Source organism: Burkholderia sp. KCJ3K979 (assembly GCF_016759955.1).
GTDB classification, from domain to species: domain Bacteria; phylum Pseudomonadota; class Gammaproteobacteria; order Burkholderiales; family Burkholderiaceae; genus Burkholderia; species Burkholderia orbicola.
This window is the reverse complement of record NZ_JACFYV010000033.1, coordinates 1-44,208: the sequence shown is the minus strand read 5'-3', so window position 1 is coordinate 44,208 and position 44,208 is coordinate 1. Positions and strand designations below refer to the sequence as shown.

At 66.9% G+C, this 44,208-nt stretch carries 43 protein-coding genes, 2 tRNA genes and 1 pseudogene; 26 read left to right on the top strand and 20 right to left on the bottom strand.

Translation table 11 applies throughout. The features are described 5' to 3' along the window. A pseudogene (locus H3O04_RS10675) lies at positions 1-366 on the top strand (pirin family protein); the annotation flags it as partial. A 67-nt stretch (positions 367-433) separates the two neighbouring features. On the opposite strand, the gene H3O04_RS10670 reads toward H3O04_RS10675, so the two are convergent. Continuing rightward, entirely contained in the window at positions 434-988 is a 555-nt protein-coding gene (locus H3O04_RS10670) for a periplasmic heavy metal sensor (RefSeq protein WP_202587650.1), read from the bottom strand. Positions 989-1,212: 224 nt separating this feature from the next. Between H3O04_RS10670 and H3O04_RS10665 the strand changes: the two genes are divergently transcribed. After that, positions 1,213-1,938, top strand: coding sequence for a response regulator (locus tag H3O04_RS10665; protein ID WP_006493394.1), 726 nt, complete (start codon positions 1,213-1,215; stop codon positions 1,936-1,938). Beyond that, positions 1,922-3,238 (top strand): ATP-binding protein, encoded by a 1,317-nt coding sequence (locus tag H3O04_RS10660; protein ID WP_011694353.1) that lies wholly within the window; start codon positions 1,922-1,924, stop codon positions 3,236-3,238. The genes H3O04_RS10665 and H3O04_RS10660 overlap by 17 nt, the downstream gene beginning before the upstream one ends. Before the next feature lie 42 nt (positions 3,239-3,280). Here the strand turns inward: H3O04_RS10660 and H3O04_RS10655 are convergent, their stop codons facing one another. Then, on the bottom strand, positions 3,281-3,547 hold the full coding sequence (locus H3O04_RS10655; RefSeq protein WP_011545926.1) for a double-stranded DNA-specific endonuclease: 267 nt from the start codon (positions 3,545-3,547) through the stop codon (positions 3,281-3,283). Between the two features lie 503 nt (positions 3,548-4,050). Here H3O04_RS10655 and H3O04_RS10650 point away from each other — a divergent pair. Further along, a complete protein-coding gene (locus tag H3O04_RS10650; protein WP_011545925.1) occupies positions 4,051-5,808 on the top strand; it encodes an ABC transporter permease in 1,758 nt (585 codons plus the stop codon). Between the two features lie 22 nt (positions 5,809-5,830). Further along, on the top strand, positions 5,831-7,168 hold the full coding sequence (locus H3O04_RS10645; RefSeq protein ID WP_006755837.1) for an ABC transporter ATP-binding protein: 1,338 nt from the start codon (positions 5,831-5,833) through the stop codon (positions 7,166-7,168). Positions 7,169-7,250: 82 nt separating this feature from the next. Here H3O04_RS10645 and H3O04_RS10640 read toward each other — a convergent pair whose 3' ends face one another. Next, positions 7,251-7,745, bottom strand: coding sequence for a hypothetical protein (locus tag H3O04_RS10640; RefSeq protein ID WP_011545923.1), 495 nt, complete (start codon positions 7,743-7,745; stop codon positions 7,251-7,253). Continuing rightward, positions 7,742-8,293, bottom strand: a complete 552-nt coding sequence (locus H3O04_RS10635) for a hypothetical protein (RefSeq protein WP_023476777.1) — start codon at positions 8,291-8,293, stop codon at positions 7,742-7,744. Before H3O04_RS10635 ends, H3O04_RS10640 begins: the two co-directional genes overlap by 4 nt. A gap of 288 nt (positions 8,294-8,581) precedes the next feature. On the opposite strand from H3O04_RS10635, the gene H3O04_RS36075 reads away from it, so the two are divergent. The 3 genes from H3O04_RS36075 to H3O04_RS10625 all read left to right on the top strand — a co-directional run bounded on the left by H3O04_RS36075 (position 8,582) and on the right by H3O04_RS10625 (position 10,937). Beyond that, the gene (locus H3O04_RS36075; RefSeq protein ID WP_080289854.1) at positions 8,582-8,791 is read left to right on the top strand and encodes a hypothetical protein; all 210 of its coding nucleotides are present in this window, start codon (positions 8,582-8,584) and stop codon (positions 8,789-8,791) included. Between the two features lie 138 nt (positions 8,792-8,929). Beyond that, a complete protein-coding gene (otsA, locus tag H3O04_RS10630; RefSeq protein ID WP_006478148.1) occupies positions 8,930-10,351 on the top strand; it encodes an alpha,alpha-trehalose-phosphate synthase (UDP-forming) in 1,422 nt (473 codons plus the stop codon). Further along, positions 10,344-10,937, top strand: coding sequence for an AAA family ATPase (locus H3O04_RS10625; protein ID WP_202587649.1), 594 nt, complete (start codon positions 10,344-10,346; stop codon positions 10,935-10,937). The genes otsA and H3O04_RS10625 overlap by 8 nt, the downstream gene beginning before the upstream one ends. Positions 10,938-10,971: 34 nt before the next feature. Here H3O04_RS10625 and H3O04_RS10620 read toward each other — a convergent pair whose 3' ends face one another. Beyond that, positions 10,972-12,339 (bottom strand): MFS transporter, encoded by a 1,368-nt coding sequence (locus H3O04_RS10620; protein ID WP_202587648.1) that lies wholly within the window; start codon positions 12,337-12,339, stop codon positions 10,972-10,974. A 182-nt stretch (positions 12,340-12,521) separates the two neighbouring features. Continuing rightward, entirely contained in the window at positions 12,522-12,902 is a 381-nt protein-coding gene (locus tag H3O04_RS10615; RefSeq protein WP_124478504.1) for a DUF5594 family protein, read from the bottom strand. A 156-nt stretch (positions 12,903-13,058) separates the two neighbouring features. Here H3O04_RS10615 and H3O04_RS10610 point away from each other — a divergent pair, with 156 nt between their 5' ends. Further along, the gene (locus H3O04_RS10610) at positions 13,059-13,421 is read left to right on the top strand and encodes a hypothetical protein (RefSeq protein ID WP_012328977.1); all 363 of its coding nucleotides are present in this window, start codon (positions 13,059-13,061) and stop codon (positions 13,419-13,421) included. 199 nt (positions 13,422-13,620) lie between these two features. On the opposite strand, the gene H3O04_RS10605 is transcribed toward H3O04_RS10610, so the two are convergent. After that, on the bottom strand, positions 13,621-13,947 hold the full coding sequence (locus H3O04_RS10605; protein ID WP_006478153.1) for a hypothetical protein: 327 nt from the start codon (positions 13,945-13,947) through the stop codon (positions 13,621-13,623). Between the two features lie 143 nt (positions 13,948-14,090). Between H3O04_RS10605 and eco the strand changes: the two genes are divergently transcribed. Then, a complete protein-coding gene (gene eco / locus H3O04_RS10600) occupies positions 14,091-14,591 on the top strand; it encodes a serine protease inhibitor ecotin (RefSeq protein WP_023476772.1) in 501 nt (166 codons plus the stop codon). 26 nt (positions 14,592-14,617) lie between these two features. Here the strand turns inward: eco and H3O04_RS10595 are convergent, their stop codons facing one another. Then, positions 14,618-15,241: a TetR/AcrR family transcriptional regulator gene (locus H3O04_RS10595; RefSeq protein WP_202587647.1), complete on the bottom strand. Its 624-nt coding sequence runs from the start codon at positions 15,239-15,241 to the stop codon at positions 14,618-14,620. 115 nt (positions 15,242-15,356) lie between these two features. Here H3O04_RS10595 and H3O04_RS10590 point away from each other — a divergent pair, with 115 nt between their 5' ends. Continuing rightward, positions 15,357-16,097 carry an SDR family NAD(P)-dependent oxidoreductase gene (locus H3O04_RS10590; protein ID WP_202587646.1) on the top strand — a complete coding sequence of 247 codons (741 nt, stop codon included), beginning with the start codon at positions 15,357-15,359 and terminating at the stop codon, positions 16,095-16,097. Between the two features lie 50 nt (positions 16,098-16,147). On the opposite strand, the gene H3O04_RS10585 is transcribed toward H3O04_RS10590, so the two are convergent. Continuing rightward, the gene (locus tag H3O04_RS10585) at positions 16,148-16,480 is read right to left on the bottom strand and encodes a hypothetical protein (protein ID WP_202587645.1); all 333 of its coding nucleotides are present in this window, start codon (positions 16,478-16,480) and stop codon (positions 16,148-16,150) included. Between the two features lie 218 nt (positions 16,481-16,698). Next, positions 16,699-16,775 (bottom strand) — tRNA-Met (locus H3O04_RS10580). 174 nt (positions 16,776-16,949) lie between these two features. Between H3O04_RS10580 and H3O04_RS10575 the strand changes: the two genes are divergently transcribed. The 5 genes from H3O04_RS10575 (at position 16,950) to H3O04_RS10555 (ending at position 20,567) form a co-directional block, all read left to right on the top strand. Next, the gene (locus H3O04_RS10575) at positions 16,950-17,531 is read left to right on the top strand and encodes an RNA polymerase sigma factor (protein WP_124622157.1); all 582 of its coding nucleotides are present in this window, start codon (positions 16,950-16,952) and stop codon (positions 17,529-17,531) included. Between the two features lie 12 nt (positions 17,532-17,543). Next, positions 17,544-17,852 carry a hypothetical protein gene (locus H3O04_RS10570; RefSeq protein ID WP_011545912.1) on the top strand — a complete coding sequence of 103 codons (309 nt, stop codon included), beginning with the start codon at positions 17,544-17,546 and terminating at the stop codon, positions 17,850-17,852. A gap of 2 nt (positions 17,853-17,854) precedes the next feature. Next, the gene (locus tag H3O04_RS10565) at positions 17,855-18,151 is read left to right on the top strand and encodes a 4Fe-4S dicluster domain-containing protein (protein WP_125381023.1); all 297 of its coding nucleotides are present in this window, start codon (positions 17,855-17,857) and stop codon (positions 18,149-18,151) included. A 100-nt stretch (positions 18,152-18,251) separates the two neighbouring features. Then, positions 18,252-18,974, top strand: coding sequence for an O-methyltransferase (locus tag H3O04_RS10560; protein ID WP_413814668.1), 723 nt, complete (start codon positions 18,252-18,254; stop codon positions 18,972-18,974). Positions 18,975-19,319: 345 nt separating this feature from the next. Next, the gene (locus H3O04_RS10555) at positions 19,320-20,567 is read left to right on the top strand and encodes a glycosyl hydrolase family 28-related protein (protein WP_125381025.1); all 1,248 of its coding nucleotides are present in this window, start codon (positions 19,320-19,322) and stop codon (positions 20,565-20,567) included. A gap of 151 nt (positions 20,568-20,718) precedes the next feature. On the opposite strand, the gene H3O04_RS10550 is transcribed toward H3O04_RS10555, so the two are convergent. After that, positions 20,719-20,793, bottom strand: a tRNA-Arg gene (locus tag H3O04_RS10550). 148 nt (positions 20,794-20,941) lie between these two features. Then, positions 20,942-21,124, bottom strand: a complete 183-nt coding sequence (locus H3O04_RS10545; protein WP_006478164.1) for a rubredoxin — start codon at positions 21,122-21,124, stop codon at positions 20,942-20,944. Positions 21,125-21,322: 198 nt separating this feature from the next. On the opposite strand from H3O04_RS10545, the gene H3O04_RS10540 reads away from it, so the two are divergent. The 5 genes from H3O04_RS10540 to H3O04_RS10520 all read left to right on the top strand — a co-directional run bounded on the left by H3O04_RS10540 (position 21,323) and on the right by H3O04_RS10520 (position 29,272). Then, entirely contained in the window at positions 21,323-21,727 is a 405-nt protein-coding gene (locus H3O04_RS10540) for a DUF4399 domain-containing protein (RefSeq protein ID WP_125381047.1), read from the top strand. A 267-nt stretch (positions 21,728-21,994) separates the two neighbouring features. Further along, positions 21,995-23,944: an ATP-binding cassette domain-containing protein gene (locus H3O04_RS10535; protein ID WP_012328967.1), complete on the top strand. Its 1,950-nt coding sequence runs from the start codon at positions 21,995-21,997 to the stop codon at positions 23,942-23,944. A gap of 221 nt (positions 23,945-24,165) precedes the next feature. After that, positions 24,166-26,148, top strand: a complete 1,983-nt coding sequence (locus H3O04_RS10530; protein ID WP_023476762.1) for a DNA topoisomerase IV subunit B — start codon at positions 24,166-24,168, stop codon at positions 26,146-26,148. A gap of 70 nt (positions 26,149-26,218) precedes the next feature. Beyond that, the gene (parC, locus tag H3O04_RS10525) at positions 26,219-28,540 is read left to right on the top strand and encodes a DNA topoisomerase IV subunit A (protein ID WP_006478168.1); all 2,322 of its coding nucleotides are present in this window, start codon (positions 26,219-26,221) and stop codon (positions 28,538-28,540) included. 273 nt (positions 28,541-28,813) lie between these two features. Beyond that, positions 28,814-29,272 (top strand): CopD family protein, encoded by a 459-nt coding sequence (locus H3O04_RS10520; RefSeq protein WP_006487629.1) that lies wholly within the window; start codon positions 28,814-28,816, stop codon positions 29,270-29,272. Positions 29,273-29,337: 65 nt separating this feature from the next. Here the strand turns inward: H3O04_RS10520 and H3O04_RS10515 are convergent, their stop codons facing one another. Beyond that, positions 29,338-30,222: a LysR family transcriptional regulator gene (locus H3O04_RS10515; RefSeq protein ID WP_006478170.1), complete on the bottom strand. Its 885-nt coding sequence runs from the start codon at positions 30,220-30,222 to the stop codon at positions 29,338-29,340. A gap of 112 nt (positions 30,223-30,334) precedes the next feature. Between H3O04_RS10515 and H3O04_RS10510 the strand changes: the two genes are divergently transcribed. Continuing rightward, positions 30,335-30,781 (top strand): multidrug/biocide efflux PACE transporter, encoded by a 447-nt coding sequence (locus tag H3O04_RS10510; RefSeq protein ID WP_011694345.1) that lies wholly within the window; start codon positions 30,335-30,337, stop codon positions 30,779-30,781. Positions 30,782-30,826: 45 nt separating this feature from the next. On the opposite strand, the gene H3O04_RS10505 is transcribed toward H3O04_RS10510, so the two are convergent. From H3O04_RS10505 to H3O04_RS10475, 7 genes are all read right to left on the bottom strand, one after another. Then, entirely contained in the window at positions 30,827-32,032 is a 1,206-nt protein-coding gene (locus tag H3O04_RS10505; RefSeq protein WP_034174481.1) for a chromate transporter, read from the bottom strand. 201 nt (positions 32,033-32,233) lie between these two features. Beyond that, positions 32,234-34,573 carry a bifunctional diguanylate cyclase/phosphodiesterase gene (locus H3O04_RS10500; RefSeq protein ID WP_027813796.1) on the bottom strand — a complete coding sequence of 780 codons (2,340 nt, stop codon included), beginning with the start codon at positions 34,571-34,573 and terminating at the stop codon, positions 32,234-32,236. A 215-nt stretch (positions 34,574-34,788) separates the two neighbouring features. Then, positions 34,789-35,673, bottom strand: a complete 885-nt coding sequence (locus tag H3O04_RS10495; RefSeq protein ID WP_175767806.1) for a PhzF family phenazine biosynthesis protein — start codon at positions 35,671-35,673, stop codon at positions 34,789-34,791. 13 nt (positions 35,674-35,686) lie between these two features. Beyond that, positions 35,687-36,145, bottom strand: a complete 459-nt coding sequence (locus H3O04_RS10490) for a RidA family protein (RefSeq protein ID WP_006478174.1) — start codon at positions 36,143-36,145, stop codon at positions 35,687-35,689. 42 nt (positions 36,146-36,187) lie between these two features. After that, on the bottom strand, positions 36,188-37,369 hold the full coding sequence (locus tag H3O04_RS10485; RefSeq protein ID WP_006478175.1) for an aminotransferase-like domain-containing protein: 1,182 nt from the start codon (positions 37,367-37,369) through the stop codon (positions 36,188-36,190). Between the two features lie 166 nt (positions 37,370-37,535). Continuing rightward, positions 37,536-38,444: a DMT family transporter gene (locus tag H3O04_RS10480; RefSeq protein WP_006478176.1), complete on the bottom strand. Its 909-nt coding sequence runs from the start codon at positions 38,442-38,444 to the stop codon at positions 37,536-37,538. Between the two features lie 53 nt (positions 38,445-38,497). Beyond that, positions 38,498-39,193: a VOC family protein gene (locus H3O04_RS10475; RefSeq protein ID WP_202587644.1), complete on the bottom strand. Its 696-nt coding sequence runs from the start codon at positions 39,191-39,193 to the stop codon at positions 38,498-38,500. A gap of 230 nt (positions 39,194-39,423) precedes the next feature. Here H3O04_RS10475 and H3O04_RS10470 point away from each other — a divergent pair, with 230 nt between their 5' ends. The 4 genes from H3O04_RS10470 to H3O04_RS10455 all read left to right on the top strand — a co-directional run bounded on the left by H3O04_RS10470 (position 39,424) and on the right by H3O04_RS10455 (position 44,078). Further along, positions 39,424-40,884, top strand: coding sequence for an aminotransferase-like domain-containing protein (locus H3O04_RS10470; RefSeq protein ID WP_006478178.1), 1,461 nt, complete (start codon positions 39,424-39,426; stop codon positions 40,882-40,884). 214 nt (positions 40,885-41,098) lie between these two features. Next, complete coding sequence (htpG, locus tag H3O04_RS10465) at positions 41,099-42,997, top strand: molecular chaperone HtpG (RefSeq protein WP_202587643.1); 1,899 nt, start codon at positions 41,099-41,101, stop codon at positions 42,995-42,997. Between the two features lie 8 nt (positions 42,998-43,005). After that, complete coding sequence (locus H3O04_RS10460) at positions 43,006-43,602, top strand: chorismate--pyruvate lyase family protein (RefSeq protein ID WP_006478179.1); 597 nt, start codon at positions 43,006-43,008, stop codon at positions 43,600-43,602. Then, a complete protein-coding gene (locus H3O04_RS10455; protein ID WP_023476753.1) occupies positions 43,602-44,078 on the top strand; it encodes a DNA-deoxyinosine glycosylase in 477 nt (158 codons plus the stop codon). The genes H3O04_RS10460 and H3O04_RS10455 overlap by 1 nt, the downstream gene beginning before the upstream one ends. Positions 44,079-44,208: the final 130 nt, after the last annotated feature.

Below are 44,208 nucleotides of genomic sequence, written 5' to 3'. Positions count from 1 at the left end.
CTGCATCTGCTGCAGATCTGGCTGCAGCCGGCCGAACGGGGCGGGCGGTCCGGCTACGAGGCACGGCGTTTCGCCGATGACGAGAAGCGCGGCCGGCTGAGGCTCGTCGCGGCGCCCGACGGCGGCGACGGCGCGCTGTCGGTGCGGGCCGACGCCCGCATCTTCGCGGGGCTGATCGACGGCGACGAGACGGCGACGTTCGACGTGCCGGCCGGGCGCAGCATCTACGTGCACGTCGTGCGCGGCGAGGTCGAGGTCAACGGCCGCACGCTGGCGGCCGGCGACGGCGCGCGGATCGGCGGTGTGGACGCGGTGGCGTTCGCGCGTGGCCGCACGGCCGAGGTGCTGCTGTTCGACGTCGCCTGAAACGAAAAGGGGACGCAGGCTGGTGCCTGCGTCCCCTTCGATGCCGCTGCGGGAGCGGCCCGCCGGCTTACTGCGCTGGCGCCGACGCACCCTTCGCGGCCGCGCGATGCTGCTCCCAGCGCTCCTTCATCTTCTCGTGGCGCTGCTCCATCTTCGCGAACTGCTGCTTGAGCGCCGTGCTGACCATCGTCTTCTGCTGGTCGTTCAGCCCGTTGTAGAACGTGAGCCACGCGGCGGACGTCTGCTCGCGCAGTTGCGCGTTCTGCGCCTCCGCCTGCTGGCGTGCCGAGTGCATCGCGCTCAGGTCGAGGATCGGCTGGTTCTGCTGCGCCTTGAACTGCTCGCGCATCTGCTCGTGGCTCTTGCGCATCGCGTCACGGTTCTGCTTCATCGTGTTGACGGCTGCCTGCCATTGCTGTTCCTGCGACGCGTTGAGCTTCAGCTGGTCGTGCAGTTTCATGATCGCGCCGAACGGGCCGCCTTCGTGCCCGCCGTGCATCTGGTGCATGCCGGGGCCGCCCGGCGGCGGCACGTCGGCGGGTTGCGCGGCATGCGCGGTGCCGAATGCGAGAGCGAGCACGGCGGCGGCCGCGATGGCCACGCGGGAAGTCTTCTTATACATTTCAGAAACTCCTTGTATCCAAAGGGTCCGGCGATGCGGTGCCGGGAAAGTCGGGTACCGCATCCGGTAAGACGCAGGTTAGCGATGCAGGCCCCGGCGGGTGTTACGCGGGGTGGCGGCCCGGTTACCGCGCATTACAGTTCCCTTGCGCGGTAACCCGCAGTAACCCTTTCGCCCCTTTGTTTCGTTCTTCGACTCCGCCCTCGCGCGGTAAACTTCGAGCCATGACTACCCAGATCCTCATCGTCGACGACGACCAAGAACTCCGAGACCTGCTGCGCGACTATCTCGTGCGCCAGGGGATGGAAGTGTCCGTGCTGCACGACGCGGCGACGCTCGAGAAGCGCCTCGAGCGCGAGCGGCCCGACCTGATCGTGCTGGACCTGATGATGCCGGGCGTGGACGGCCTGACCGCGCTGCGCCAGTTGCGCGCGGCCGGCGACGACATCCCCGTGATCATGCTGACCGCGCGGGCGGACGACGTCGACCGCATCGTCGGGCTCGAGCTCGGCGCGGACGACTACCTCGGCAAGCCGTTCAATCCGCGCGAGCTGCTCGCGCGCGTGCAGGCCGTGCTGCGCCGCCGCCGCGCAACGCCGTCGGCGGCCGCGCCCGAGCAGCGCGAGCCGTTCGCGTTCGGCCGCTTCCTGCTCGACTTCCAGGCGCGCACGCTGTCGGTCGACGGCAAGCCGGCCACGCTGTCGAGCAGCGAATTCGCGCTGCTGAAGATCTTCGTGAACCACGCGCTGCGCACGCTCACGCGCGAGCGGCTGCTCGAGCTGCTGCACGGGCCTGAGTACGACGGCACCGACCGCGGCATCGACGTCCAGGTGTGGCGCCTGCGCCGCATCCTCGAAACGGATCCGTCGACGCCGCGCTTCATCCAGACGGTCCGCGGGCGCGGCTACGTGTTCGTGCCCGACGGCGAGGCCCATGCGCAAACCCATTGATTCACTGTTCGGGCGGCTGGCGCTGCTCGTCGTCGGTGTCCTGCTCCTGTCGCACTTCGCGTGGTTCTTCGCGATGCGGCTCGAGCGCAACCAGATGCAGACGCGTTATGCGGTCGAGGAAGCCGCGTTCCTCGTCGACGCGGTGCGCCAGCACATCGAGCGTACGCCCGACCAGCCGTTGCCGTCGCGCGTGCGGCTCGTGTCGCCCGACAGTGCCGACGTGCCGAAGAGCGGCGATTCGGGGCTGCCGCCGCCGCTGAAGCGGTTCCGCGACGACGTGAGCGAGCGCATGCCGCCCGGCACGCAGGTCGAGATCGGCACGCCCGGCCATCCGCCGGTGCTGTGGGTGAAGGAGCCGACCGACCGCAACTGGATCGTGGTGCCCGTGCAGCCGCTGCGGCCGCCGCGCTCGCTCGACCGGATGCTGCTGTGGCTCGGCACGATCTTCTCGGCCGGCGTGATCGCCGCGCTGTTCGCGGCCTGGCAGTTGCAGCAGCCGCTGCGCTCGCTCGCGCGCGCGGTCGCGCGTTTCGGCCGCGGGCAGCCGGTGCCGCCGCTGCGCGAGCGCGGCCCGCGCGAGCTGCGCCAGCTCACGCACGGCTTCAACCAGATGGTGGAGCAGGTGTCGCAGGCCGAGAGCGATCGCGCGGTGATGCTGGCCGGCGTCGCGCACGACCTGCGCACGCCGCTCGCCCGGATGCGCCTGCGGGCCGAAATGATGGACGACGCACGGCTGCGCGACGGCGTCGTGCGCGACGTCGACTCGATGTCGCACATCGTCGACCAGTTCCTGGTGTTTGCGCACGGCGGGGCCGACCGCAGCGAGCCGGTGCCGGTCGACCAGGCGTGCGAGCGGATCGCGCGCAGCTATCGTGCGGTCGCGCCGAATGCGCCGACGGTCCAGACGCGGCTGGAGGCCGATCCCGGCTTCCGGCTGCCGACGGCGACGCTCGACCGGATCCTGTCGAACCTGCTGGACAACGCGCATGCGTACGGTGCGCCGCCCGTATTCGTCGAGACGGCGCGCACGCCGGCCGGCTACGTGCTGTCGGTCAGCGACAGCGGCGGCGGCATCGCGCCGCGCGACCTCGCGGCCGCCACGCGGCCGTTCGTGCGGCTCGATCCCGCGCGCGGCGGGAACGGCCACAGCGGGCTCGGGCTCGCGATCGTCGAGCGGCTCGTGCTCAGGCTGGGGGGCGCGTGCGACATCGGCAATCGCCCCGAGGGCGGCCTGCGGGTATCGATGACGTTCCCGTTCGACGCGGTGCCGAAGGACGAACCCCACGCGCAGGCCGCATGAGCGGCCGCGGCGCCTGCCCGGGCGGGCAAGCGCCGCGCGGCATCATTCGCCGAACAGCGTGCCGAGCGTCTCCGCCGCGTTGCTGTCGATCGTGTTGTAGGTCACCGTGGTGGCCTCGAAGATATAGACCGTCGTATACCGGCCGAGGCGCTCCAGGATTTCCTCCTGCAACGATTCCGGCACGACGTTCATGTTCAGGTACCACGCCGTGGACGACAGCCGCGTCTGGAACGACCCGTACTCCTGCATGAGTTCATAGAACGCGTCGGCATCCTGATCGCGACAGACGATCACCAAGTTTCCTGCCATTCCCTTCCTCCCGCTCGTCGGTCGATCCCCGGGGCCGGTATACGGACGGCACGTGCGCATTGCGGCGGCACGGCCGAAACGGACCCGGGGGCTAGCCCCGATCATACCTGCTTCGCCGTATCCGGCTGCTGATGCCGGACACGGTTTGTGCCCGCGTGCGCGGGGCGGGTTCACGGCCGGGCCGGATCACGGCATAATTCGGGCCTGCGCGCCGGCCGCACGACCGCGGCCGGGTCGTTCCGTACCGCGCGCCCGTCATCCGCCCACGCGCCGGGCACGATCCATGCGCTGCCCAGCCGTCCCGGGACGGTTGTACCTGAAATACAGGTTGGTGTAGTGTCGTGCCGTCGCGGCCCGGCTCGCCCGGCCGCGGCAGCGCATGCGCGCACGGCGCGCCGCGCGTGCGCGACATCGCCAGTCAATCGAATTACCGCGCCCGTGCGCTTTGCCATGAATCAACATCGACTGCCGGCTTCGTTCGGCCTTACCGGGGAGGGCGCCTGATGAACGTCGGATTCTTCAATCCGAACCGGACCGCCAACGCATCCGCGTGGCGCGTGTTGCCGAACCGGTGGGACTTCATCGCATTTCCGCTGATCATCTGCCTGATCGCGATGGCGGTGGTCGGCTTTCACGAAACGATGGCGCCGATCGGCGTGCTGCAGACGCAGAAGATCTCGCTCGATCCGTCGAACCTGCCCGAATACGCGCTGCGCACCACGCTGCGGATGCTCGCCGCGATGGTCGCGTCGCTCGCGTTCACGCTCGTCTACGGCACGCTCGCGGCCAAGAGCCGCCGCGCGGGCATGGTGCTGATCCCGATCCTCGACATCCTGCAGTCGGTGCCGGTGCTCGGCTTCATCTCGTTTACGGTCACGTTCTTCCTCGCGCTGTTCCCGAGCCGCGTGCTCGGCGCCGAGCTGGCCGCGATCTTCGCGATCTTCACGAGTCAGGCGTGGAACATGACGTTCAGCTTCTACCAGTCGCTGCGCACGGTGCCGCGCGACCTGGACGAAGTGTCGCGCGGCTTCCACCTGACGTCCTGGCAGCGCTTCTGGAAGCTCGAAGTGCCGTTCTCGATGCCGGGCCTGATCTGGAACATGATGATGTCGATGTCGGGTGGCTGGTTCTTCGTCGTCGCGTCGGAGGCGATCACCGTCGGCAACCAGACGATCACGCTGCCGGGCATCGGCGCGTATCTCGCGCAGGCCATCTCCGACAAGAACTTCGGCGCGATCGGCTGGGTGATCCTGACGATGACGGTCGTGATCCTCGCGTATGACCAGCTCCTGTTCCGCCCGCTCATCGCGTGGGCCGACAAGTTCCGGATGGAGAACACCGCGTCGGGCGATGCGCCGCAATCGTGGCTGCTCGACCTCGTGCGCCGCACGCGCTTGATTCATCAACTGCTCGTGCCGGCCGGCTGGTTCTTCGCGAAGGCCGCGCGGATTCCGCTGCGCCTGCCGCTGTCGGGCGCGATGCGTTTCACGCTGCCGAAAGTCGAGAAGAAGGCGTCGCGCACGGTCGACATCGCGTGGGCCGGGCTCGTGCTGATCGGCACGGCCTATATCGTGTGGCGCGTCGTCAGCTTCGTCGCGACCGGCGTGACGATGGCCGAGGTCGGCCACGTGCTCGTGCTCGGGCTCATCACGCTGCTGCGCGTGGTCGTGCTGATCTCGATCGCGTCGGTGATCTGGGTGCCGATCGGCGTGTGGGTCGGGCTGCGTCCGAAGCTGGCCGAGAAGCTGCAGCCGCTCGCGCAGTTCCTCGCCGCGTTCCCGGCGAACCTGCTGTTCCCGGTGTTCGTGATCGTGATCGCGCGCTTCCACCTGAACGCGGACATCTGGCTGTCGCCGCTGATCGTGCTCGGCACGCAGTGGTATATCCTGTTCAACGTGATCGCCGGCGCGACGTCCTACCCGAACGACTATCGCGAAGCGGCGACCAACTTCCGCATCCGCGGCTGGCAGTGGTGGCGTCAGGCGATCCTGCCCGGCATCTTTCCGTACTACGTGACGGGCGCGATCACCGCATCGGGCGGCGCGTGGAACGCGAGCATCGTGTCGGAAGCCGTGCAGTGGGGCAGCACCCGAATCGAGGCGCACGGCCTCGGCGCCTACATCGCGCAGACCACCGCCGCCGGCGATTTTCCGAAGATCATCCTGGGCATCGCCGTGATGTCCCTGTTCGTCACCCTGTTCAACCGCCTGCTGTGGCGCCCGCTGTATGCCTTCGCCGAAGCGAAGCTGCGGCTCGACTGAGACCGATTGAGAGCGAAACGCGATGCACAATCCGAATGCTGTAAACGCCCCCGTCCAGACGTCCCAGCCGCCGCGCCTCGGTGAAGAAATCCTGCGCGTCGATCACGTCTGCCGCGGCTTCAACAAGACGCAGGGCGAACTGCTCGTGCTCGACGACGCGAACCTGTCGCTGCGCGAAGGCGAGATCGTCGGCCTGCTCGGCCGCTCCGGCTCGGGCAAATCGACGCTGTTGCGCATCATTGCCGGCCTGATCGAGCCGACCGGCGGCGAAGTGACCTACCTCGGCAAGCCGCTGCGCGGCCCGGCCGAAGGCGTCGCGATGGTATTCCAGACCTTCGCGCTGTTCCCGTGGCTCACCGTGCTGCAGAACGTGGAAGCCGGGCTCGAAGCGCTCGGCGTCGGCGCGCGCGAGCGGCGCGAGCGTGCGCTGGCCGCGATCGACCTGATCGGTCTCGACGGTTTCGAGAACGCGTACCCGCGTGAACTGTCGGGCGGGATGCGCCAGCGCGTCGGTTTCGCGCGTGCGCTCGTCGTCGACCCGACGATTCTGCTGATGGACGAGCCGTTCTCCGCACTCGACGTGCTGACGGCTGAAACGCTGCGTACCGATTTGCTGGACCTGTGGACGCAAGGCCGCATGCCGATCAAGTCGGTGCTGATCGTCACGCACAACATCGAGGAGGCGGTGTTCATGTGCGACCGGATTCTCGTGCTGTCGTCGAACCCGGGCCGCGTGATCGCCGAGATCAAGGTGCCGTTCAAGCATCCGCGCAATCGTCTCGACCCGGCGTTCCGCAAGCTCGTCGACGACATCTACGCGAAGATGACCGCGCGCCAGACCGGCGAGGCGACGAAGAAGGGGCTCGAGCTCGGCAGCTGGCTGCCGCAGGTGTCGACCAACCTGATGGCCGGCCTGATCGAGACGCTCGCGATGGCGCCGTACCACGGCCGCGCGGACATGCCGGAAATCGCGCGGACGCTGCACCTCGAGGTCGACGACCTGTTCCCGATCGCGGAAGTGCTGCAGTACCTCGGCTTCGCGGACGTGCGCGAAGGCGACGTGTTCCTGACGCCGCCGGGGCGCGTGTTCGCGGAATTCGGCACGCAGGAGCGCAAGCTGATGTTCGCCGATCACCTGCTGAAGCACGTGCCGCTCGCCGCGCGGATCAAGAAGGTGCTGAACGAGCGTCCGGGTCATCGCGCGCCGCGCGTGCGCTTCGAGCAGGAGCTCGAGGATTTCCTGTCGGACGGCGCGGCCGAGGAAACGCTCGACGCGGTGATCGACTGGGGGCGGTACGGCGAGATCTTCTCGTACAACGACCAGACCGAAATCTTCAGCCTCGAGGACGTCGAGTCCTGATGCTGGCGAGGCGCTTGGTATAACCAACCACGCCTCGCAGAACGCCACGGGCGCCACGCATGACGCGCGGCGCCTCGCACCGTTACTGCAAATTCCCCCACCGGTCGACGGCCGGTTCCGCGGACGCCCACTTCCAGTGCGTGCCTTGCTGGCACGCATTCGCGAAGTACCAGTCGGCCTTGTCGCCGTCCTTCACCGAGAACGCGAATTCCTTGCACAGCGCGAGCGCCGACGCGTACGCACGCGTGACGCGCACTTCGCCTTCGCCGTTTTCGAGCGGCAGCGTGTTCTTCACCTTCCACGGCTTCACTTCGCCGACGGCAAGACTGCCGGCCGTCTTCGCGATCGCGTCCTGCTGATTCTGATGGAGCTGCTTCATCGTGCGGTTGACGGCTTCGTCGGTCGCGGCCTGGACGGCAATCCCGACGCCGACACCGACCGCCGGGTTCGCGGTGACGAGGCCCGTCGCCGCGCCGGCCAGCGCGCCGCTCGCCGCGCCGACCGAGCCGCAGCCCGACAGCGCGGCCGTCGCCGCGCACAGCGCGCCGATCGCCGCGATACGGATCGCCACGCTCATTGCAGCGCGCCCCAGCGTTCGGTCGCCGGTTCGGCCGATGCCCATTTCCACACGGCCCCGTCGCGGCAGAGGGTCGCGACGTAGAACGCCGATTGCGCGGCCTTGTCGGCCTTCGCCGGCGTGTCGACCGCGAACACGATTTCCTTGCAGTCGAGCGGACCGACACTGATCATCCGGCTGACCGTCACGCGGCCCTGCTCGTCGTCCTCGATCGGGAACGAATGGTGCGTCGACCACGGCGCGACGCCGCCGACGTCGAGCGGGCCGGCCGCCTTCGCGATCTGCTCCTGCGTGTAGCGGTGCGCGACGCGTTGCGAGTACTGGACGCCGGCCCGCGCGCCGGCGACGGCGCCGAGGCCGATGCCCGTCGCGACGGCGGCGTTGTTGGTGACCTTGGAGGCGATCGCGGCGCCCGCGATACCGGCGCCGGCTGTCGCGCCTTCGCTGTACAGCGAATTGCAGCCGGACAGCAGTGCGGCCGTGGCGATCACGGCCAGCACGATGCGCGCCGGCGTGGCCCGGCGCGGCGATTCGAAACGAATGTTCATCCCTGAGTGCAAGTCCTGTCTGGGTGAGCGGCGACGCATGCACGCCCTGATGCCGCGTCATTGTTTCGCAATTGTCATAGGAAAACTGCAAAGCTTTGACAAATCGCCGCGCGGCAGGCCGCGTGCGCGCGGGCGGCGTCATTGTCGGATAGATGATTGGCGAGGGGTCGAAACGTTACAAATTGAAGGTAATTGTTACCTTCGGATGCGATCGGGCGACCTAGACTGTTTAGTTATGGAATGTTTCTACGACGGCCTCGAGCCGCGCCGCATATGAGACACCCAGCCATGCGCCGTTCGAAACGGTTGTCACACCGGCCGCCTGACGCGGCGGCCGGCCCTCCGGAAGACCGCCCGCGTCCGCGGACCGACGCGCCATCGGCACCGCCCGCGGGCGCGCCGGACGAGACGCCGTCGGACGGCGATCACAACCAGGGCGGTGCTCGCCCGGAAGGGCTCGACTATCAACGCGACCTCGGTCAGGAACAGGACGCTTGATACGGTCGTCGCCGCATTCCATCGCCGTATTTCATTGCAATTCTCGGAACTGAATCGCCGCGCGGCCGCCCTCGGGCCGCCGCGCCTGCTTTGGCGTGCGTCGCGCGCCAGCCAATCGAATCGAGGAGGGGAAGTCGCATGAGCAGATTGATCGTGGTATCGAATCGTGTCGCCGCCGGCGAGGACACGCGCCCGAGCGCGGGCGGCCTGGCCGTCGGCGTGATGGACGCGCTGAAGGAAACGGGCGGCGTCTGGTTCGGCTGGAACGGCGAGATCGTCGGGGCGCCGGATGCCGAGCCCGCGATCCAGCGGGACGGCAACGTGACGTACGCGACGGTCGGGTTGACCCGGCGCGACTACGACCAGTACTACCGCGGCTTCTCGAACGCGACGCTGTGGCCGGTGTTCCATTACCGCGGTGATCTCGCGCGCTTCGATCGGCAGGAGTACGCCGGTTATCTGCGCGTGAACGCGATGCTCGCGAAGCAGCTCGCCGCGCTGCTGCGTCCGGACGACCTGATCTGGGTGCATGACTATCATCTGCTGCCGTTCGCGCACTACCTGCGCGAGCTCGGCGTGAAGAACCCGATCGGCTTCTTCCTGCACATCCCGTTTCCGTCGCCCGACGTGCTGCGCCTCGTGCCGCCGCACGAGGAACTCGTGAAGTTCATGTGCGCGTACGACGTCGCGGGCTTCCAGACCGAGGCCGACAAACAGGCGTTCACCGACTACATCGAGCGGCGCGGCATCGGCGCGGCGAGCGAGGACGGGATGCTGCACGCGCATGGCCGCGTCGTGAAGGTCGCGGCCTATCCGATCGGCGTGCATCCCGACGCGATCGCGCAGGCGGCCGTCCAGTACGGCACGCGCAAGCCGGTGAAGATGCTGCGCGAGGCGCTGGGCGACCGCAAGTTGGTGATGAGCGTCGACCGCCTCGATTACTCGAAGGGGCTCGTCGAGCGCTTCCAGTCGTTCGAGCGGATGCTCGCGAATGCGCCGGGCTGGCAGGGGCGCGTGTCGCTGCTGCAGATCGCGCCGCCGACGCGTTCCGACGTGCAGACCTATCAGCAGATCCGCGAAACGCTCGAAGGCGAGGCCGGCCGCATCAACGGCCGCTTCTCGCAGCTCGACTGGACGCCGATCCAGTACCTGAACCGCAAGTACGAGCGTAACCTGCTGATGGCGTTCTTCCGGATGTCGCAGGTCGGCTACGTGACGCCGCTGCGCGATGGGATGAACCTCGTCGCGAAGGAATACGTCGCATCGCAGGACCCGGCCGATCCGGGTGTGCTCGTGTTGTCGGAGTTCGCGGGCGCGGCGGCCGAGCTGACCGGCGCGCTGCTCGTCAATCCGTACGACCTGTCGCAGATGGCCGAGGCGCTGGAACGCGCGCTGTCGATGCCGCTCGCGGAGCGGCAGGCCCGTCACGAGCAGAATCTCGCGCGGCTGCGCGAGAACGACCTGTCGGTGTGGCGCGATACGTTCGTCGCCGACCTGCGCAGCGTCGCGGCGGCGGCGTCGGTCACGCGGCGTGCGGGCCGGCGCGTCGCGCATGCGTGAGTCCGCGCCGGGCGCCGGTGGCGACGACGAAGCGGCCGACGATACCGCCGGCCGTTTCTTCGTCGTGACGGGCGGCCCGGGTTCGGGCAAGAGCACGTTGCTCGATGCGCTCGAACGGGCCGGGTACGCACGTTCGCAGGAGGCGGGACGCGGCGTGATCCGCGACCAGATGGCCATCGACGGTCCGGCGCTGCCGTGGCGCGACCCGGCTGCGTTCGCCGAACTGATGCTGGGCTGGGAGATGCGGTCCTACCATCTCGCGCGGCAGGCCCGCGGGCCGGTGTTCTTCGACCGCGGCGTGCCGGACGTGATCGGCTATCTGAAGCTGACCGGATTGGCGGTGCCCGCGCATGCGGAAGCCGCGGCCCGGCGCTTCCGCTATCACCGGCGCGTGTTCATCGCGCCGCCGTGGCCCGACATCTATGCGCAGGACACCGAGCGCCGGCAGGATTTCGCGGAAGCGGTGCGGACCCATGACGCGATGGTCGATTGCTATACGTCGTACGGCTATCGGCTGATCGAGTTGCCGCGCGTGAGCGTGAAGGCGCGCGTGCGCTTCGTGATGGACACGCTCGACGCGGCCTGATGCCCGCCGCGTGTGCGGCGCACGGCGGCGGGTGTCAGGCCGCCGTGTCCGGCCGCGGCGACGCGATGCGCAGCAGGCTGACGAGCGCGGCGACCGCCGCGAACACCGTGGCGACATAGAGCGCGATCGTCGGCCCGCGGTCGGGCGCGAGCCCGAAAATCAGCGCGACGAGCGCCGCGCCGAGCGTCTGGCCCGTCAGGCGCGCGGTGCTCAACATGCCGCCGGCGCCGCCGCTGCGCTCGCGCGGCGCCGACGACAGCATCGCGCGGTTGTTCGGCGACTGGAACAGCCCGAAGCCCGCGCCGCACAGCGCCATCCGCCACACGATGTCGACTGTGCCCGGGTGCGCACCGATCGTCGCGAGCGACAGCAGCCCGGCGGCGAACAGCGCGAGCCCGATCCCGCCGAGAATCCCGGCCGAATAGCGGTCCGACAGCACGCCCGCGAGCGGCGCGGCGAACACGATCACGAGCGGCCAAGGCGTCATGTAAAGGCCCGTCTCGACTTGCGAGAAACCGAGCGAATTCTGCAGCCAGAACGGCAGCGCGACGAACGCGAGCATCTGCGACGTGAACGACGCGGTCGACGTGTAGACCGACAGCGCGAACATCGGGATGCGCATCAGGTCGACGGGCAGGAGCGGCGCCGGCTGCGACAACTGACGCTTCACGAAGAAGTAGCCGACCACGAACGCGACGGCCAGTTCGGCCGCGACGTACCCATGACTTTCGCCGTGACCGAGCCCGTCGACGGCCGTGATCAAGAGGCCGAACACGCACGCGTTCATCAGCGCGCTCGGGAAGTCGTACGGCGCGTCGTGCAGCGGGTTGGCCGGCAGCGCCCGCAGGCTGCCGAGCACGGCCGCGATCCCGATCGGCACGTTGACCGCGAACAGCCACGGCCACGACGCGAACGACAGGATCGCGGACGCGACCGTCGGCCCGATCGCCGACGACAGCGCGACCACCATCGCGTTGATCGACAGCCCGCGTCCGAGCAACGACGACGGGTAGATCATCCGCACGAGCGCCGCGTTGACGCTCATGATGCCGGCCGCGCCGAACCCCTGGATCACGCGCATCACGGCCAGCATCGGCAGCGAGCCGGCGAGCGCGCAGCCGAGCGACGCCGCGGTGAACAGCGCGAGCCCGGCGATGTAGATGCGGCGATAACCGATGCGTTCGCCGAGCGACGCGAGCGGCAGCAGCGTGATCGTGACCGCGAGCTGGTACGCGTTGACGATCCAGATCGACGCGGCGTCGGACGCGTGCAGATCGCGCGCGATGGTCGGCAAGGCGACGTTGGCGATGGCGCCGTCGAGCACGGCGAGCGTGATGCCCAGGGCGACGCAGACGATCGCCCAGTAGCGTTGCGGAAGCGGCAGGCCGGTATCGGCGTTCATGACGGGAGCGATAGCAGGGTTGTCCGCGCGCCCGGTTGCAGGTTGCGTGCGCAACCATGTACAAGGGTGGCGGCGATGAACGGCCCGGCCGGCGCGGCTGCACCGGCGCGGGGCCGGTCGAGTGTATCACCGGGCCGCATCGCGCGCCGCCAAGCCGCGCAGTGGCCGGCTGGCGCGCGCATTCAGCCTTCGAAGTCGAGACCGCCGAGCCGCACGAGCGGCTCGGCCTGCGTACGCGACGCGAGATCGATGTCGCGCGCGCTTTGCCATGCGCCGAGCTTTCTCGGCAGCGCGGCGAGATAGTGCTCGAAGCGCTCCCGGCCGTCCGGTTCCATCAACCGCTCGATCTCGTCGGTGTCCCACGTCAGCTCGAGATTCAGCGGATGCACGAAGCCGCTCACGTGCTCGTGCGGCGCGCTGCGGATCTGGACGCGCGTCGGATGTCCGTGCCCGCCATAGGGGACGACGTCGATCTGCACGTGTTCCGCGAAGAACGCGGCGATCGCCTGCGCGATGCGCGGTGCGAATTCGGTATCGAAACGGCGGGCGGTTTCGGGCTGCATGAAGGCGTCTCCTGTGTGCCGAAAATCGTAGCACGGCGACGACGCGTTTCGGCGCGAGCGATACCGGTAATCGCGCGTTACCACTTGCTGCATCTATTACGGCCGCGCACCGCCACAATGCATCCCATCCAGTACCACTTCGCGTGGGAGTCCATCATGAAAAAGATTGCCGCAGTGTGTGTCCTTGCCGGTTCGCTCGCGGTCGCGGGCCCGGCGTCCGCGCATGGCCGCGACGGCGGCGCCGTGATCGGCGCATTGATCGGCGGCGCGGTGCTGGGCGCGATCGTGACGTCGGCGATGAATCCGCCCGTCGCGTACCAGGCACCCGTGTACCAGGCGCCGGCCTATCAGCCGCCGACGTACTACCAGGCGCCCGCGTACCAGCAGCCGGCCTACCCGACCTATCAGCAGGCGCAGTACCAGGACGACGGCCCGAACTATTGCTACGACCGCTACCAGCGTGCGTATGTGTGCGGGGCGCCGGTGCAGGGCGGTTACGCGCGGCCGGCCGGCTGGTAATTCAAGCACGCGTGGCGCGAGCGGATTCCGGGCCGCTCGGCCAGCAGCGGTCGACATTTGCTTCGCCGGGCCGAACGACGAAAGGCCCTCGCTCGATGCGAGGGCCTTTGTCTTTTTGTGTGGTCGTTCGTGGGGCGGAGCGATACGCCGCCAGCGCATCGGCGGGCCGTGCGCGGATACAAACGGTTGCAATTGCGCGTCAGTGGCGATGGCCGCCGCCGTCGCCGCGACCGTGTCCGCCGCCGCCGCCTTCGTTCCAGTCGCCGCGGCGTCCGCCGCCGCGCCACCAGCCGTTGCCGCGGTTGCCGCGATCGCCGTCCCAGTGATGGTAGTCGCGCCGGCCGCGATCCCAGTCGCGTCCGCCGCCACCGCCCCAGATGTTGACCGTGCCGTACACGGGAGACGGGGCGTACGCGTAGCCGGGATCGGAATAGTAGGGCTGCCCGTAGCCGTATCCGGCGTCCGGGGCGACGACGCAGCCGGCCAGCAGGGTGGCGACGCCGGCGGCAGCAATGAGCTTCAGCATGATGTTCTCCGTTGGTTGCGCTATAAGTACCGCGCCCGCGGATTGCCGGCTGTTTGCAATTGTGTCGCCAAATTACAGCCTCGTAAGGTCTTGCGCCGAAAGTGTTAGCATCCGGGGCTCATTTGTTTTTCAGGAGCACATCGATGACATTCGCGATCCGGGCCGCGCTGGCTGCCTTCTGCGTGACGACGGCCGCCGCCTGCGTGGCCGCGCCGGCCTCCGCGCCCGCCGTGCCGGCCGAGTCGATCAAGATGTTCCCGCAGGCCGCGGCCGGCCAGCAGCGCGTCGTGATCGCGCTGCCCGCGCTCGAGAACGAGGGCGATGCGCGCGTCGAGCTGATGATCGGCAAGACGCTGCAGACCGACTGCAACCAGCAGTGGTTCGGCGGCGAGCTGACCGCCGAGGACGTGAAGGGCTGGGGCTATACGTATTACCGGCTCACCGACGTGAAGGGGCCGGCATCGACGCTGATGGCGTGCCCGGGCCAGGCGCCGCAGCAACGGTTCGTGCAGGTGCGCGGCGACGGTCAACTGCTGCGCTACAACAGCCGCCTGCCGCTCGTCGTCTATGTACCGGACGGCTTCGACGTGCGTTATCGCGTGTGGCATGCGTCGAAGGACGTGCAGCAGGCTGCGAAGCAGTAACCTTTCCTTTCAGCGGCGTCCTGCCGCTACACACCGGCCGCGCTGCCCGTACCGACGAGCGCCGGCCAGGCAGCCAGCGCGGCTTGCGCGATGGCCTCCAGATCGCGGCGGCTCGCGCCGTCGCGCGCCTGGATCGACATGCCCTGCTGAACCGTCACGTAGTAGCGGGCGATCGCATCGAGATTCGCGTGCGCGGATATTTCGCCAGTCGCGACGCCTTGCGCGAGGCGTTCCCGCAACGCGTCGACCGTGCCCTCGCGCATCGCGATCAGCGTTTGCCGGACCATGTCCGACCGTTCGGCCGGATGCAGCGCCGACAGCACGATCAGGCAGCCGGCCGGCTTCGAGCGCCGCGTGAACACGCGCGCGGTATCCATCAGGTAGTTCTGCACGGCGTCGTACGCGCTCGCCGCCCGTTCGACACCCCCCCAGATTTCCTGTCCCTCGGTTGCGCGGTAATGCTCGAGCGCTTGCCGGAACAACGCTTCCTTGCTGCCGAAGGCCGCATACAGGCTCGGCGACGCGATGCCCATCGCGGCCGTCAGGTCCGTCATCGACGCCCCTTCGTAGCCGAGACGCCAGAACACCTCCATCGCGCGATCCAGCGCCGCTTCCTTGTCGAAGCTTCTCGGTCGGCCTCGTTCAGCCATTGCGTTCGTCCCTTCGTCGATATCTGTATCGATCGATAAAATAAATCAATTGACTGTGCGGCGCAACTTGTCACATTCTGTGTTGGTCGTTACATAAATGAGGAAAGGAACCGACATGAATCGACTTCAGGGCAAGCGTGCACTCATCACGGGCGGCAGCCGCGGCATCGGCGCGGCGATCGCGAAACGGCTGGCGGCCGATGGCGCGGACGTCGCGATCACGTATGAAAAATCGGCCGAGCGGGCCCAGGCTGTGGTTGCCGGCATCGAGGCGCTGGGTCGCAGAGCCGTTGCGATCCAGGCCGACAGCGCCGATCCGGCTGCCGTGCGCAACGCGGTCGATCGTGCCGCGGAAGTGCTCGGCGGCCTCGACATCCTCGTCAACAACGCGGGGATTTTCCGGGCCGGCGCGCTGGACGACCTCACGCTCGACGATATCGACGCGACGCTGAACGTGAACGTGCGTGCGGTGATCGTCGCGTCGCAGGCGGCGGCGCGACACCTCGGGGAGGGCGGGCGCATCGTGTCGACCGGCAGTTGCCTCGCGACGCGCGTGCCCGATGCGGGGATGAGCCTCTATGCGGCGAGCAAGGCTGCGTTGATCGGCTGGACGCAAGGGCTCGCGCGCGACCTCGGCGCGCGCGGCATCACGGTCAACATCGTGCATCCGGGGTCGACCGATACCGACATGAACCCGGCCGATGGCGAGCATGCCGATGCGCAACGTTCGCGGATGGCGATTCAGCAGTACGGCAAGGCCGACGACGTGGCGGCGCTCGTGGCGTTCGTCGTCGGGCCGGAAGGGCGGTCGATCAACGGGACCGGGTTGACAATCGATGGCGGGGCGAACGCGTAAACGCCGATGCCCGGCGTGAGTTGGCCGGGTGGCGGTGCGTTCGTTGTTCGTTATTGGCAGCCGAGGCGCTGGTGCTCGGCTTCCAGGTCGGCCCGTTTGTCGTAGGCGCGTAGTTCGTTGCGCGGCTTGCGGTCCGGGCCCATCCCGCGCACGACCTTCTGGCCGCGGTCGGGCGAGTGCGTGACCGCGTCGATGCCGGCGGCCAGTTCCCGGCAGCGGGCGTCGGAGTAGGTGCTTTCCGGGCGCGGGGCTGCCGAGGCAGTGACGTTGGCGATGCCCGGGCTGACGTAGCGCTGTTTCGCAGAGGCCGCGCCGGTGTCGGCGGCATTTGCCGTGGCGGTCATCGTTGAAAGCGCAGCGAGTGCCGCGATCGTTCGAATCATTCGAGAAGTCCGTGTGCTGAACCGAAGAAGGTTCGGAATTCTACGCAATGTTCGCTGCATGTCTGCGGCGAATGGACGAGGTGTGGTTACGTGTCGCACGTCGTGGTGAACGCCCGATTGCACACCTCTTCGTGTGTTGTGCTGCACACGCAAGCAACATCCTCGGACCGCCGAACAGCAAAAAGCCCGCTTGCTTTCGCAAAGCGGGCTTCGGCATTTGGTTGCGGGGGTAGGATTTGAACCTACGACCTTCGGGTTATGAGCCCGACGAGCTGCCAGACTGCTCCACCCCGCGGCGCGAAGTGTACTTCGGGTTGGTGCTGAGAGTCAAACGATTCGTGCGGAGACGGGTTGATCCCATATCGGGCCTGTTCCTTGAAACGACTGCAGCGCAGTGAAGCCGATGCGTACAGCCGCAAATTTTTCACACTCGCCACAATATTCGCGCGCCTGAAACGTCTTCAGACGCATGGAACCGCCACCCACTTCGCAACCGATGACCGACTCAGACCGCGACATCACTGCGACAGTGATGCGTGAACGAACGAGGCTAGGGAACTTCATTCGGCGCCGGATCCGCGACCCGGACGATGCCGAGGACGTTCTGCAGGATGTGCTTCACGAATTCGTACAGGCTTATCGACTGCCTGCGCCGATCGAACAGGCGAGCGCGTGGCTGTTCCGTACCGCGCGCAATCGCATCATCGATCGTTTTCGCAAGAAGAAGGAGCAGCCACTGATTGATCTGCTCGGTGCCGAGGACGAAGCGGACAGCGAGTATCGCCTGGATCTCGCGCTACCGGCGCACGATGCCGGCCCTGAAGCGCTCTACGCTCGCACGCTGTTGCTCAAGGCGTTGCAGGATGCGCTGGACGAATTGCCGGCGAATCAGCGCGAGGTTTTCATCGCGCACGAACTGGAAGGGCTGTCGTTCAAGGAGATGGCCGCGCAGAGCGGCGTCACGCTCAACACGCTGCTCGCGCGCAAACGCTACGCGGTCCTGCATCTGCGTGCTCGACTGCAACCCATTTATGACGAACTGGATAACTAGAGGAGTCGACGGATGAATTTTCGAATCAGATGTGCAGGCAAAGCGCTGCTCGTGGTGGTCGCCATCGGTGTGCTCGGGTGGGTCGTCATGATGCTGTGGAACTGGGTGATTCCGGGGTTATTCGTCGGTGCCCGGACGATCGACTTCGCCCATGCGCTGGGCCTGCTCGTGTTGAGCCGCATCCTGTTCGGCGGATTCCGCGGACATCGCGGGTGGCACGGCCGGCGACACTGGCGCAAGTGGGAAGCCATGACGCCTGAAGAACGCGAGCAGTTTCGGGCCGCATGGCGATCGCGCGGCAAGCGGGCCACGGAGGAGTGAACATGCGTGAGAAATCAGCGGCCGACTGCAAGCAGAAGGCGGGCGTGATTGCGCCCGTCGTCGATCTGAAACGTTGTGAAGGGAAGGGGGATTGCGTCACCGTTTGCCCTGAAAACGTGTTCGAGGTCCGGCGCATCGACGAGGCCGATTATCTCGACCTCGGTCTGATACATCGCTTCAAGCTGCGCGTGCATGGAATGAAAGTCGCGTACACGCCGAATGCGCAAGCCTGCCGGTCATGCGGGCTTTGCGTGACGGCGTGCCCTGAACGCGCGATTACGCTTGCACGACGGGCATAGCGTCGCCCGTGTTTGCTGATGATGGAGCGATAGCGCCGCAGGCCTGATGGCGGATAGCAGTCGCTGGATACGCCGTCTACGTGATCAATCTCGTCAAGGAATGCACTTGGTTTCTACCACCCACGCTCTTTTGCAACGGCTTCATGAAGAGAGCCAGCGCGAAATCATCGCCCGCGCACGCGCGCAGTTCCAAGGGCCGAACGAGGCGTTTCCGACGCTCGTCGACGAATACGAAGCACTCGCCCCGAGGTTGCGAGGGCGGTTTCTCGAAACGTTCGGTTTGTTCACCGAAGATTTCGAGTTGTCGGCAGGCAGTGCTTTATCGTTGGCCGTGTCGGCGGAAACGGGAAGATTCTTGCGCAATATGGTGCTCGCGCAACGGCCGGCCAGAATCCTTGAACTCGGCAGTTCGTGCGGCGTGTCGACACTGTATTTCGCCGACGCGTTGCGCACGCTGGGCCGTGGTGTGGTCATCGCGACCGAATGCGATGCGTTCAAGTGCGCGCGTTTGCGCGATCACGTCGAAACAGCCGGCCTGGACGCCTATGTCGATTTGCGCGAGGGTGATGTATTCGAGACGGTTGCCGGGCTGGATGGGACCGTCGACATGGTGTTTATCGATGTCTGGGCCGACGCCTATCTGAAGCTGTTCAAGCAGATCGAGCACTTGCTGCGGCCGGGATCGGTCGTCCTGGCTGACAACATGTACACGTCCGAGGACGCCGTTCGACCGTATAAGCAATACCTCGACGAGGAGCCGCGGTTTTCGACCACGACGCTGGATTTTGAGTCAGGGGTGGAGTTTACGGTGGTTGTTGCTTAGCAGGAGTTCTCGTGAATCGGGAGGATCGCCTAGATTCGTATTGCAGAACGTGCCTGATGAACTTGATGGTTACCCAGTGCATAGCAAAGCGGCCGCGATTTCGCGCGGAATCGCGGGCCGTGACCAGTCAGTGATTTATTCGAAGCCCCGCATCGAGCGGGGCTTCTCACATCAGACGAAACGCGCGATGATGCGACGATGCTAGACCGAGAGGAGGGCCCACGCCAGCCACTTCGTTGCGCATTCACCTGTTGGATACCGACGACTTCACAATGACGTCGACGTGTGATCGACGTCGGTGCATATGGACGCCAACCCCTTGATCGTTGATCGGGAGCATTTCCTATGACGGACGTTTCTTTGGATACGGTAACTGTTGCGGGAGGCGGCGCTGTTGCCCGCACTTTGAGATCGATGGCTAGCGACGTTGCAAACGTCAAGAGCTTTGGTGCGGTAGGGGATGGGGCGAGTGATGATACCGCGGCCATTCAGGCTGCTGTGAATTCTCTCGGAGCAGGCGGAGTTGTCTTCTTTCCGGCCGGTACATATCGGGTCTCGTCTGCTATCAACTCCACTGTCCGGGGGATAGTCTTTTCCGGATCAGGGTCCCAAGGATCCATTCTGTCGACATCTTCTGCGACGGCAGATGTGTTGACTATTTCAGGCTGGGATTCTGGAGTCGAGGGCCTTGGATTCGCCTCATCAGTTACTCGAACTGCAGGGTCGTTTGTTGTGTTGACCGGAGCATTTGGTCATATCGAAAAGTGTAGATTTGACGGGCATTATTGCGCGGTAAATATAAATTCACCTGCTGCTCCAATTTCTGTTCGAGATTGCATATTTCATAATGCGACCCCGGCGTCCACTTCGCCAGGAGGAGGGGGAATATGGATCAACGTTCCGGGAACTGATGTTCGGTTGGATGGGTTGATCTTCATCAACGATACTGTCGCGTCACCAACGTATGGAATTAACGTGGTTGCGGTTGGAGCATTGATGCTGGACAACAGTGATATTGTTGGCCAGGGAACGGCTCTTCTCGTGAACCCGGGCTCTGGAAGCACCGCGCAAGCAATTTTCGCAACCAACACCTATTTTGATACTTGTACCGGTAATTGCGTAACAATACAACCGGCCGCCGGCGGCAACGTGTTGTGGGTGAAGTTTACCAATGTCTGGGCAAGCCCCGCGAACGGCGGTGGAAATGGAATATTTATCGATGGAAGTTCAGGTGTTGTTGCGGACGTGAATATTTCCAGTTTTGTGGTCCACAACGACTACAGGCCGTCTCAATCTGGAATATTGTTCCAGGGCGCTCACGTCAAAAATGTGAGTATTTCTAATGGAATGTGCGCTGGTTTTGTCTACGGCGTTGTGGCCGGTCCGGGTGTATGTGATTTCACGATTACTGGCGTAACAGCCGGTGCTTATGATCCGACAACCCAGCCAAACAATTATGGAATTGTTGTTAGTACGGGGGCTTCTGATCGCTATATTATTAGCGGAAACAGGGCTTATGGGAATCTGATTAAAAACTTGGTCGATAATGGTACTGGAACGAATAAAGTTGTCCAGCTGAACCTTGCCCCTTGACGGATATCGCGGGCTCGTGGCGAGTGACTACCGATAGCTACTCGGCTCCATTTTGTCCATGGAGCGCCTCGTACGCCTTGCTATAGACCCTATCCGACACAAGGATGTGCGCGACTTTTTGGCCAAACTTGGGAAGTGTTGGGAACCAGGCTGGTCCCCCCGACAGGAATCGAACCTGTATCTAGCGCTTAGGAGGCGCTTGTTCTATCCATTGAACTACGGGGAGAGCCAAGTCCGGGCATTCGCGCAAAAGAAGGCGAACCGGACGGCGGTGTGGACAGCGCGCAGAGTATAGCAAACGCGCGGCGCGTCGGCGGGGCGGAATGCACCTCCGACGCGCGTATCGCGTGACCAACCGCGATCGAAACAGAAAATCAGAAATCGACGACGACGAAATCTTCCTTGCCCACGTCGCACAGCGGGCAGCGCCAGTCGGCGGGAATGTCGGCGAAACGCGTGCCGGCCGGGATGCCTTCGTCGGGCAGCCCTTCCGCTTCGTTGTAGACCCACCCGCAAATCAGGCAGACCCAGCTCTGGTATTCGGTTACTTCGCTCATGTTGCGCTCGGGATAATGAAAATTCGGCGATGCCGTCCGCAGCGTGGCCGGCGGACGAAAGGCGCAATGGTACCGGAATTTCGCCTAACGCCTGCGCAACGTCGTTTTAAACGTACGCATCGCGAACAACCGGCGCCGTCGCGTCGGTCGGGCATGCAGTGTATGCTTCGTGGGCCTGTCAATCTGAAGGAGGAAACGATGCTCAACAGAAAGTGGATCGCGGGTGCAGTCTGTGTCGCGGCGCTGGCCGTATCGACGCTCGCGCGCGCCGAGGCGCGTGTGTTCTTCGTCGAGCCGCAGGACGGCGCGACGGTGTCGAGCCCCGTACACGTGAAGTTCGGTCTCGAAGGCATGGCGCTCAAGCCGGCCGGCGACATGACCCCGGATACCGGTCACCATCATCTGCTGATCGACGGCAAGCCGGTGCCGAAGGGCGACGTGATCCCGGCGACCGACCATTCGCTGCATTTCGGCAAGGCCCAGACCGAAACCGACGTGAAGCTGCCGTCTGGCCAGCACACGCTGACGCTGCAGCTCGGTGACGGCGCGCACCGTTCGTACGGTCCCGAACTGAGTTCGACGATCACGGTCAACGTGAAGTAACCGCACGTTCTGCGCCGGCGCTCGCCGCGCCGCGCATGGGATCGGTCGATCGGCCGGCCGCGGGCATCCGGCCGGCGTTTCGCCGTTTACGCGGGCACGTAAACGGCGGCCGGCATCCAAAGCGAAAAACCGCCCGCAACCCGCTCACGGCCCCGCGCCGACGCACTTCAAGCTTAGCCTGCGGCGCTCGTCCATCCAGCCAAGCCGATCCCGGCCCGCGCGCCCGGTACAATGGGCGCTTCCGATTTCTCTCTTCGCCGTCTCCCCATGTCGCTCTATTCCATTACCGGCGCGCAGCTCGCGTTCGGTCACGTCGCGTTGCTCGATCACGCGGATTTCTCGCTGGAAGCCGGCGAGCGGGTCGGCCTGATCGGCCGCAACGGCGCGGGCAAGTCGTCGCTGCTGAAGATCGTCGCCGATCTCGCGAAGCCCGACGACGGGCTGGTCACGCGTCAGCAGGAGCTCGTGACGGTCTACGTGCCGCAGGAGCCCGAATTCGAGCCGGGCGCGACGGTGTTCGACGCGGTCGCGTCGGGGCTCGCGCACACGCGCGAACTGCTCGAAGAATACGAGTCGATCGCGCACCGCCTCGCGGAGATCCCGGAAGGCGCCGAGCACGATGCGCTGCTCGCGCGGATGAACGCGCTGCAGTCGTCGCTGGACGCGCACGACGCGTGGAACTGGCGCACGCGCGTGTCGATGACGCTCGCGCAGATCGGCCTGCAGGACGTCGACGCAAGCGTCGACGCGCTGTCGGGCGGGATGCAGAAGCGCGTCGCGCTGGCGCGCGCGCTGGTGCTGCAGCCCGACGTGCTGCTGCTCGACGAACCGACCAACCACCTCGACTTCGACGGCATTCGCTGGCTGGAAGAGCTGCTCGTCGCGCAGCGCGCGGGCCTGCTGTTCATCACCCACGATCGCGCGTTCCTCGACCGCGTCGCGACGCGCATCGTCGAGCTCGATCGCGGTCGGCTGCTGTCGTATCCGGGCAATTTCTCCGCGTACCAGACGCGCAAGGCGCAGCAGCTCGAAGTCGAGCGGGTGGAGAACGAGAAGTTCGACAAGTTGCTCGCGCAGGAAGAAGTGTGGATCCGCAAGGGCGTCGAAGCGCGCCGCACGCGCAGCGTCGGCCGCATCGCGCGACTCGTGCAGATGCGCAACGAGCGCGCGGAGCGCCGCAATGCGCAGGGCAACGTGAAGCTCGATGTCGCACAGGGCGAGAAGTCCGGCAAGATCGTCGCGGAGCTGACCGACGTGACGAAGCGCTACGGCGGCCGCACGGTGGTCGACCGCTTCTCGACGACGGTCATGCGCGGCGACAAGATCGGCTTCGTCGGCCCGAACGGCGCCGGCAAGACGACGTTGCTGAAGCTGATCCTCGGCGACCTGAAGCCCGACGAAGGCACGGTGCGCACCGGCACGAACCTGCAGGTCGCGTATTTCGACCAGATGCGCGCGCAGCTCGACCAGGAGAAGAGCCTGGCCGACACGATCAGCCCGGGGAGCGAATGGGTCGAGATCGGCGGCGTGCGCAAGCACGTGATGAGCTACCTCGGCGATTTCCTGTTCGCGCCGGAGCGCGCGCGTTCGCCGGTGAAGTCGCTGTCGGGCGGCGAGCGCAACCGGCTGCTGCTCGCGCGGCTGTTCGCGCGCCCGGCCAACGTGCTGGTGCTCGACGAACCGACCAACGACCTCGACATCCCGACGCTCGAACTGCTCGAAGAGCTGCTGGCCGACTACGACGGCACGGTGCTGCTGGTCAGCCACGATCGCGCGTTCCTCGACAACGTCGTGACGTCGGTGATCGCGGCGGAGGGCGACGGCAAGTGGCGCGAATATGTCGGCGGCTTCACCGACTGGCAGATCCAGAGCGAGCGCTCGGAGCAGCTCGCGCAGCAGGAAGCGGCGAAGCGCGCGGTCAAGGAAGCGGCGCCCGCGAAGGACGAGCCGGCGAAGAGCGCGGCCGGCCGCAACGCGCAGCGCACGGTGAAGCTGTCGTTCAACGAGCAGCGCGAGCTCGATTCGCTGCCGGAGAAGATCGCCGCGCTCGAAGCTGAGCAGAAGACGATCAACGCGCAGCTCGAAGATGGCGCGATTTTCGCGAAGGACCCGCAGGAAGGCACGCGCCTGACCGAGCGGTTCGCGGCGATCGACGACGAATTGCTCGCCGCGCTCGAACGGTGGGAAACGCTCGAGGCGAAGCGCAAGCCGGTGTGACGCGCGCGGTGCGCGCCGATCCCGCGATTGGCGTGCCACGCGGAACCAGTAAAATACCGCGCGTCCAGGGCAAGCGCCGCACATGCCGCGCGCCCGCTTTCGGAGCAGTCCAAGCACACCGTTGTTTCGATTCGCTTTTTTACGGAACTCAACGTTTTGTCCACGACGTTATCCACACGAGGTGTGGACAACGTCCCGATGAATGACGAAATTCAGCGCCTATGTCAACGAAGAAACCCAGCGCGGCCTATAGCGAAGCATCGATCAAGGTGCTCAAGGGTCTCGAGCCGGTCAAGCAGCGTCCCGGCATGTACACCCGTACCGAGAATCCGCTGCACATCATCCAGGAAGTCATCGACAACGCGTCCGACGAGGCGCTCGGCGGCTACGGCAAGCAGATCACGGTCACGCTGCACGCTGACCAGTCGGTCTCGGTCGAAGACGACGGCCGCGGCATCCCGTTCGGCATGCACCCCGAAGAAGGCGTGCCGGTCGTCGAGATCGTGTTCACGCGCCTGCATGCGGGCGGCAAGTTCGACAAGGCCGCGGGCGGCGCCTATACGTTCTCGGGCGGCCTGCACGGGGTCGGCGTGTCGGTCACGAACGCACTCGCGACGCGTCTCGACGTGACGGTGTGGCGCGACGGCAAGATCGCCGAACTCGGCTTCGCCGACGGCGACGTCGTGAAGCCGCTGTCCACGCAAGGCGCGGGCCGCGGCGAGAAGAAATCCGGCACGCGCGTGCAGGTGTGGCCGAATCCGAAGTACTTCGATTCGCCGAACCTGCCGCTCGGCGAGCTGCAACGCCTGCTGCGCTCGAAGGCCGTGCTGCTGCCGGGCGTCGAGGTCGTGCTCGTCAACGAAAAGACGGGCGAGCGCCAGACGTGGAAGTATGAAGACGGCCTGCGCGGCTACCTGCTCGACGAAATGAACGGCAGCGAGCTGCTGATCCCGCTGTTCGAAGGCGAGCGCTTCGCTGATTCGCGTTCGACCGACGAAACCTTTGCCGAGGGCGAGGGCGCGTCGTGGGTCGTCGCATGGAGCGAGGAAGGTTCGCTCGTGCGCGAGTCGTACGTGAACCTGATCCCGACGCCGGCCGGCGGCACGCACGAGTCGGGCCTGCGCGACGGTCTCTACCAGGCCGTGAAGAGCTTCGTCGAGTTGCACAACCTGCAGCCAAAGGGCGTGAAGCTGCTCGCGGAAGACGTGTTCGCGCGCGTGTCGTTCGTGCTGTCCGCGAAGGTGCTCGATCCGCAGTTCCAGGGGCAGATCAAGGAGCGGCTGAACAGCCGCGACGCGGTGAAGCTCGTATCGTCGTTCTCGCGTCCGGCGCTCGAGTTGTGGCTGAACCAGCACGTCGAGCACGGCAAGAAGCTTGCCGAACTCGTGATCAAGCAGGCGCAGGCGCGCACGCGCGCCGGCCAGAAGGTCGAGAAGCGCAAGAGCTCGGGCGTCGCGGTGCTGCCCGGCAAGCTGACCGATTGCGAGACGGAAGATATCGCGCGCAACGAACTGTTCCTGGTCGAGGGCGACTCGGCGGGCGGCTCCGCGAAGATGGGCCGCGACAAGGAATACCAGGCGATCCTGCCGCTGCGCGGCAAGGTGCTGAACACGTGGGAAACCGAGCGCGACCGCCTGTTCGCGAACAACGAGGTGCACGACATCTCGGTCGCGATCGGCGTCGATCCGCACAGCCCCGACGACACCGTCGACCTGTCGAACCTGCGCTACGGCAAGATCTGCATCCTGTCGGACGCGGACGTCGACGGCTCGCACATCCAGGTGCTGCTGCTCACGCTGTTCTTCAAGCATTTCCCGCAACTGATCGAGCGCGGCCACGTGTTCGTCGCGCGTCCGCCGCTGTTCCGCGTCGACGCGCCCGCGCGCGGCAAGAAGCCCGCGCAGAAGCTCTATGCGCTCGACGACGGCGAGCTCGAGGCGATCCTCGACAAGCTGCGCAAGGACGGCGTGCGCGACACGCAGTGGAGCATCAGCCGCTTCAAGGGCCTCGGTGAAATGAGCGCCGAGCAGCTGTGGGACACGACGATGAATCCCGACACGCGCCGCCTGATGCCGGTGAAGCTCGGCGAGCTCGACTACGAGGCGACCGTCGCGCGGATGACGATGCTGATGGGCAAGGGCGAGGCAGCCGCGCGGCGCGGCTGGCTCGAGGAAAAGGGCAACGACGTCGAAGCGGACATTTAAGCGGAGCGTTCCGCGCGGCCGGGCATGACGCCCGGCCCGGCCTCACGCCACTTACGAATACGGAATTCAGATGGACGACAATACTTCCGATCTCTTTGCCAGCCCCGACGCACCCGAGAGCGACGCGCTGACGCTCGGCAACTACGCGGAGCAGGCGTATCTCAGCTACGCGGTCAGCGTCGTGAAGAGCCGCGCGCTGCCCGACGTGTGCGACGGCCAGAAGCCGGTGCAGCGCCGGATCCTGTTCGCGATGAACGAAATGGGCCTGGGGCCCGACGCGAAGCCGGTGAAGTCGGCGCGCGTGGTCGGCGACGTGCTCGGTAAATACCACCCGCACGGCGACCAGTCGGCATACGACGCGCTCGTGCGGCTCGCGCAGGATTTCTCGCTGCGCTACCCGCTGATCGACGGGCAGGGCAACTTCGGCTCGCGCGACGGCGACGGCGCTGCGGCGATGCGTTACACGGAAGCGCGCCTCACGCCGATCGCGAAGCTGCTGCTCGACGAGATCGACCAGGGCACGGTCGACTTCATGCCGAACTACGACGGCTCGTTCGAGGAGCCGAAGACGCTGCCGAGCCGCATGCCGTTCGTGCTGCTGAACGGCGCGTCGGGCATCGCGGTCGGCCTCGCCACCGAAATCCCGTCGCACAACCTGCGCGAAGTCGCGGCGGCGGCGGTCGCATTGATCCGCAATCCGAAGCTCACGCACGCGGAGCTGATGAACCTGATTCCCGGCCCGGATTTCCCCGGCGGCGGCCAGATCATCTCGAGCGACACCGAAATCGCGGCGGCGTACGAAACGGGCCGCGGCAGCCTGAAAGTGCGCGCGAAATGGAAGATCGAGGATCTCGCGCGCGGCCAGTGGCAGCTCGTCGTCACCGAGCTGCCGCCGAGCACGTCGGGCCAGAAGGTGCTCGAGGAAATCGAGGAACTGACCAACCCGAAGCTCAAGCTCGGCAAGAAGACGCTGACGCCCGAGCAGCTCAACACGAAGAAGGCGATGCTCGACCTGCTCGACGCGGTGCGCGACGAGTCGGGCAAGGAAGCGGCGGTGCGGCTCGTGTTCGAGCCGAAGTCGCGCACGATCGACCAGACGGAATTCGTGAACACGCTGCTCGCGTACACGAGCCTCGAATCGAACGCGACGCTGAACCTCGTGATGATCGGCGCCGACGGCCGGCCGGGCCAGAAGGGCCTGCTGACGATCCTCGACGAATGGGTGAAATTCCGCCAGCTGACGATGACGCGCCGGTGCCGCCATCGTCTCGCGAAGGTCGACGACCGCATCCACATCCTCGAAGGGCGGATGATCGTCTTCCTGAACATCGACGAGGTGATCCGCATCATCCGCGAGTCGGACGAGCCGAAGGCCGCGCTGATGAGCGCGTTCGGCCTCAGCGAGCGGCAGGCCGAGGACATTCTCGAAATCCGCCTGCGCCAGCTCGCGCGGCTCGAGAAGATCAAGATCGAGAAGGAACTCGACGCGCTGCGCGACGAAAAGGCAAAGCTCGAGGAACTGCTCGCGAACGAAAGCGCGATGAAGCGGTTGATGATCAAGGAGATCGAGGCCGATGCGAAGCAGTACGGCGACGATCGCCGCACGCTGATCCAGCAGGAAAAGCGTGCGACGTTCGAGGCGAAGGTGGTCGACGAGCCGGTGACGGTGGTCGTGTCGCAGAAGGGCTGGGTGCGTGCGCTGAAGGGCCACGGGCTCGATCCGGCCGGCTTCACGTTCAAGGCGGGCGACCACCTGTACGCGGCGTTCCAGTGTCGCACGCCGGATCGCCTGATCGCGTGGGGCAGCAGCGGCCGCGTGTATTCGGTCGACGTGTCGGTGCTGCCGGGCGGGCGCGGCGACGGCGTGCCGGTCACGTCGCTGATCGAGCTCGAATCGGGCTCGCACCTGATGCACTACTACGCGGCGCCGGCCGACCAGCAACTGCTGCTCGCGTCGAGCAACGGCTTCGGCTTCCTCGCGAAGGTCGGCGACATGGTGAGTCGCCTGAAGGCCGGCAAGTCGTTCATGACGATCGATGCGGGTGCGGTGCCGCTCGCGCCGATGCCGGTGCTGCCGAACGCGACGCAGGTCGCCTGCCTGTCGAGCGGCGGGCGCTTGCTGGTGTTCGGGATGGACGAGATGAAGACGCTGTCCGGCGGCGGGCGCGGCGTGATCCTGATGGCGCTCGACGACAAGGAAACGCTCGTGCAGGCACTCGCGATCGATCCGTCCGGCGTCGTGCTGATCGGCACCGGTCGCGGCGGCAAGGTGCAGGACGAGACGTTGTCGTATGCCGGGCTCGCGCCGCACATCGGCAAGCGCGCCCGCAAGGGCCGCGCGCCGGACACGAAGCTCAAGGTCGTCACCGAGTTGCGTCCGCTGCTCGGCTGACGCCGCGCGGTCGTCCGGATCGCCCGGTTCATCCGGTTCATTCGGTTCGGCCGCGATCGAAGGCCGCACGTCCGCTTCGGCGGGCGGGCGGCTTTTTCTTTTCTGGCTGGGGGATTCGGGTAAGCAAGCGTGGCGTTGTCACGCGGAATTTGCAAAATAGTGTGAAATCGCGCTGAGGGTCCGAACCGCCGCGCGGCTGGCGAGTCGAACGTCGCTTGATGCCGCGTGCGACGCGGCCGTTCGCTGCACCCCATTCATCACAGGATCGTCCCCATGTCCCACGCCGTTGCCGTCGCGCTGTTTCTTCACCTGCTGGCCGTCGCCGTGTGGGTGGGCGGGATGGTCTTCGCGCACTTCTGCCTGCGTCCCGCACTGTCCGACCTGTCGCCGCAGCTGCGGTTGCCGCTGATCGAAGGCGTGTTCGGCCGCTTCTTCAACTGGGTTTCAGGGGCCGTGATCGTGATCCTGCTGTCCGGCGGCTTCCTGCTGACGAGCTTCGGCGGCGCGCACGCGACGTGGTCGCTGCACGCGATGGCCGGGCTCGGCGTCGTGATGATGCTGATCTTCGGGCACATCCGCTTCGCGTTGTTCCCGCGCATTCGCCGTGCGGTGCAGGCGCAGAACTGGCCGGACGGCGCGCGCGCGGTGAACGCGGTGCGCCTGCTCGTCGTCGTGAACCTCGTGCTCGGCGTCGTCACGATTGGCGCGGCCGTGCTGTCGCGCGGTTTCTGACCGGCTGGCGCCAGCCCTCAGCCCTCAGCCCTCCGTCCCCGGCAGGCTCGACGGCACACGCACCACTACGCGGCAAGCATCGCGTCGAGCAGCCATGACCCGGCCGGCCCGAGCGGCCGGTTGCGCGACCAGACCGCATCCACCCGCACGCGGCGCGGCCAGCCGCGCGCATGCAGTTCGCACAGGCGGTCGCGCGCGAAGTGCTCGACCATCCAGCGCGGCAGTTCAGCCCAGCCGAACCCCAGCACCGCCATCTCCAGCAGCATCAGGTAGCTCGGCGCGAGCCAGTGCTGCGTGCCGACGACGATCCGGTCGTCGGTGCCGCGTCCTTCCGTTTTCACGTAGGTATTGAGGCGCAGTTCGCGCACGTCGCGCAGCGCCGCGTGCGGCACCTCGGCGTCGCCATATGCGGCGAGCGCGTGCGTGCGGCCGACGAACAGCCCGATCTCCGATTCCTCCGCCACCGTCGCCGCGCCGATATCGGCCGGGTAGGTCGCGCGCGCGGCCATCAGCCCGAGTTGCGCGCGGCCTTGCTGGATCAGGTCGAGGACGTCGTCGTGCTCGGCGATCTGGCATTCGAGCTCGAGCGCCGGAAAACGCCGTTCGAGCGCCATCAACGTCTCTTCGTAGCGCTTCGACTGGTACGTATCCGAGACGACGAGCGTGAGCCGCGCTTCCTCGCCGTGCGCGAGCCGGGCGGCCGTGCGGTCGATCGCCGCGCTGGCCTCGAGCGCGCGCTGCACGTGCGGCAGCAGCGCGCGGCCGGCGTCGGTGAGCGTCGGCGCGCGCGTCGAGCGATCGAACAACTGCACGCCGAGGTCGATTTCGAGATTCGCGATCGCTTCCGACACCGTCGACTGGCGCTTGCCGAGCTTGCGTGCGGCGGCCGTAAACGAGCCGAGCAGCGCCGCTTCGGCGAATGCGAGCAGGGCTTCCGGGGCGTGCTGCATGCAGGGCTCCTGACAGCGTTATATCGGTAAAACCGATGATATCAAACTGGATTCATACGGTTATGCCGATCAAAATGGCCGACATGGATCAGGTAACGCATTGGAGCGAATCATGAAACAGATCAATAAAACGGTGACGGAACGGCTACTGCACGCGCTGACGTTCGAACTGGTGGCGATCGCGCTGTGCGCGCCGATCGGCGCATGGCTGCTCGACATGCCGGTATCGCACGTCGGCGTGCTGACGGTGATGGTGTCGCTGATCGCGATGGCGTGGAACATGACGTTCAACACGCTGTTCGACCGCTTCGAGCGTCGGGCCGGGTTGTCGCGCACGCTCGGCATGCGGGTCGCGCACGCGGTGACGTTCGAGCTGGGCCTCGTCGCGATGGTGGTGCCGGTTGCCGCGTGGTGGCTGAACGTGAGCCTCGTCGAGGCGTTGCTGCTCGACCTCGGTATCGTGCTGTTCTTCCTGCCTTACACGTTCTGCTTCAATCTCGCGTACGACGCGCTGCGCGCCCGCTGGATGGCACGCCGGGTTACGGTGCAGGCAGGTTGAGCGGGTGAGGCGGACCAGACCGGACAGGGCGACGGCCGGCGCCCGTCAGCGCGCGGCCCACAGCCACACGCTGCATACCACGGCGACCGCGCCGTACACGGCATAGACGGGCACCTTGAAGCGCGTGAAGCACACCGTGGCGAACGCGCCCGTCAGCCAGTAAACCGGTTCGGCCGGTTCGCGATGCAGGATTTTCACGACGGCGACCACGAGAAAGCCGGTCGTCGCCGCGCGCAGCAGGCGCATCCCGTGCTCGAAGCGCGAATGGCGCTTGAGCCGGAGCAGATGGTTCTGCGCAAACACGACGAGGCATCCCGACGGAATGAACAGCGCGGCGGTGGCGAGCAGCGCGCCGACCCAGCCGTCGGTCAGATAGCCGAGAAACGGCACGACGTTCAGCAACGGCCCCGGCGCGACCGGCGACAGCGCGAACGCCAGCGTGAAGTCGTGATCGGAGATGCCCGTCGCCGGTGAGACGAACAGCGTCTTGAGCACCGGCAGCGCGGAGAAGCCGCCGCCGAACAGCGTCATGCCGGCGCCCGCGAGGCGCGGCCATAGCAATTCCGCCTGGTAATCGCCGGGCAGCGGCACCGCGAACAGCACGACGAGCACGCCGAGCAGCACGAGCAGGGTGCGGTCGCGCTTCGACAGCGTGAAATCGACCGCGTCGCGCTGCGGCGGCCCCGTCAGCCAGCCCGCTGCAAACGCGGCGAACAGAATCCCGACGAAAGCGGCCGGACTATGCGCGAAAGCGAGCAGAATCGTCGATAGTGCGGCGATCGCCTGTTCGAGCCGCGTGCGCGCGAGCGAGCGCACCTGCTTGACCCACGTGACGCCGATCAGCGCGGCGAGCACCATGCCGAAGTGATTGATCAGCATCGGCGCAGCAAGCGAGCGCACGAGCGGCGTCTGATAGAAGATCGCGAACAGCGTCATCAGGATCGAGAACGGCAGCACGCTCGCGATGCCGGCGACCCAGGCGCCGGCACGGCCATGCAGCGTCTGGCCGACCTGCACGGCGACGTTGCAGCCGACGGGGCCCGGGACGAGCCATGCGAGCGCGACGAGATCGCCGAAGACGTGCGGCTCGATGCGCCGCAGCCGCTCCACGTAATGGCGTTCGAGTTGCGCCATCATCGAAAGCCCGCCCCACGAAACGGCCGAAATGCCGGCGACGACCTTGAACAAGGCCCATAGGGATGCCGGTGCCTCTTCGACACGCGCGGTCGCTTCGACTTCGACGGTTGTCATGATTGGTGTGGTTGGCGCAGGGCCAGATCTCTCGCGTATGGCCGTGCCGGCGGCCCGCCGACACGTCGGCCCTCCCGATTGTCCGCTGCGCATCATGACACTGCCATGCGCGAAAACGCTAGTTAATGAATTGAACGATCGGATCGGAAAACGCAACGATTGCGGCGTTGCACAACGCGCGCGCCTGCAGCAGTGCGGCGCTCATGCGCCCGTGCTGCCGGTCGCGCGATGCGCGACGACATTCGGATGCTCGCCGCGCACGCCGAAGCGGGCGATCAGCGCGGGAATCGCATCGGCCGGCACCGGGCGCGAGAACAGGAAGCCCTGCGCCTCGATTTCGCCGAGCGCGGACAGCCACGTGATCTGCTCCTCGGTCTCCGTGCCCTCGACGACGACGGTCAGCCCGAGCGAGCGCGCGAGATGCACGATCGACGACACCATCACGCACACGCTGCGGTCGTTCGGAATCGCCTGCACGAACGAGCGGTCGACCTTCAGCGTGTCGACGGAGAAGCGGTGCAGGTACGACAGCGACGAGTAGCCGGTGCCGAAATCGTCGAGCGCGATCCGGATGCCGAGCTTTTTCAGCGCGACGATCTTCTCGGACACGAGTTCCGGATATTCCATCATCGCGGTCTCGGTGATCTCGATCTCGAGCCGGTTCGCGGGGATGCCGGTGTCCTGCAGCGCCTGCGAGATCGTCTCGATCAGGTCGCCGCGCCAGAACTGCACGGGCGAGATGTTGACCGCGAGCGTCAGCGTGTCGTGGCCTTCGTCGCGCCAGCGCGCGATCTGCTCGCACGCGGTACGGATCACGAAGTCGCCGATCGGCACGATCAGGCCGGTCGATTCGGCGATCGAAATGAATTCGTTCGCGGAGATGACGCCGTGCTCGGGGTGATCCCAGCGTGCCAGCGCTTCGAAGCCGGTGATGGTGCGATGCGTGAGGTCGATCTTCGGCTGGTACGCGAGGAACAGCTGCCCCTCGGCGAGCGCGACGCGCAATTGCTGTTCCCAGCGCATCAGGTGGTCGGCGCGGTGCGACAGGTGCGGCGCATAGAACTGGTAGCAGTTCTTGCCGGCGTCCTTCGCGCTGTACATCGCGAGGTCGGCCTTTTTCAGCAGGTCGATCTCGCTTTCGTTCGCGACGGTGTGCAGCGCGATGCCGATGCTCGCATGCAGCACGAACGAACTGCCGCGCACGTCGAACGGCTCGCCGAACATCCGGATGATCGCTTCCGCGAGCCGCACCGCGCGCCGCTCGACGTCGTCGCCCTTCATCACGACGACGAACTCGTCGCCGCCGATGCGCGCGAGCGAGCCTTCGTCGCCGACCGCATCGGCCAGGCGCGACGCGGTCATCTGCAGCACGATGTCGCCGGCGTTGTGGCCGAGCGTGTCGTTGACGGTCTTGAAGTTGTCGAGATCGATGAACAGCAGGCCGAGCCGCGACAGGCTCGCGGGCATCGACACGTCGTTGCGCAGCCCGCGCAGCGTCGCATAGCGGTTCGCGAGGCCGGTGAGCAGGTCGTATTCGGCGAGCTGCGTCATTTCGCGCTCGCGGCCGAGCAGCTTGCCGATCAGGCCCGTCGCGACGCCGAAGAACGCGAGCATCGCGAGCGTGATGAAGCTCGTCATCAGCAGGTAGACGTTGCGCGTGTGGGTGTAGTCCGCGAACTCTTCCGTCTGCGACAGCCCGACCATCACCGCGAGCGGGTAGCCGTCGAGGTGGCGGTACGACACGATGCGCGTCACGCCGTCGATCGGATCGATGATCGTGCCCGTCACGCGCTCGGCGATCGGGTAGACGCCCGACGCCGAAAACGCGCCCGGCGCGTTGCTCACCGAGCCCGTGCGCCGCGCGAGCACCGCACCGGTATCGGACACGACCGCGATCACGCCTTCCTTGCCGATGGCCGCGTTGTTGTAGAAATCGTTCGTGAAGTAGCTCGGGTCTTCCGACACCACGACGATGCCCGCGAAGCTGCCGTCCGGGTTGTTCAGGCGCCGCGTCATCTGCAGCGTCCAGTGGCTCGACACGCGGCCGAGCACGGGCTTGCTGATGAAGAGGCGGTCGTCGTTGTGCGCGAGGTGGACCTTGAAGTGCTCGCGGTCGGACAGGTTGATCGGCTGCGGATGGAGTTCGGCGGTGTTCGCGAACAGGATGCCCTTCGCGTTGACGAGCGATACCTGGATCAGCGTGTCGCTCGGCACGACGCCTTTCTCGACGGCGCTCGCGAGATTGAAGCGCGCCGGCGATTTCTCGAATTCGAACTTGACGAAGCGGGTGATCTGGTCGACCTGGTGGATCGCCTTGACCGTATGCTGCTCGAGCGCGGACGACAGGATCGCCGCGGAGGCCGCCGCTTCCTTGTACGCACTGTCCTTTTCGACGGACAGACGCGCGATGATCACGGCCCACAGCAGCGCGAGCGCCAGCATCCCGAGCAGCGGGATGGCGAACAGCGCACGCCGGCGCGACTTGCGCGGCGCGCGCAGCGGCCGGTTCGGCGGCGTGTGGTTGGACCGGGCGGAGCTCATCGAAGAGGGCGGCGTCCTGCTCGCGTGCGCCATCCGTCTGGATGGCCGGCTATGGTTCGGATTGTCCCGACGTCTGTTCGTTCGCGGGACGCGCAACCATGGACAGACCTCCGAAACAACGGATTAGGCCCGATATTACTGGCTGGAACGTTTTTGCGATAGTTGGGCAAAGCGTAGGGCGCCGGACGAGCCGGCGCCATCCACATCGCGAAATGTCAGTCGGGTGACCGGAACGTGCCGTCGACGACCGTGACGACGTGGCCGCCGATCCAGGTCGTGCCGTCGTCGTCGTAGCTGACGAAGATGCGGCCGTCGCGGCCGATCGCCGTGCCCTGGCGGGCTGTATACGATTGGCCGGGGCGGCGTTCCTGGCGCGTCAGCAGCCCCGCGAGCGCGGCGTTCGCGCTGCCGGTGACGGGGTCCTCGCCGGGCGTGCCGAACTGGCCGCCGGTCATCAGGCAGCGGATCTCGAACGTCGCGGGGCCGCCTTCGGCGTGCGGCGCGTAGGCGGCGAGGCCGTCCACGCCGTAGCGGTGGGTCAGCGCCGCCAGCGCGGCAGGATCGGGCGACAGGCCGATGCACGCATCGGCCGACTTCAGCCGCACGACCAGCCACGGTGCGCCGTTGTCCACCGCGCACGGCTCGGCGTCCAGGTCGAGCGCGTCGCTGCGCAGCGCGGCGGCCAGTACCGCGTAGTCCGAACGGTCGAGCGGCGTGACGCGTGCCGGCGGCGCGGCGAACGCCCAGCGGCCGCCCTGCTCGCGCAGCGCGACCCGGCCGACCCCGCACTGCTGGATCAGCCGGCCCGGCGTGCGCGGCCGCGCGCCGCTTTCCAGGAACGCATGCGCGGTGCCGAGCGTCGGGTGGCCGGCGAACGGCAGTTCGCCGCCGGTCGTGAAGATCCGCACGCGATAGTCGGCTTCCGGATCGGTCGGCGTGCAGAGGAACGTCGTTTCCGACAGGTTCGTCCAGCGGGCGATCTCGAGCATGGCGTCGTCGCCGAGCGAATCGGCGTCGAACACCACGGCAAGCGGATTGCCCTTGAACGGCACCGACGTGAACACGTCGACCTGCTTGAAGCGAACGAGACGACCGGGCATCGCGCTGCGCCCGTTACGCGACTTCGGCGATCAGTTCGATCTCGACGCACGCGCCGAGCGGGATCTGCGCGACGCCGAATGCCGAGCGCGCATGCTTGCCCGCGTCGCCGAACACTTCGGCGATCAGCTCCGACGCGCCGTTCGTCACGACGTGCTGTTCGGTGAAGTCGAGCGTCGAGTTGACGAGGCTCATCAGCTTGACGATGCGCGTGACCTTGTTCAGGTCGCCGGTGTGCGCGTGCAGCGTCGCGAGCAGGTCGATCGCGATCGAGCGGGCGGCGGCCTTGCCGTCTTCCGTCTGCAGATCCGCGCCGAGCTTGCCGGCCCAGACCTTGCCGTCCTTCTTCGCGATGTGGCCCGACAGGTAGACCGTGTTGCCGCTTTGCGCGCTCATCACGTAGGCGGCGGCCGGGGCGCCGGCGGTCGGGAGCTCGATGCCGAGCGACTTCAGTTTGTCGTAGACGTTAGCCATGTGTTCGATTCCTCGTAGAGAGTCGTGACAGGAAAAAGGGGATCAGAGGCGCTCGCGCAGCAGCTTGCCGAGGCGCGCGACGCCTTCCTCGATCTTCTCGGGCGGCACCGTCACGAACGACAGGCGCAGCGTGTTCTGCTGCGCGTTCTCCGCGAAGAACGGCGCGCCCGGCACGAAGGCGACGTGGTTGTCGACGGCCGCGGCGAGCAGCTTCATGCTGTCGATCTGCGCGGGCAGGTTCACCCAGATGAACATCCCGCCTTCCGGACGGTTCCACGTGACGCCTGCCGGCATGTGGCGCGTGAGCGCGCCGAGCATCGCGTCGCACTGCGCGCTGTACAGCTCGCGGATCGTCGGGATGTGCTCGTCGAGGAAGCCGTCCTTGATCACTTCGTGCGCGATGCGCTGCGTGAGCGTCGGCGTGTGCAGGTCGGTGGCCTGCTTGGCCTGCACGAGCTTGAAGTGGAGCTCCTCGGGCGCGATGATGTAGCCGATCCGCAGGCCCGGCGCGAGCACCTTCGAGAACGTGCCGAGATGCACGACGTGGTCGGGCGCCATCGACAGCATCGTCGGCAGCGGCTCGCCCTGGTAGTTCAGCGCGCCGTACGGATCGTCCTCCAGCACCGGGAACGGGCTCGTCTGCGCGAACGCGGCGAGCGCGCGGCGGCGCTCGACGGGCAGGCGGCGACCGGTCGGGTTCTGGAAGTTCGGCTGCGCGTACAGCAGCCGCGCGCCTTGCGTGAGTTCGGGCGTGAGGCCTTCCGGCAGCAGGCCCTGCTCATCGGTCGGCACCTGCACGTAGCGCGGCTCGTACAGCGAGAACGATTGCAGCGCGCCGAGGTAGGTCGGCGTTTCGACGAGGATCGGGCTGTTCGGGTCGATCAGCGCCTTGCCGAGCAGGTCGAGCGCCTGCTGCGAGCCGGTCGTGATCAGCACCTGCGACACGCGCACGCTGTAGCGCTCGGCGATCCACTCGCGCAGCGGCAGGTAGCCTTCGGTCGCGCTGTACTGGAGCGCGGCGGCCGGCGCGTCGCGCAGCACGCGGTCGGCGGCGGCGCGCATGCGTTCGGCCGGGAACGTCGCGGGGGCGGGCAGGCCGCCGGCGAACGAGATGACCTCGGGGCGTTCCGTGACCTTCAGGATCTCGCGGATCGCCGAGCTCGTCAGCTTGCGGGCGCGTTCGGAAAGCTGCCAGTGCGGCGGATGCAGGTCGCTCGGATTCATAGTCTCCTCGTTCGGATATCGTGGTCGGTCAAGAAAGGTCGATCAGGCGGATCGCTTCGACGCCGCCGGGTGGGCGAGCGCGAGCACGATGGCGCCTTCGCGGCTGGGTGGGCACGGCCAGTCAGGCGAAACCAATCAGGCAAAACGTCCATTATGGCGCACCTCATCAGCCGGCGCGAGCGGCGCGCGGCGCCGTGGCGACCGCCGAGCGGCGCCCGAGCACCACGGTCGCGATCACGGCGGCGGCGAACAGCCACGTCGACGGCGTGACCGTTTCGCCGAACAGCAGCGCGGAAAAGGCGATCGTGAAGAAAATCTGCAGCAGTTGCACCTGGCCGACGCGCGCGGTGCCGCCCATCGCGAGCCCCGCATACCAGGCGAAAAAGCCGATGAATTGCGAAAAGAGGGTCACGTAGCCGAACGCGAGCCAGGTGCGTGGCGCGAGCGGCCCCGGATGCGCGGCGTGCTGCATCCATGCGAGCCAGCCGACCGGCAGCACGAGGAACGGCGCCGACACGACGAGCGCCCAGCAGATCACCTGCCAGCCGCCGATCTGGCGCGCGAGGCGCGCGCCTTCCGCATAGCCCAACGCGCCGATGCCGACCGCGACGAGCATCAGCGCGTCGCCGGCCTGCACGGTGCCGCCGCCGTCACGCAGCGCGAACGCGATCACGAGCGCGCTGCCGGCCACCGCGCTGGCCCAGAACGCCTTCGACGGCCGTTCGTGCGACAGCCACGCCGCGTACAGCGCGACGAACAACGGCTGCAGCCCGTTGACCACCGCGCCGTGCGAGGCCGGCACCGATTTCATCGCCCACGCCGAGAACACCGGGTACGCGATGATCACGCCGGCCGACGTGATCGCGAGGCTTTTCAGTTGCGCGCGGGTCGGCAGCCGCTCGCGGCGCCACCACAGCAGCAGGCCGGCCGGCACGGCGGCGGCGAGCGCGCGGCCGAGCCCGTTGAGCAGCGGGTTGAGTTCGGATACGACGATCCGCGTCATCGGCAGCGTCAGGCTGAAGATCATCACGCCGATGAGGCCGAGCAGCATGCCCCGGGTTTCGCGCGAATTCATGTCGTGGGTGTCTCCGTATTGCTGGTGGGTGTAATGGAAGCGGCACAGGGCGTTCAACGCAGCGTGCGTGGGCCCTGCGGCGTGTCGAATTCGGCGACCAGCGCCGGCGGACCGTCGGTGGCTTCGACGTCGAGCAGGTGGGCGGCGCCGAGCCAGTCGAGTTGCGCGCGGATCGTATCCGCGTGCGGATGGGCGCCCTTGAGCGCTTTCAGCGCGATGCCGTCGGCCGGCAGCGATTCGGCCGGATGGCGCGGACTGTCCCACTGGATCAGCGACGGCACGAGGCCGTCGCCCGCACCCTGCCACGCGGGGAAGCTGCCGTCGTCGGGCACCGTGAGGCCCCAGCTCAGGTCGCCGCGCCGCATCGTGACGACGGGCGCGATGCGGGCCGGATACTGGCGTTGCCACAGCGCAAGCTGGCGCGGGCGGTCGACGCGCGCGACCCAGTGCGCGAGAAACGGGCCCTGCTGCGCGAGCCGCGCCTGGATCGCCGGATCGTCGAGCCCGAACAGCCGCGCACGAGGCGGTTTTGCACCGTCGTCCGGCGCGGGCGCGTCGGGGTCGATCGCGATCACTTCGAGATAGAGCCCGTCCCACGCGCCGAACAGCGCATTGTGGGTCCGCATCAGCGGGTGGCGGCCGCCGCCGGCCGGTTCGATGCCGAGTGCGTCGGCGACATGGCGCACGCCTTCGTCGAGGGTGCGCGCGGCAATCACGAGATGGTCGAGTGTCAGGGAGCGGGCTGGCATGAGGGTCGGTCGGGAAGCGAAAGTGTCAGGGTAGGCGGACGGCGTGCCGGGCGGGGGCTGCACCGGCCAACGCACCGCCCGCGATGCGGGCCAGCCGGTGTCGCGCCACGTGCGGCGGGCTGGAACGGCGGCCGCACGATCGCCATTCCGGTCAACTGTAATCGTCGCTACCGGCACAGTAACGGTACAATCGGCGCGATAGCCTTCGGTACAGTTGGAGCCTGCCGCCCATGTCCACCGTCCCCCTCGCCCAGATTCCCGCGCCGCACGACACGGCCACGCTCACGCTCGTCGACCAGTTGGTCCAGTGGGCGCGGCGGCGCATCGACGAACGCGTGTTCCGTCCCGGCATGCGCATGCCGTCGATCCGCAAGCTCGCGCTCGACAAGAGCGTGTCGCGCTTCACCGTCGTCGAGGCCTACGAGCGTCTCGTCGCGCAGGGCTACCTCGACTCGCGGCGCGGCTCCGGCTTCTACGTGCGCGAGCGCACGGGCGCCGGCCCGCAGCCGGCCGACGGGGTCGCGCGCGTGGCCGAGGCCGCGCCCGTGCACAACACGATCGACGTCGTCTGGCTGCTGCGCAACATGCTGCACACGGTCAGCCCGGAGAAGGGCCCGGGCCTCGGCTACCTGCCGGGCCGCTGGCTCGACGGCGAGCTGATCACCGGCGCGCTGCGCGCGCTCGGGCGCCAGTCGGGCGCGCAGATGCTCGGCTTCGGCACCGCGCAGGGTTTCCTGCCGCTGCGCCAGCAATTGCAGACGCGCCTCGCCGAAGTCGAGATCGGCGCGAAGCCCGAACAGATCGTGCTGGTGTCGGGCATCACGCAGGCGATCGACCTGATCTCGCGGATCTACATGCGCCCGGGCGATGCGGTGATCGTCGGCGATCCGGCGTGGTTCCAGATGTTCGGCCGTTTCGCGGCGCAGGGCGCGCAACTCGTCGGGATGCCGTATACGCCCGACGGCCCCGACCTCGATGCGCTCGAAACCCTGGTGCAGATGTGGCGGCCGAAGATGCTCGTGATCAACTCGGTGTTGCAGAACCCGACCGGCACGTCGCTGTCGGCCGCGCAGGCGTTCCGGATTCTGAAGCTCGCGGAGGCGTACGATTTCCTGGTCGTCGAGGACGACATATACGGCGACCTGTGCCCGCCCAGCTATCCGGCCACGAGGCTCGCGAGCCTCGACCAGTTGAAGCGCGTGATCTATCTCGGCAGCTATTCGAAGACGCTTGCCGCGAACCTGCGGGTCGGCTACGTCGCCTGCGCGCCGGAGATCGCGAAGGCGGTCACCGACCAGAAGATGCTGGTCGGGATGACCACGCCCGAGCTCAACGAGCGCGTGCTGTACAAGATCCTGACCGAAGGGCATTACCGGCGCCACGTCGAGCGGCTGCGCGCGCGGCTCGACGGCGTGCGCGACAAGACCGCGCGGATGCTCGAGCGCACGGGGCTCGGGCTCTTCACGATGCCGGCCGCCGGGATGTTCCTGTGGGCCGACACGGGCGTCGATTCGGACGCGCTCGCGGCGGTCGCGCACGAAGCCGGCTTCCTGCTGACGCCCGGCAGCCTGTTCTCGCCGCAGCAGTCGCCGTCCACGTGGATGCGCTTCAACGTCGCGAACTGCGGCGATCCGGCGCTGCCGGGGCTGCTGGCGGGCTATATCGACTCGGCGGTGCGGCGCGCGTCGTGACGCGGCGCGGCAGGCCGGCTCTTGAAATGGCGCGTGCCGTCCCCAGATACGCGCGCAAACCGCCGGCGCCAGGCGGTCGTCCCAGAGGGGGCCGTCCCGAACGGGCCGCCCCAACCCGGTTGTCCCAACCGGGCGTCCTTCACGGGTCCGCCGGCATCGCGCGCCGGGCGCCGGCGTCACCCCTTTTCAGTTCAAGTAAGAGGAAACAGCATCCATGGCACACGAAACGATGAGCTTTCAGGCAGAGGTCAAGCAACTCCTCCACCTGATGATCCATTCGCTCTACAGCAACAAGGAAATCTTCCTGCGCGAACTGGTGTCGAATGCGTCCGACGCGGCCGACAAGCTGCGTTTCGAAGGGCTCGCGGACAACGCGCTGTACGAGAACGATCCGAACCTGCGCATCCGCATCGGCTACGACAAGGCCGCGCGCACGATCACGATCGACGACAACGGCATCGGCATGAGCCGCGACGAGGCGATCGCGAACCTCGGCACGATCGCGCGTTCGGGCACCAAGGAATTCTTCACGAAGCTGTCGGGCGACCAGCAGAAGGACGCGGCGCTGATCGGCCAGTTCGGCGTGGGCTTCTACTCGGGCTTCATCGTCGCCGACAAGATCACCGTCGAAACGCGTCGCGCGGGTCTGCCGGCGAACGAAGCCGTGCGCTGGGAAAGTGCGGGCGAGGGCGATTTCACGATCGACGCGATCGAGCGCGCGCAGCGCGGCACGACGATCACGCTGCACCTGCGCGAAGGCGAGGACGACCTGCTGTCGTCGCACCGCCTGAAGTCGATCATCCAGAAGTACTCCGACCACATCGCGCTGCCGATCCTGATGCGCAAGGAAGCGTGGGATCAGGAAAAGGGCGAGATGGTCCTGAAGGACGAGGACGAAACCGTCAACCAGGCGAGCGCGCTGTGGACGCGTTCGAAGAGCGACGTCACCGACGAGCAGTACACGCAGTTCTACCAGCACATCGCGCACGATCACCAGGACCCGCTCACGTGGACGCACAACCGCGTCGAGGGCCGCAGCGAATACACGCAGCTGCTGTTCGTGCCCGCGCACGCGCCGTTCGACCTGTGGAACCGCGACTATCGCGGCGGCCTGAAGCTGTACGTGAAGCGCGTGTTCATCATGGACGACGCCGAGCAGCTGCTGCCGCAATACCTGCGCTTCGTGAAGGGGGTGGTCGATTCGGCCGACCTGCCGCTGAACGTATCGCGTGAAATCCTGCAGGAAAGCCGCGACGTGAAGGCGATCCGCGAAGGCGTGACCAAGCGCGCGCTGTCGATGCTCGAGGAGCTCGCGAACGCGGAAGACGATGCCGGCAAGGACAAGTACAAGACGTTCTGGGGCGCGTTCGGCCAGGTGCTGAAGGAAGGCCTCGGCGAGGATCACGCGAACCGCGAGCGCATCGCGAAGCTGCTGCGCTTCGCGTCGACGCATGGCGACACCGACGCGCAGGACGTGTCGCTCGCCGACTACGTGTCGCGCATGAAGCCCGAGCAGAGCAAGATCTACTACGTGACCGCCGATACGTGGCAGGCCGCGAAGAACAGCCCGCATCTGGAGGTGTTCCGCAAGAAGGGTGTCGAGGTGCTGCTGCTGACCGACCGCGTCGACGAATGGATGCTGTCGTTCCTGCATGAATTCGACGGCAAGCCGCTCGCGAGCGTGGCCCGCGGCGATCTCGATCTCGGCGAGCTGAACGACGAGGAGAAGAAGGCGCAGGAGCAGGCCGGCGAGGCGATCAAGCCGGTCGTCGAGAAGATGAAGGAAGCGCTCGGCGACAAGGTGAAGGAAGTGCGCGCCACGTTCCGCCTGACCGATTCGCCGTCGTGCCTCGTCGCGGACGACAACGACATGAGCGGCTACCTGCAGCGGATGCTGAAGGCAGCCGGCCAGAACGCGCCGGCGATGCAGCCGATCCTCGAGATCAATCCCGAGCACGCGCTCGTGAAGCAGCTGAACGCCGACAGCGCCGATTTCGGCGACTGGTGCCATCTGCTGTTCGATCAGGCGCTGCTGGCCGAAGGCGGCATGCTCGACGATCCGGCGAGCTTCGTGAAGCGGACCAACGCGCTGCTGCTGTCGCGCGCCGCGTGAACGCGCGCATGCGATTCGACGGTGGGCAGGCCGGCTGGCGCGAGACGCCACGGCCTGGCTGCACGCTCGACCAGCGCGACTGGCTGACGCGCGGCGGATCGCTGACCGCGCACCTCGCGCGGCTCGGCCGCGTGAACGTGCGGGTGACGCGCGAGGCCGTCGACCGCCCGTGGTTCGACGAGCCGGACGCGCTCGCCAGTTCGCCGCGCGCGCCGATGTGGGTGCGCGAGGTGATCCTGTCGGTCGACGGCACGCCGTACGTCGCCGCCCACAGCATCGCGCCGCTCGCGGCCAGCAAGGGCGTGTGGCAGGCGATGCGGCGGCTGCGCACGCGGCCGCTCGCGGAGTTGCTGTACAGCGATCCGCAGGTCGAGCGCTCGGCGCTCGTGAGCCGGCGCGTGATCGCCGGCCATCCGCTGTATGCGCTCGCGAGCCATGCATTGCAGGGCGCGCGGGCCCCGCATGCGTTCGTCGCGCGGCGCTCGGTGTTCCAGCGTCACGGCAAGCCGCTGATGGTCACCGAGTGCATGCTGCCGGCGCTGTGGCGCCACCTCGATGCGCACGGCGACGGGCCGCGGTCCGTCGGGTCGCACGGAGGCGCGTGATGCTGCAAGGCTTTCCGCCGGTCGTCGCGCCGAATACGCACACGATGATCCTCGGCAGCTTTCCGGGCGAGGCGTCGCTCGACGCCGCGCAGTACTACGCGCATCCGCGCAACCAGTTCTGGCGGCTGCTCGGCGCGGTGCTCGGCGAGCCGTCGCTGCATGAGCTGCCGTACGACGCGCGGCTCGAACGCGTGCTGTCGCACGGCATCGGCATCTGGGACGTGCTCGATGCGTGCCATCGTCAGGGCAGCCTCGATTCCGCGATCAGGAACGCGAAGCCGAACGACTTCGATTCGCTGCGAGCGCATGCGCCGTTGCTGAAGCGCGTGTGCTTCAACGGCAAGACGGCGGGGCGGTTCGCCGACGTGATCGGCCAGGCTGGGTACGAGACGCTCGTGCTGCCTTCGTCGAGCCCGGCGAACGCGATGCTGTCGTTCGAGCAGAAGCTGGTGCTTTGGCGCGGGATTCGCGCCTGAGACGTGCTGGATTCCGACGGGTCGACGAAGCGGTGCAGGGGCGGGAGCGGCAACAGGACAAACCGGACCTGATGCGACCGCGCCGCCACTCGACGCTACCGGTCAAGGCTTCGCCTCGCCTTGCCTGGTG

Coding starts and splice junctions, on each gene's coding strand:
- H3O04_RS10535 (WP_012328967.1), top strand. CDS start 21,995: ATGTCGCTCTATTCCATTACCGGCGCGCAGCTCGCGTTCGGTCACGTC.
- H3O04_RS10480 (WP_006478176.1), bottom strand. CDS start 38,444: ATGAATTCGCGCGAAACCCGGGGCATGCTGCTCGGCCTCATCGGCGTG.
- eco (WP_023476772.1), top strand. CDS start 14,091: ATGACATTCGCGATCCGGGCCGCGCTGGCTGCCTTCTGCGTGACGACG.
- H3O04_RS10590 (WP_202587646.1), top strand. CDS start 15,357: ATGAATCGACTTCAGGGCAAGCGTGCACTCATCACGGGCGGCAGCCGC.
- H3O04_RS10650 (WP_011545925.1), top strand. CDS start 4,051: ATGAACGTCGGATTCTTCAATCCGAACCGGACCGCCAACGCATCCGCG.
- H3O04_RS10645 (WP_006755837.1), top strand. CDS start 5,831: ATGCACAATCCGAATGCTGTAAACGCCCCCGTCCAGACGTCCCAGCCG.
- H3O04_RS10595 (WP_202587647.1), bottom strand. CDS start 15,241: ATGGCTGAACGAGGCCGACCGAGAAGCTTCGACAAGGAAGCGGCGCTG.
- H3O04_RS10490 (WP_006478174.1), bottom strand. CDS start 36,145: ATGGCTAACGTCTACGACAAACTGAAGTCGCTCGGCATCGAGCTCCCG.
- H3O04_RS10610 (WP_012328977.1), top strand. CDS start 13,059: ATGAAAAAGATTGCCGCAGTGTGTGTCCTTGCCGGTTCGCTCGCGGTC.
- H3O04_RS10545 (WP_006478164.1), bottom strand. CDS start 21,124: ATGAGCGAAGTAACCGAATACCAGAGCTGGGTCTGCCTGATTTGCGGG.
- H3O04_RS10605 (WP_006478153.1), bottom strand. CDS start 13,947: ATGCTGAAGCTCATTGCTGCCGCCGGCGTCGCCACCCTGCTGGCCGGC.
- H3O04_RS10470 (WP_006478178.1), top strand. CDS start 39,424: ATGTCCACCGTCCCCCTCGCCCAGATTCCCGCGCCGCACGACACGGCC.
- otsA (WP_006478148.1), top strand. CDS start 8,930: ATGAGCAGATTGATCGTGGTATCGAATCGTGTCGCCGCCGGCGAGGAC.
- H3O04_RS10620 (WP_202587648.1), bottom strand. CDS start 12,339: ATGAACGCCGATACCGGCCTGCCGCTTCCGCAACGCTACTGGGCGATC.
- H3O04_RS10520 (WP_006487629.1), top strand. CDS start 28,814: ATGTCCCACGCCGTTGCCGTCGCGCTGTTTCTTCACCTGCTGGCCGTC.
- H3O04_RS10660 (WP_011694353.1), top strand. CDS start 1,922: ATGCGCAAACCCATTGATTCACTGTTCGGGCGGCTGGCGCTGCTCGTC.
- htpG (WP_202587643.1), top strand. CDS start 41,099: ATGGCACACGAAACGATGAGCTTTCAGGCAGAGGTCAAGCAACTCCTC.
- H3O04_RS10540 (WP_125381047.1), top strand. CDS start 21,323: ATGCTCAACAGAAAGTGGATCGCGGGTGCAGTCTGTGTCGCGGCGCTG.
- H3O04_RS10635 (WP_023476777.1), bottom strand. CDS start 8,293: ATGAACATTCGTTTCGAATCGCCGCGCCGGGCCACGCCGGCGCGCATC.
- H3O04_RS10455 (WP_023476753.1), top strand. CDS start 43,602: ATGCTGCAAGGCTTTCCGCCGGTCGTCGCGCCGAATACGCACACGATG.
- H3O04_RS10560 (WP_413814668.1), top strand. CDS start 18,252: ATGCACTTGGTTTCTACCACCCACGCTCTTTTGCAACGGCTTCATGAA.
- H3O04_RS10670 (WP_202587650.1), bottom strand. CDS start 988: ATGTATAAGAAGACTTCCCGCGTGGCCATCGCGGCCGCCGCCGTGCTC.
- H3O04_RS10475 (WP_202587644.1), bottom strand. CDS start 39,193: ATGCCAGCCCGCTCCCTGACACTCGACCATCTCGTGATTGCCGCGCGC.
- H3O04_RS10505 (WP_034174481.1), bottom strand. CDS start 32,032: ATGACAACCGTCGAAGTCGAAGCGACCGCGCGTGTCGAAGAGGCACCG.
- H3O04_RS10655 (WP_011545926.1), bottom strand. CDS start 3,547: ATGGCAGGAAACTTGGTGATCGTCTGTCGCGATCAGGATGCCGACGCG.
- H3O04_RS10665 (WP_006493394.1), top strand. CDS start 1,213: ATGACTACCCAGATCCTCATCGTCGACGACGACCAAGAACTCCGAGAC.
- H3O04_RS10495 (WP_175767806.1), bottom strand. CDS start 35,673: ATGCCCGGTCGTCTCGTTCGCTTCAAGCAGGTCGACGTGTTCACGTCG.
- H3O04_RS10500 (WP_027813796.1), bottom strand. CDS start 34,573: ATGAGCTCCGCCCGGTCCAACCACACGCCGCCGAACCGGCCGCTGCGC.
- H3O04_RS10570 (WP_011545912.1), top strand. CDS start 17,544: ATGAATTTTCGAATCAGATGTGCAGGCAAAGCGCTGCTCGTGGTGGTC.
- H3O04_RS10625 (WP_202587649.1), top strand. CDS start 10,344: ATGCGTGAGTCCGCGCCGGGCGCCGGTGGCGACGACGAAGCGGCCGAC.
- H3O04_RS10510 (WP_011694345.1), top strand. CDS start 30,335: ATGAAACAGATCAATAAAACGGTGACGGAACGGCTACTGCACGCGCTG.
- H3O04_RS36075 (WP_080289854.1), top strand. CDS start 8,582: ATGCGCCGTTCGAAACGGTTGTCACACCGGCCGCCTGACGCGGCGGCC.
- H3O04_RS10555 (WP_125381025.1), top strand. CDS start 19,320: ATGACGGACGTTTCTTTGGATACGGTAACTGTTGCGGGAGGCGGCGCT.
- H3O04_RS10575 (WP_124622157.1), top strand. CDS start 16,950: ATGGAACCGCCACCCACTTCGCAACCGATGACCGACTCAGACCGCGAC.
- H3O04_RS10640 (WP_011545923.1), bottom strand. CDS start 7,745: ATGAGCGTGGCGATCCGTATCGCGGCGATCGGCGCGCTGTGCGCGGCG.
- H3O04_RS10565 (WP_125381023.1), top strand. CDS start 17,855: ATGCGTGAGAAATCAGCGGCCGACTGCAAGCAGAAGGCGGGCGTGATT.
- H3O04_RS10530 (WP_023476762.1), top strand. CDS start 24,166: ATGTCAACGAAGAAACCCAGCGCGGCCTATAGCGAAGCATCGATCAAG.
- H3O04_RS10515 (WP_006478170.1), bottom strand. CDS start 30,222: ATGCAGCACGCCCCGGAAGCCCTGCTCGCATTCGCCGAAGCGGCGCTG.
- H3O04_RS10585 (WP_202587645.1), bottom strand. CDS start 16,480: ATGATTCGAACGATCGCGGCACTCGCTGCGCTTTCAACGATGACCGCC.
- parC (WP_006478168.1), top strand. CDS start 26,219: ATGGACGACAATACTTCCGATCTCTTTGCCAGCCCCGACGCACCCGAG.
- H3O04_RS10485 (WP_006478175.1), bottom strand. CDS start 37,369: ATGAATCCGAGCGACCTGCATCCGCCGCACTGGCAGCTTTCCGAACGC.
- H3O04_RS10460 (WP_006478179.1), top strand. CDS start 43,006: ATGCGATTCGACGGTGGGCAGGCCGGCTGGCGCGAGACGCCACGGCCT.
- H3O04_RS10615 (WP_124478504.1), bottom strand. CDS start 12,902: ATGCAGCCCGAAACCGCCCGCCGTTTCGATACCGAATTCGCACCGCGC.